The organism is Paenibacillus sp. B2(2019), assembly GCF_008370385.1.
Classification (GTDB): domain Bacteria; phylum Bacillota; class Bacilli; order Paenibacillales; family Paenibacillaceae; genus Paenibacillus_AQ.
Map to the genome: position 1 here is coordinate 57,672 of NZ_VTZR01000015.1, position 57,671 is coordinate 115,342.

General features: G+C 45.3%; 48 protein-coding genes (2 of these 48 cut by a window edge). 39 read left to right on the forward strand and 9 right to left on the reverse strand.

Annotated features, from left to right (window positions below):
• Positions 1-678, forward strand: partial view of a glycerophosphodiester phosphodiesterase gene (locus PAENI_RS13520; protein WP_149645620.1) — the 3' portion only. The gene continues 222 nt to the left of window position 1, outside the view; the window shows 678 of its 900 coding nt (coding positions 223-900); its start codon lies beyond the left edge, outside the window; the stop codon is at positions 676-678.
• 35 nt (positions 679-713) lie between these two features.
• Here the strand turns inward: PAENI_RS13520 and PAENI_RS13525 are convergent, their stop codons facing one another.
• Together PAENI_RS13525 and PAENI_RS13530 are read right to left on the reverse strand one after the other, a co-directional pair.
• The gene (locus PAENI_RS13525; RefSeq protein WP_149645621.1) at positions 714-1,283 is read right to left on the reverse strand and encodes a hypothetical protein; all 570 of its coding nucleotides are present in this window, start codon (positions 1,281-1,283) and stop codon (positions 714-716) included.
• A gap of 180 nt (positions 1,284-1,463) precedes the next feature.
• Entirely contained in the window at positions 1,464-2,333 is an 870-nt protein-coding gene (locus PAENI_RS13530) for a helix-turn-helix domain-containing protein (protein WP_149645622.1), read from the reverse strand.
• A gap of 123 nt (positions 2,334-2,456) precedes the next feature.
• On the opposite strand from PAENI_RS13530, the gene PAENI_RS13535 reads away from it, so the two are divergent.
• From PAENI_RS13535 to PAENI_RS13550, 4 genes are all read left to right on the forward strand, one after another.
• Positions 2,457-3,515 (forward strand): Gfo/Idh/MocA family protein, encoded by a 1,059-nt coding sequence (locus tag PAENI_RS13535; RefSeq protein WP_076299740.1) that lies wholly within the window; start codon positions 2,457-2,459, stop codon positions 3,513-3,515.
• Complete coding sequence (locus tag PAENI_RS13540; protein ID WP_149645623.1) at positions 3,512-4,369, forward strand: sugar phosphate isomerase/epimerase family protein; 858 nt, start codon at positions 3,512-3,514, stop codon at positions 4,367-4,369. The genes PAENI_RS13535 and PAENI_RS13540 overlap by 4 nt, the downstream gene beginning before the upstream one ends.
• Before the next feature lie 25 nt (positions 4,370-4,394).
• Positions 4,395-5,288, forward strand: a complete 894-nt coding sequence (locus PAENI_RS13545) for a sugar phosphate isomerase/epimerase family protein (RefSeq protein WP_076299742.1) — start codon at positions 4,395-4,397, stop codon at positions 5,286-5,288.
• Positions 5,289-5,504: 216 nt separating this feature from the next.
• A complete protein-coding gene (locus PAENI_RS13550) occupies positions 5,505-7,442 on the forward strand; it encodes a YhfM domain-containing protein (RefSeq protein WP_149645624.1) in 1,938 nt (645 codons plus the stop codon).
• 134 nt (positions 7,443-7,576) lie between these two features.
• Here PAENI_RS13550 and PAENI_RS13555 read toward each other — a convergent pair whose 3' ends face one another.
• Complete coding sequence (locus PAENI_RS13555) at positions 7,577-8,110, reverse strand: GNAT family N-acetyltransferase (RefSeq protein ID WP_149645625.1); 534 nt, start codon at positions 8,108-8,110, stop codon at positions 7,577-7,579.
• A gap of 363 nt (positions 8,111-8,473) precedes the next feature.
• Between PAENI_RS13555 and PAENI_RS13560 the strand changes: the two genes are divergently transcribed.
• The 12 genes from PAENI_RS13560 (at position 8,474) to PAENI_RS13615 (ending at position 19,735) form a co-directional block, all read left to right on the forward strand.
• A complete protein-coding gene (locus tag PAENI_RS13560; RefSeq protein ID WP_042188290.1) occupies positions 8,474-9,367 on the forward strand; it encodes a LysR family transcriptional regulator in 894 nt (297 codons plus the stop codon).
• A 118-nt stretch (positions 9,368-9,485) separates the two neighbouring features.
• On the forward strand, positions 9,486-9,977 hold the full coding sequence (locus tag PAENI_RS13565; RefSeq protein ID WP_149645626.1) for a GNAT family N-acetyltransferase: 492 nt from the start codon (positions 9,486-9,488) through the stop codon (positions 9,975-9,977).
• 29 nt (positions 9,978-10,006) lie between these two features.
• Positions 10,007-10,858: a transporter substrate-binding domain-containing protein gene (locus tag PAENI_RS13570; RefSeq protein WP_149645627.1), complete on the forward strand. Its 852-nt coding sequence runs from the start codon at positions 10,007-10,009 to the stop codon at positions 10,856-10,858.
• A gap of 33 nt (positions 10,859-10,891) precedes the next feature.
• Positions 10,892-11,677, forward strand: coding sequence for an amino acid ABC transporter permease (locus tag PAENI_RS13575; protein WP_042188294.1), 786 nt, complete (start codon positions 10,892-10,894; stop codon positions 11,675-11,677).
• Positions 11,674-12,384 carry an amino acid ABC transporter permease gene (locus PAENI_RS13580; protein WP_149645628.1) on the forward strand — a complete coding sequence of 237 codons (711 nt, stop codon included), beginning with the start codon at positions 11,674-11,676 and terminating at the stop codon, positions 12,382-12,384. Before PAENI_RS13575 ends, PAENI_RS13580 begins: the two co-directional genes overlap by 4 nt.
• Complete coding sequence (locus PAENI_RS13585) at positions 12,381-13,133, forward strand: amino acid ABC transporter ATP-binding protein (protein ID WP_149645629.1); 753 nt, start codon at positions 12,381-12,383, stop codon at positions 13,131-13,133. The genes PAENI_RS13580 and PAENI_RS13585 overlap by 4 nt, the downstream gene beginning before the upstream one ends.
• An 11-nt stretch (positions 13,134-13,144) precedes the next feature.
• Positions 13,145-14,161, forward strand: coding sequence for an LLM class flavin-dependent oxidoreductase (locus tag PAENI_RS13590; protein WP_149645630.1), 1,017 nt, complete (start codon positions 13,145-13,147; stop codon positions 14,159-14,161).
• Positions 14,162-14,212: 51 nt separating this feature from the next.
• Entirely contained in the window at positions 14,213-15,394 is a 1,182-nt protein-coding gene (locus tag PAENI_RS13595; RefSeq protein WP_149645631.1) for an amidohydrolase, read from the forward strand.
• Positions 15,391-16,566, forward strand: a complete 1,176-nt coding sequence (gene solA, locus PAENI_RS13600) for an N-methyl-L-tryptophan oxidase (protein WP_149645632.1) — start codon at positions 15,391-15,393, stop codon at positions 16,564-16,566. The genes PAENI_RS13595 and solA overlap by 4 nt, the downstream gene beginning before the upstream one ends.
• Positions 16,566-17,045 carry a DinB family protein gene (locus tag PAENI_RS13605; RefSeq protein ID WP_149645633.1) on the forward strand — a complete coding sequence of 160 codons (480 nt, stop codon included), beginning with the start codon at positions 16,566-16,568 and terminating at the stop codon, positions 17,043-17,045. The genes solA and PAENI_RS13605 overlap by 1 nt, the downstream gene beginning before the upstream one ends.
• 75 nt (positions 17,046-17,120) lie before the next feature.
• Positions 17,121-18,458, forward strand: a complete 1,338-nt coding sequence (locus PAENI_RS13610; RefSeq protein WP_149645634.1) for an LLM class flavin-dependent oxidoreductase — start codon at positions 17,121-17,123, stop codon at positions 18,456-18,458.
• Positions 18,455-19,735, forward strand: a complete 1,281-nt coding sequence (locus tag PAENI_RS13615) for a M20 metallopeptidase family protein (protein ID WP_262495602.1) — start codon at positions 18,455-18,457, stop codon at positions 19,733-19,735. Before PAENI_RS13610 ends, PAENI_RS13615 begins: the two co-directional genes overlap by 4 nt.
• A gap of 47 nt (positions 19,736-19,782) precedes the next feature.
• Here the strand turns inward: PAENI_RS13615 and PAENI_RS13620 are convergent, their stop codons facing one another.
• Positions 19,783-20,829, reverse strand: a complete 1,047-nt coding sequence (locus tag PAENI_RS13620) for a stalk domain-containing protein (RefSeq protein WP_149645635.1) — start codon at positions 20,827-20,829, stop codon at positions 19,783-19,785.
• A 244-nt stretch (positions 20,830-21,073) separates the two neighbouring features.
• Between PAENI_RS13620 and PAENI_RS13625 the strand changes: the two genes are divergently transcribed.
• Positions 21,074-22,129 carry an LLM class flavin-dependent oxidoreductase gene (locus tag PAENI_RS13625; RefSeq protein ID WP_076299756.1) on the forward strand — a complete coding sequence of 352 codons (1,056 nt, stop codon included), beginning with the start codon at positions 21,074-21,076 and terminating at the stop codon, positions 22,127-22,129.
• Positions 22,130-22,148: 19 nt separating this feature from the next.
• Positions 22,149-22,715 carry an NADPH-dependent FMN reductase gene (locus tag PAENI_RS13630; protein ID WP_042188313.1) on the forward strand — a complete coding sequence of 189 codons (567 nt, stop codon included), beginning with the start codon at positions 22,149-22,151 and terminating at the stop codon, positions 22,713-22,715.
• Between the two features lie 64 nt (positions 22,716-22,779).
• Here PAENI_RS13630 and PAENI_RS13635 read toward each other — a convergent pair whose 3' ends face one another.
• A complete protein-coding gene (locus PAENI_RS13635; protein ID WP_149645636.1) occupies positions 22,780-23,343 on the reverse strand; it encodes a TetR/AcrR family transcriptional regulator in 564 nt (187 codons plus the stop codon).
• Between the two features lie 327 nt (positions 23,344-23,670).
• Here PAENI_RS13635 and PAENI_RS13640 point away from each other — a divergent pair, with 327 nt between their 5' ends.
• From PAENI_RS13640 to PAENI_RS13650, 3 genes are read left to right on the forward strand one after another with little or no spacing between them, the layout of a single operon-like run.
• Positions 23,671-24,513, forward strand: a complete 843-nt coding sequence (locus tag PAENI_RS13640; RefSeq protein WP_149645637.1) for an SDR family oxidoreductase — start codon at positions 23,671-23,673, stop codon at positions 24,511-24,513.
• A 55-nt stretch (positions 24,514-24,568) separates the two neighbouring features.
• On the forward strand, positions 24,569-24,964 hold the full coding sequence (locus tag PAENI_RS13645) for a cupin domain-containing protein (RefSeq protein ID WP_149645638.1): 396 nt from the start codon (positions 24,569-24,571) through the stop codon (positions 24,962-24,964).
• Positions 24,965-25,005: 41 nt separating this feature from the next.
• Positions 25,006-25,986, forward strand: a complete 981-nt coding sequence (locus PAENI_RS13650) for an aldo/keto reductase (protein WP_149645639.1) — start codon at positions 25,006-25,008, stop codon at positions 25,984-25,986.
• Between the two features lie 140 nt (positions 25,987-26,126).
• Here the strand turns inward: PAENI_RS13650 and PAENI_RS13655 are convergent, their stop codons facing one another.
• Positions 26,127-26,906, reverse strand: coding sequence for an AraC family transcriptional regulator (locus PAENI_RS13655; RefSeq protein WP_223178944.1), 780 nt, complete (start codon positions 26,904-26,906; stop codon positions 26,127-26,129).
• 224 nt (positions 26,907-27,130) lie between these two features.
• Between PAENI_RS13655 and PAENI_RS13660 the strand changes: the two genes are divergently transcribed.
• Positions 27,131-27,790 (forward strand): ThuA domain-containing protein, encoded by a 660-nt coding sequence (locus tag PAENI_RS13660; protein ID WP_149645640.1) that lies wholly within the window; start codon positions 27,131-27,133, stop codon positions 27,788-27,790.
• 24 nt (positions 27,791-27,814) lie between these two features.
• A complete protein-coding gene (locus tag PAENI_RS13665; protein ID WP_188114557.1) occupies positions 27,815-28,918 on the forward strand; it encodes a Gfo/Idh/MocA family protein in 1,104 nt (367 codons plus the stop codon).
• Positions 28,919-29,052: 134 nt separating this feature from the next.
• Here PAENI_RS13665 and PAENI_RS13670 read toward each other — a convergent pair whose 3' ends face one another.
• Complete coding sequence (locus PAENI_RS13670; RefSeq protein WP_076286766.1) at positions 29,053-29,526, reverse strand: MarR family winged helix-turn-helix transcriptional regulator; 474 nt, start codon at positions 29,524-29,526, stop codon at positions 29,053-29,055.
• A gap of 152 nt (positions 29,527-29,678) precedes the next feature.
• Here PAENI_RS13670 and PAENI_RS13675 point away from each other — a divergent pair, with 152 nt between their 5' ends.
• The 14 genes from PAENI_RS13675 to PAENI_RS13740 all read left to right on the forward strand — a co-directional run bounded on the left by PAENI_RS13675 (position 29,679) and on the right by PAENI_RS13740 (position 52,280).
• Entirely contained in the window at positions 29,679-30,263 is a 585-nt protein-coding gene (locus PAENI_RS13675) for a DUF3238 domain-containing protein (protein WP_149645641.1), read from the forward strand.
• 34 nt (positions 30,264-30,297) lie between these two features.
• Entirely contained in the window at positions 30,298-30,924 is a 627-nt protein-coding gene (locus PAENI_RS13680; RefSeq protein ID WP_149645642.1) for an FMN-dependent NADH-azoreductase, read from the forward strand.
• A gap of 131 nt (positions 30,925-31,055) precedes the next feature.
• Entirely contained in the window at positions 31,056-32,192 is a 1,137-nt protein-coding gene (locus PAENI_RS13685) for an MFS transporter (RefSeq protein WP_149645643.1), read from the forward strand.
• A 102-nt stretch (positions 32,193-32,294) separates the two neighbouring features.
• Positions 32,295-34,754 (forward strand): GH39 family glycosyl hydrolase, encoded by a 2,460-nt coding sequence (locus PAENI_RS13690; RefSeq protein ID WP_188114558.1) that lies wholly within the window; start codon positions 32,295-32,297, stop codon positions 34,752-34,754.
• Positions 34,755-34,993: 239 nt separating this feature from the next.
• Positions 34,994-36,106: an alpha/beta hydrolase gene (locus PAENI_RS13695; RefSeq protein WP_149645645.1), complete on the forward strand. Its 1,113-nt coding sequence runs from the start codon at positions 34,994-34,996 to the stop codon at positions 36,104-36,106.
• Between the two features lie 230 nt (positions 36,107-36,336).
• Positions 36,337-39,141, forward strand: a complete 2,805-nt coding sequence (locus PAENI_RS13700) for a glycoside hydrolase family 2 TIM barrel-domain containing protein (RefSeq protein WP_149645646.1) — start codon at positions 36,337-36,339, stop codon at positions 39,139-39,141.
• Positions 39,142-39,795: 654 nt separating this feature from the next.
• Positions 39,796-42,441 (forward strand): glycoside hydrolase family 2 protein, encoded by a 2,646-nt coding sequence (locus PAENI_RS13705; RefSeq protein WP_149645647.1) that lies wholly within the window; start codon positions 39,796-39,798, stop codon positions 42,439-42,441.
• A complete protein-coding gene (locus tag PAENI_RS13710; protein WP_149645648.1) occupies positions 42,434-44,539 on the forward strand; it encodes a dienelactone hydrolase family protein in 2,106 nt (701 codons plus the stop codon). Before PAENI_RS13705 ends, PAENI_RS13710 begins: the two co-directional genes overlap by 8 nt.
• Positions 44,540-44,815: 276 nt before the next feature.
• Positions 44,816-45,748 carry a carbohydrate ABC transporter permease gene (locus PAENI_RS13715; protein WP_218640913.1) on the forward strand — a complete coding sequence of 311 codons (933 nt, stop codon included), beginning with the start codon at positions 44,816-44,818 and terminating at the stop codon, positions 45,746-45,748.
• A 62-nt stretch (positions 45,749-45,810) separates the two neighbouring features.
• The gene (locus PAENI_RS13720; RefSeq protein WP_223178945.1) at positions 45,811-46,638 is read left to right on the forward strand and encodes a carbohydrate ABC transporter permease; all 828 of its coding nucleotides are present in this window, start codon (positions 45,811-45,813) and stop codon (positions 46,636-46,638) included.
• 141 nt (positions 46,639-46,779) lie between these two features.
• Positions 46,780-48,207, forward strand: a complete 1,428-nt coding sequence (locus tag PAENI_RS13725) for an ABC transporter substrate-binding protein (protein ID WP_149645650.1) — start codon at positions 46,780-46,782, stop codon at positions 48,205-48,207.
• A 99-nt stretch (positions 48,208-48,306) separates the two neighbouring features.
• Positions 48,307-50,754, forward strand: coding sequence for an alpha-L-rhamnosidase-related protein (locus PAENI_RS13730; RefSeq protein WP_149645651.1), 2,448 nt, complete (start codon positions 48,307-48,309; stop codon positions 50,752-50,754).
• 64 nt (positions 50,755-50,818) lie between these two features.
• Positions 50,819-51,847, forward strand: a complete 1,029-nt coding sequence (locus PAENI_RS13735) for a cache domain-containing protein (RefSeq protein ID WP_149645652.1) — start codon at positions 50,819-50,821, stop codon at positions 51,845-51,847.
• A 184-nt stretch (positions 51,848-52,031) separates the two neighbouring features.
• A complete protein-coding gene (locus PAENI_RS13740) occupies positions 52,032-52,280 on the forward strand; it encodes a hypothetical protein (RefSeq protein WP_149645653.1) in 249 nt (82 codons plus the stop codon).
• 218 nt (positions 52,281-52,498) lie between these two features.
• On the opposite strand, the gene PAENI_RS13745 is transcribed toward PAENI_RS13740, so the two are convergent.
• Both PAENI_RS13745 and PAENI_RS13750 read right to left on the reverse strand, forming a co-directional pair.
• The gene (locus tag PAENI_RS13745; protein ID WP_223178946.1) at positions 52,499-54,250 is read right to left on the reverse strand and encodes a cache domain-containing sensor histidine kinase; all 1,752 of its coding nucleotides are present in this window, start codon (positions 54,248-54,250) and stop codon (positions 52,499-52,501) included.
• A gap of 7 nt (positions 54,251-54,257) precedes the next feature.
• A complete protein-coding gene (locus PAENI_RS13750; protein ID WP_188114560.1) occupies positions 54,258-55,499 on the reverse strand; it encodes a response regulator in 1,242 nt (413 codons plus the stop codon).
• 307 nt (positions 55,500-55,806) lie between these two features.
• Here PAENI_RS13750 and PAENI_RS13755 point away from each other — a divergent pair, with 307 nt between their 5' ends.
• Positions 55,807-57,671, forward strand: the 5' portion of a protein-coding gene (locus PAENI_RS13755; RefSeq protein ID WP_188114561.1) for a beta-galactosidase. The gene runs 313 nt beyond the window's last position; the window shows 1,865 of its 2,178 coding nt (coding positions 1-1,865); its start codon is at positions 55,807-55,809; its stop codon lies beyond the right edge, outside the window.

The window sequence follows — 57,671 nt, forward strand, 5'->3', positions numbered from 1 at the left end:
ACCGATTATATCGAGTTAGACATTCAGTTAACAAAGGATCGTGTTCTTGTTGTTATTCACGATGAAACTATTAATCGTACGACAAATGGAACGGGGTATGTTAAGAATTATACTTTAGAGCAGCTTTCGAAATTAGACGCTGGCTCTTGGTTTAACGAACAATATCCCATGTTTGCTAGGGATCAATATGCTGGATTACGTATTCCGACTTTAGAAGAGGTATTTGAAAGGTTTGGAAAAGAAGTGGACTATATGATTGAGATTAAAGATCCTGCTTTGAATCCGAATATCGAAACCATATTAAACGAACAAATTGAAAAATATAATCTGTCTGATCATGTTTCCGTACATTCATTTAGTGAGGCGAGTTTACGTAAGCTTCATTCGATTAACCCAGAGATCCCGCTTTATCAAATTGTTTGGTATAATATTCCGGTTTACAAAGTACCAGAGTCTTTTATCAATCGGGTGAAAACTTATGCAGTTGGTATTAGCCCTAACTTTCAAAGAATAAATTCCTCCTATGTCGCACAGGTGAAAAATTCGGGTCTAAAGGTATTTCCGTACACAGTGAATTATCAAGTGAATATGGACAAAGCCGTGGTTTGGGGCGTAGACGGGGTACATACCAACTTTCCTGACCGTTTTAATGAAGTGATTAAGAATAATAAGAAGTGAGGAAGTACGGAAACGGGAATTCAACTATCGGAAATTCATATGCCGAATACATCGATTTCAGAGACAGGATACCATGTTTTTGAATTTACGTCTTTAAAAAATACTTGAATAGTATAGGTACCTTTTGTATTAAACGAATAAGTAAATTCGTTAGTTTTGAACCAAAAGTTTTCTTCACTTTTCTTAATTTGTTGATTATCGATAGTTTCTGTTTTATCTGCAGGATCAGTGATCGTAAGTTTTATATCTGAAATTTCTGTTTTTAAATGATCTACTTGTAATAAGGTTGAAAAGGCAAACCGCGCAGGGCTTTTTACCTTACCGAAAATCTCTCCATTGTTATCAAGCAATACCATGTTCACATTTGGCTTGTAGATTCGAACCGTTTTACTTGTTTCATCTAAAGCGATTAAAGCAAACAAATTTTTAGAGAGCTGTTCAACAGGTAAAAGAATGTCCCTCTCGGATATTACTGCTGCCTGTTTTTGTACCACATTATTGAAGTATAATGAAACTTCTGATTGGTTCGATGCGGCATAAATCATTGTTCCCGGTAGAATCATTATGCAAAGTGCTAATATAGTCAATTTAATTATTTTTCTCAATGAAATCTCCTCCTATATCTTTGTTATGTTAATTATACCCATAAGATGGAAGATAGTTTCTTTTATGCAATTAATAAAATAAAAAAAGGTCAGTAGAGGGGATTACCCTTTCCTGACCTTTTTGATGTTAAAATTAAGGAGCGATAGCAAGTACAAGACTGCTTCCTTTGTTCACCCTAACTAGAACCCTCTCACACTGCTTGGGGGTACTTTTCTATGTTTTTTGAAAGTCCGGCTGAAATAGTAGATATCACTGAAGCCAGTTGTGGTAGCGATTTCAGAAATCGTTAACTGGGTATGCCTTAGCAAATAATCTGCACGGTCTAAACGGACAGCATTTATATATTCCGAAATCGTATGACCAGTTAATTCCTTGAAGAGACGACTGAAATGGAAGCGGCTTAGCCCTGTTAGTGCCGCAAGTTCGTCAACTTGAATGGGCTCCTGGTAATGTGTATCGATATAACGCAAAACAGGTGCGAAGCGTTCAACGGTCTGAATACGTCTTTCTTGCTCAGCCTGTGAGAGAAAGGTGACAATATGTCTGCGTAGTAGCAGCGTTAGCAGGCGGTATAGCTCGGACTTCACGGCCAGCTCATATCCAAATTCGCGAAGTTCCAGTTCCCGAATAATCGCCAGCGCACAGTCTGTAATGTGCTGATCCCCCCGGATATGATTACGTAACAGCAGCTGGTTCTGCTGAATCGGGGCGATGAACTTGGTCTCGGCAGCGTCGCTTACCGCACTATGCAGCAAAGAAGTATCTGCAATAATCGCATAATACAATAAATCAGAAGAAGCGCTCACCCCATAATGCAGCTCGTTGCTGTTCACAGCAACTAAATCACCAGCCCGTACGTTGATTGGTGTTCGTCCGCATTCAAAAACAGCCTCACCGCTTTCGATAAACAGAAACTCAAGATGCTCATGCCAATGATGTGGGAACAACAAAACTCCCTCTTGGTTGAAGCGCTGGGTATGTACTTTAATCGGAAACTCGGGATCCGGCATGTCCATGGGTTCCTGTAGATGTTTATCATAGTCCAACATTTATTGACTGCACCTCCTATAGCACAATTGTACAAATGAAACCGCAAGGTTCTGCATGGTGTTTAGGGTTGAAATCATTATAATACGAATCATAACCTATGCAAAATAAAGGAGAGAGTATTTATGGATATGATCAAAATTGGCGTAATAGGAACCGGCTCTATCTCCAGCATGCACTTAAGTGCTTATCGGAATAATCCGCAGACAATCATATATGCGGTTTGTGACCTGAATGAAGAGCGTGCACGAGCTGTTGCTGCTGAGTATAACGTGGAGAACGTATACACGGATTATCGTGAATTGCTGGCTAATTCCGAAATAGATGCAGTCAGCATCTGCACATGGAACAACTCTCATGCTGAGATTAGCATCGCGGCACTTGAGGCAGGCAAGCATGTACTTGTGGAAAAGCCGCTTTGCCGCACGGTGGAAGAAGCGCTTCAGGTTCAGCAGGCAGTGGAAAAGAGCGGTAAAATTTTGCAAGTAGGCTTTGTACGACGTTATGACTCTAATGCCCAGCTACTTCAGACATTGGTGGAACAAGGAGAATTCGGTGAAATCTACTATGCGAAGGCAACGACGTTCCGGAGACTTGGTAATCCCGGCGGCTGGTTCAGTGATATTGAACGCTCCGGCGGCGGACCATTGATTGATATCGGCGTCCATGTGATCGATCTATGCTGGTATTTGATGGGCCGTCCGAATCCAGTATCAGTAAGTGCCAATACCTACCGGAAGCTCGGCAATCGTTCCAATATCAAGAACCTTTCTTTCTATAAAGCCGCTGATTACGACGCAGCGAACAATACGGTGGAAGATTTAGCAAATGCACTAATTCGTTTTGAGAATGGAGCTTCGCTGATGGTTGATGTAAGCTTTACACTGCATGCCAAAGAAGACGAGCGCTCAGTCCGCCTGTACGGTGACAAGGGTGGGTTTGAAATTGATCCTGAGATAGTCCTCGTCAAAGAACTGTCGGATACGATCGTCAATACCTATCCGCAGACCGATCATAAGGGGTTTGAGTTCAACAGTGCATTCCAGAATGAGATTAATCACTTTGCGAACAACATCAGCAACGGCTCTACACCGATTAGTCCTGTGCAGGACGGCGTTACAATCATGAAGATTCTCGGCGCGATCTATGAATCCGCTGCCAAAGGCGAAGAGGTGAAACTATGAAGCTAGGAATCAGTACCTACAGTTTGCATTCAGCTTTTTCAACGGGTGAGCTTACGCTTGAAGGAGTCATTGAGACGATCGCCGATCTGGGCGCGGAGCATGCGGAGATTGTACCCTTGGGCATCAATTTGGTTGAGAATCCTGAGCTAATTGATCAGATTGTACGAACGGCAGCAGGTCGTGGACTAGAGTTGTCTAATTATGCTATCGGGGCGAATTTTGCCGGGCTGGAGACAGCGGAAAGACAGCGGGAAGTCGAACGGGTAAAGCGGGAAGTAGACGTCTGTGCGGCATTAGGCATTCAGCGGATGCGGCATGATGTAGCCTCGTCAAATGATCTATCAATTACGCACTTTTTGGAAGAGCTTCCACATTTAGCTGAAGCCTGTCGGGAAATTGCCGATTATGCCGCAGGTTTGGGCATCACAACCAGTGTGGAGAATCATGGATACTTTATTCAGCACAGCGATCGTGTACAGGCGTTGGTTCACGCAGTAGGAAGAGATAACTTCCGTACAACACTCGACATTGGTAACTTCCTGTGCGCAGATGAGAATCCGCTTATTGCTGTGACTAACAATATTAAGCTTGCTTCGATGGTACATTTCAAAGATTTTTATATTCGTCCGCAGGGTCGCCAGCCTGGCGAAGGCTGGTTCCAGTCTACTGGTGGGAACTGGTTGAGGGGTGCCATCGTTGGTCAAGGAGACATCGATATGCCGAGTGTCATTCGAACCGTTAAGGAAAGTGGCTACGACGGATATATCTCTGTAGAATTTGAGGGAATGGAAGAGTGCCGTAAGGGGACAAGACTTGGGTTAGAATACATCAAGCGGGTTTGGAACCAAATCTAATTCATTTTAAAGGAGGATTATTACCATGGTTAAACCAATTATCACTAACAAAATCGGCGTTATCGTAGACAGTTTTCAGGTCGGAGTAAAAGAGGGGTTGCGCAAGGCAAAAGAAGCAGGGGCTGATGGAGTTCAGATTTATGCGGTGCAAGGTGAATTTGATCCCGCTAACCTTTCTCCTTCAGCCCGCCGTGAATGGAAGGAATACATCGCTTCACTGGGTCTCGAAATCTCTGCCCTCGTTGGAGATTTAGGCGGACATGGATTTCAGGACCCTGCACAGAACCGTGCCAAAATCGAAAAGTCCAAACGCATTATGGAGCTGGCCAAGGAGCTAGGTACAGATATCGTAACTACACATATCGGTATTGTTCCCTCTGACCACACCAGTAAAATTTATGAAACCATGCACATCGCCTGTGAGGAACTAAGCAGATACGCGCATGAGATGAATTCTTACTTTGCGATTGAGACTGGGCCAGAACCCGCTGCGCGTCTGAAGACGTTCCTCGACGGTTTGGGTTCCAAAGGGGTTTCTGTTAATTTTGACCCGGCCAACATGGTGATGGTGACTGGTGATGATCCCGTGCAAGGTGTTCATACACTAAAAGACTACATTGTACACACCCATGCTAAAGATGGTCTCAAGCTTGCCGATATCGATCCGCGCGATGTTTACGGTCAATATGGTTATGAAGCACCCGCATTAGACCATGAGAAGATGGCTGAAATGGCCGAGACCGGCTCGGCGTTCCGTGAAGTTCCACTTGGAGCAGGTTCTGTCGACTGGAACAATTATCTGCAAGCGCTGAACGACATCGGTTATACAGGTTTCCTGACCATAGAACGGGAAGTTGGCACTAATCCAGAGGAAGATATCCGCCAGGCTGTGAATTTTTTAAAGGCTTTTCGGGTCTGAACATGGTAGTGATAATGATTAAATAGTTCATCCAACCTTTGGGATAAAAGAGAAGCTGCCTTACAGGAGAACAGGCCTGTACGGTGGCTTTTTTTATTGCTACAAACAATTTTACTTAGTTCAGGATAAGAATCTGATCCAATTGCTAATCTCATTTATTGCAACTTTATCCTCTATTTGGCGTTAAAGAAGAGAGAACATGAAGGAGGAGCCTATATGAAAAGGATAAATTTACTAGCCCTTTTAGCAGTCATTTCAGTAATCATTGTTGGATGTATCAATACAGGGAATAAGGATAAAGTGAATCAAACCCTGATCGATCTGAGCTCTGTTAATTCCATAACAATCCAGATCGATAGCGGTGAATCCATGACCATAACGGACAATAATTTAATAGAACAATTCAATGAAGCCATACATACTGCTGAGTATGACAGCGCCAAGCTTGATATTGCAGCACCTGATTATGAAGCTACTGTTGAAATGAAGAATAAAGAAAACGAAAAGTTCTCATTCTGGATTAAGGGCGAGAATCATGGTCTTTTCACCAAATTAGGACAAAATGGACATTACAAGCTGCTGGAAACAAAAAAAGTAGTTTTACTTGACTTATTTCAACCCAATGAGCAACAAGTAGAAGCCGATAATCTAAAAATTGACGAGGAAATCAAGCGAATCACAGTAGCGAAATCTTTAGCACATGGTTCAGTGAATGCTAACATAAAGGCTGAATACATAGATCATGAAAGCATAGAAACTTTCGTCCGAGCCATCCGTACCGCTGTACAAATACCGGGAAATTTAAATACCGCAACGCCTAACTACGATATTGTTCTAATTTCAAATAATAATAAATATGCCTTTCATCTATGGATTAACGAAACAAGTGAGCAAGGCATGTTAATGAATGTGAACGAAACAAGCACAGGCTACACACTTACTAAGGAATCAACTGTCGAGTTAAAAAAGCTTATATTCTTGGAAGCAAACTTTAAGGGTCTGGAGTTTAATGCAGTACGGAGCTCAAATGGAGAACTGGTGGCTAAACCAATTGGCATAACCGAAAATAACTATCTATTAAACGGTGGGGCAGTGGTTGAATTACAAGGAATCTTATATCATACCATTCATTTTTTCTATGGCGACCATAATGCAGTTAACGCTTTACTAGCCCATGATCCTGCTACGGATGAGGTGATGGTGAAATGGAGCGATGAGCTGATCGATACCGATAACCGTTGGAACAATGCATTTATGAACAACTATAATATGCTAATCAAGTTGGATGAGGATCATCTATTATTTCTGGAATCGGATCTGACGAAAGAAGCTGGGAAATATCATTTGTCCTCATATAATGTTGTTACAGGAGATATTGAACGACTTCGGGAAGACTTTTGGCCGCTTTCTGATGATTCTGACTACATCTATAAATTCCAGTGGAATGCGGATGAACAAATATTATTTATGCAAAGTTACCTCGGCAATGTATGGTTGTTTGATCTGAGGAAAGGAAAGGACGATGTGTATCTTCTAAAATATCCGGTAATCCCTCACTCGACGACCGGTGCACCATCTCTGTTTCTTTCACCAACCTTTAAGAGATTTGTACATGATGATGAGAGCGGCCAATTAACCTTTTATGATAATAAAGGAGCTTCGCTACGTACTGTGCCGTTACCACAAGAGCAATATGTACCTTCTGAGAAAATAAAGTGGAACCCGGCGGGCACGATTGCCTGGATGGATACAGCAGAGATCAACCAAAACCGAATCCATGACATCGATATCGATTATTTGAAAATCGCTCCCCAAAAAATTGATTTTTATAATCAGGATGGGCTTCCCATCGGCTCCATTAAGACTGAAAGCGACCAAGAAGATGCAGCGGTTGAAGTTGTAGGATGGATGGACGCTAATGTAGCTGTGATAAAATCCTATTCCGTAGAACTTTTGTACAAGGATACTATAGGGCTGAAGGTTAAGAATGTTTCTTATTATCTCTATGATGTAAAGAAGAAGCAGAAGGGGGCTAGCTTTTCGTCCATCCCCGCCAAAGCAACTGTAATTTTAGATCATCGCCTGGATGATGCAGATACTGAAGGCGATATCACTGTGAGTTTTAAAGAAATTACCTATAAAAAAGGAAATTAAATGAGCCTCGGAAGTTCGCCGCAATGATCACATAAGATCATTGGAAGCTTCCCGAGGTTTCTTTTTTATTATTTCAAGACAATGCTTAAGAATGCGTTATATTCATCGAGTTAGTCTGTACTTGAATTTTATAATTATCCTGCTGAAGTACGGACGGAATTCTGTAGGTCTAGTTGGAAACCCTGTACCAGGGTTTCCCCGTTCATAAGATCGGTCTCATACGCCCGTTTGAAGCCTAAGCGATAGTAGAGCTTGATTGCTGAAGCCATCATTTCTGAAGTATGCAGATTTAAAGTGGTGGCTCCTAACTCATGAGATCTCCTAGCAGCTTCGTGAATTAGATGGGTTGCAACACCGAGGCCGCGAGCGGATGGGGATACGGCAAGCAAGCGTAGGATAGGGGAGTGAATGCCTAGTTCTGGTTTACCGTAAGCCGTTTCCGAGGAGCTAAACAAGAGTGCGCTACCAATGATTTTCTTGTCGATTTCAGCGATGATCCGCACGATCGGGGCATCGCCATGGACAGATTCAAGAAGTGATTTCCGGTACGCTAGCCACAACGGCTCGGGCATGATTTCCGAATATTGGTGGTAAGCGTCCAGTATCACATCAGCGATGGCATCACGGTCATTATTCTCAGCTTCACGGATAATAATCTTTTGTGACATAATCTCGCGATCCCCTTTCAATTAATGTATAGTTCATACGAATGAAGTCATTATAAACGATAATTCCGAGTTATATAAGGGGTATTTTATTATTTTGATAAATGAATAGAAAAGCTCTATATGAAATAAACATAACAGTCGATTACAAAGGGATTCACTATAGCTTCTGCAGGTTCAAATTTTAAATTATTAATCATTTATGAATGAAATTTTGTAGAAATCCGATTATTTCACACGGAATTTAAGTTGACAAAAAATAGGGGGGTGCATAAGATATAAACAAAATCTATAGGAAAGCATCGTTATATTTCATTGTTTTTTCATCGGAATAGTAAAATTAATATTAGTTTAGGGGGATTAGGGATGAACATTGAAAATATTGAGGCTTTTGTCTACATTAACCATTATGGAAGCTTCAATAAAGCGGCCGAAGTCCTATATATCTCTCAGCCGACAGTTACGGCACGGATTCAATCACTCGAAAGGGAATTGGATTGCAGAGTGTTTGATCGGTTAGGTAAGCAGATTAGCCTAACGGATAAAGGTAAGCAATTTCTTCCCTATGCCCAGCAGATTCTCCAGATCTATCAGAACGGTAAATATCAGGTTCAGGCCAAGGGGCTTATTCCAAATGAACTGAGGATCGGCAGTACTGTCTCGGTATCCAATTATTTAATGCCGCATCTGATGCTTCATTTGAAGCGCAGGTATCCGCATATCACGATTAAGCTGACGACAGCTTCTACGGAAGTATTGATTGATAAGCTGAAATCGAAAGAGCTAGATCTGGCTTTTATCCGTAAGGTCGTAAATCCAGCCATTCAAGCCTTTCCTTTCTGCGAAGACCCCATTTCGCTGTATGTAGAGAAGGGGCATCGCTTAGCTAAGGCACAACGTACATCGCTGGAGGATATTCGCCAGGAGACGTTAGTCTTTTTTGAATGCGGGTCTTTGGATTGGATGCGACTGCATCGTGTATTTGAGAGCATGGAACAGCCGCCGAAAATTGAATATCAGGTGGATAACCTGGAGACAGCCAAGAAGCTGGTGTTGAAAAAAGCAGGTATCTGTTTCCTTCCGGCACTTAGTGTGCAAGAGGAAGTAGCAGCTGGGACGTTAGTACGGGTGGATATTGCGGAGACGGAAGGCATCTCCTTACGTACCAGCCTGATTTCACTAAATGGGGAGAACGCTGAATTCATAGAAACTCTACTTGAACTCGGGATTGGTAAAACGGGAGATCGACTAATTGTATAGATGTATTAAAAAACTCTATTAGCGCATGGACACATGCAGTGATAAAGTTAATTGCATATAATGACGACTATTTCGATAGGAATTATAAATTTAATTTCGGAAGGATGGAGGGCTTGCGATGAGTGAGACATACAGACTGGCAGAACTGAAAGATGCGGAGATTCTGCTTGAGGTTACATATCGTGCGTATGAGCTGATTCGTGAGCTCGGGCTGCATTGGCCGGCGGCTACAGCTGACTTGGCACTTATTGAAGACAATATTGCTACGAATGAGTGTTATGTGCTTGAAGTTGATGGAACTATAGTTGCGACGATAACACTTTCAAAAGAAGAAGAGATTAAGAAGATTAGCCCACTGCCTTTTATTAAATGGTTTGCTGCTCATCCGGATTACAGTAACAGAGGTTATGGTGGAAAGCTTCTGGATTGGGTGGAAGAGCACATTATTGCTGGACAATTGGGTTCGGCTGCGGTCACGCTGGCAACGGCGAAGAAGCACCCATGGTTAGTTCAAATGTATGAACGCCGGGGGTATGAACGGTTTCTGGAACTGGATCAGCAGAATGGTGACGGCATTATGTATCTGATGAAAAAAAACACTTATAGATAAATCACAAATCATTCAAAGGGGATAGAACAATGAAAAAGTCCATTTCATTAGTAATTGCATCGTTATTGACACTGGTGATAGCAGGTTGCGGAAATAACAGCACGAACAGTAGTCAGAATGGAAATGCAGCCGAAGCTTCGGCAACGGCAAATAGTTCGACAAAGGTAACTAAGATCATCGTAGGCACGGGTACTGCTTTTCCGAAGGTCTGCTTCATAGATGAGAACGGCAAGCTTACAGGCTTCGATGTGGAACTGCTCAAAGAAATCGATAAGCAGCTGCCTGAATATGAATTCGAGTTTCAAACCATGGATTTCAGCAATTTACTGCTGAGTCTGGAAACTAAAAAAATCGACCTGGTTGCCCATGTCATGGAGAAAAATCCAGAGCGGGAGTTGAAATATTCTTTTAACAAAGAAGCCTATGCCCACTGGAGAAACCGCATCGTAGTGGCGAAGGATAATGATTCGATCCAATCACTGGATGATCTTAAAGGAAAAAAGGTATTAGTCGGTGCGACAAGCGCACAAGCGCAAATTCTGGAAAACTACAATAAAGAGCATGACAATGCGATTAATATCGTGTATCAGAACGGTGCAGCGAATGATACCGTCGCACAGATTAGTACTGGGCGTGTGGACGCTACGCTGGCTGCAGATTTTGTCCTACCGATCATTGATCCGCAGAGTCAGCTAAAAGCTACGGGCGATGAGCTGTCCTCCGCGGACATTCTCTATGTTTTTCGTAAGGAAGATGCCGATTCACAAAAGCTGTCAGATGCGATTGACAGTGCGATTAAAGAGTTGAAGACGGACGGAACACTGGGTAAGCTGAGCACGGAATGGCTGGGTGCGGATGTTACAGCGGATTCGGTTAAATGATTGAGCCAGTGAGCACGGGAAGGGAGGGAATATATGGGCGCACAGTTTGATATCAGTTTTGTATTTTCGTTTTTGCCTAAGTTACTAGGGACTTTAAGCACCACGCTTCTGATTGTCGCCTGTTCTCTACTGACAGGAATTATTGTCGGCTTTCTCGTAGCTCTGCCAAGACTTTATAAAGTGCCTGTGTTAAAGACCCTCTCCGAAATCTATATTTCTTTTTTTCGGGGAACTCCGATTCTTATCCAGCTCTTCTTGTTTTATTATGGTCTGCCTGAAATCATGAAGCTGGTCCATGTGGATATGACCCGAACCCCTGTACTTGTCTTTGTGATTCTAACCTACGGTCTGCATACGGGTGCATACATGTCCGAAATGATTAGGGCTTCTGTGATGGCGGTGGATAAGGGGCAGGTGGAGGCTGCATACGCTGCGGGGATGACGGGGTTTCAAGCTTTTACACGAATCGTGCTGCCCCAAGCGCTAGGTATAGCAGTTCCTGTATTCTCTAATCTAGTAATTGCACTACTGAAAGATACATCATTAGCTTTTACCCTCGGGGTGATGGAAATGTCAGGTAAAGCTCAGACGCTTGGCAGCTTAACACAGCATTTTATTGAAACCTATATCGCGCTTGCGCTTATCTATCTGGTCATCAGCTTTACGATTGAGAAGCTGCTGCTTGTAGCAGAACACCATCTGCTACGGCATGAAAGACGAAATACGCCTGAGAAAAAATTGTTTAAAATCAACAAAAGCTGGTCCTACCGACGCATCATTGCAGAACTGGGACCTGGCAAAGGAGGCACCGGATTATGAAACTGGACCCATCGTTTATATGGACTGCTCTGGTACAAATTCTGAGTGCAATTCCTACGACCTTATATATTACCGTTGTCTCTGTATTGATTGGTTTTGTGATTGGAGTGGCTGTAGCCTTGATCCGGCTATACAAAGTTCCACTGCTGCATCCGCTGGCCGTCGGTTATGTTACGTTCATCCGCGGGACACCGATGCTGACGCATCTGCTGCTTATATATTTTGGGCTTCCTGTGCTGATTGATGCTCTGGCGGCGCATTTCGGCTGGAGCTTTAGGTCGGTTTCGATTCCGATGATCGGTTTTGCTTATATTTCGTTCTCGATTACTGCTGGAGCTTATATGTCCGAGGTCGTCCGTTCCGGTCTGCTCGCTGTGGATCGCGGTCAGCTAGAAGCAGCCCACTCTATCGGTATGACTACGCCCCAAGCACTAAAGCGGATTGTTTTTCCTCAAGCGCTGGCGGCAAGTCTGCCTAATCTTTCGAATTCAGTAATCGGTATGCTGCACGGATCTACCCTTGCTTTTACGGTTTCGGTGGTGGATATCAATGCTAAGGCACAGATAGTGGCTTCAACGAACTGGAAGTTTTTTGAGGCTTATCTGGCAGCTGCGCTGATCTTCTGGGCACTAACATTTCTGATCGAACGCGTGACGTCGGTCATTGAGAAAAGGATTAATCTGTACAATCGAGGTGGAGTAGCATGATCAAGCTTGCGCAAATTTCGAAGTCATTCGGTCGGAATCAGGTATTAAACAATATAGATTTAACGGTGACGAAGGGAGAGGTTGTCGTCATTCTCGGCCCCAGTGGCTCCGGCAAAACGACTCTCTTACGCTGCGTGAATTATCTGGAGAGGCCAAGCAGCGGAGAGATCGCCATTGGCGATTTTAAAGTGAACTGCAAACATGCCCGCAAAAAGGAGATTCATCAGCTTAGGCAAAAAACGGCAATGGTATTTCAGCAGTACAATTTGTTCCGTCATAAAACCGCGCTGGAGAACGTGATGGAAGGGCTGTTAATTGTCAAAAAGCTTCCGAAGTACGAAGCGAGAAAGCGGAGTATTGCACTGCTTGAAAAGGTTGGTCTTGCCAGCAAGCTGGATGCTTACCCGAGTCAGCTGTCCGGAGGTCAGCAGCAGCGTGTAGGGATTGCCCGAGCCTTGGCGCTTGAGCCAGAGGTTATCTTATTCGACGAACCAACATCGGCTCTGGACCCTGAGCTAGTGGGTGAGGTTCTGGCTGTTATCCGAAAAATTGCCAAGGAAGGCATCACAATGATTGTAGTCACCCATGAAATGGGATTTGCTCGTGATGTGGCGAATCATGTGGTTTTTATGGACGGAGGCGTCATTGTTGAAGAAGGAACGCCGACAGAGCTGTTTAATCATCCGCGCGAAGAAAGAACGAAGCAGTTCCTGAAGCGAATCACACCTGAATTTAACTATTCCATATAGGAGGAAAAACAATGGCTATTACAATCAGCGTACTCGATCAAAGTCCGATCTTTCCGGGAGAAACGCCAGAGGAAGCATTCCAGCATACCATTAAGCTGGCACAACTCTCTGAGGAGCTTGGATTTCATCGATTCTGGGTTTCCGAGCATCATGACTCTGAGCAGGTAGCCGGTTCTTCTCCAGAAGTCCTTATCTCACATCTGCTGGCCAAAACAGAGCGTATCCGCATTGGCTCTGGAGGCATCATGCTCCAGCATTACAGCCCATATAAAGTGGCGGAGAACTTCAATGTGCTGGCTACTCTGGCTCCTGGCCGAGTGGATCTCGGAGTGGGACGTGCTCCCGGCGGTCTCCCGCGCAGCACACAAGCGCTTCAGCAGGAAAGAACCGAATCCCCTAGCTTAACGGACAAAATCATCGAGCTGGAGAAATATGTGCATAACCGGCTCGAAGAAAACCACCCGCTGGCTGGGTTGAAGGCAGGTCCCCTTCCTGGTATTCCGCCCGAGCTGTATGTGCTTGGTGCGAGTGTAGGCAGTGCAGAGATTGCTGCTGAACTTGGATTACCTTATGTGTTCTCCCTATTTATTAATAGCGATAAGACAGTAGCGCTAGATGCTATTCGTGCTTACCGCAGTGGTTTTGTTTCTTCACAGGGCAGACAACCGCAAGCAATTATCGCTTTAGCACTAGTGGTGGCTGATACCGAAGAGGAAGCGAAAGAACTGGCGGGCGCACATAAGTTGATTCGGATTCAGCTGGCAAGCGGGAAGAAGCTAACCGTTGGAACCCGGGAACAGGCGGAGGAGTTTGCCCGCCAGAGCAATGAAGCATACACGATTGAAGAGTTGGAACCAGAGATTACCAAAGGAACAAAGAACTCTGTACGTGAACAGCTGTTGGCACTTTCAGAGGCATCCGGTGTTGAGGAGTTCATCATAACTACGAATGTGCAGCCTTTTGACAAACGGTTCCGCTCCTTTGAGCTACTGAGCGAAGCAATCGCTGAAGTGCCGGCAGAGGCATAAGCAGGCGGATCAGGATCACACGGGAAATCGTTTAAAGGAGGGTGACTGTATATGACTAGTAAAGCTAAAGAGCTGAGTGCGGAAGCGCTTGGAGAAGAATTAATCGGGATACGCCGTCATCTGCATCGGCACCCGGAACTGTCGAACGAAGAATATGAGACAACAAAATATATTATTTCCCTGCTGGAGCGGGCAGGAGTCAGGGTCGTAGATTACGGTCTGTCTACCGGAGTGATCGCAGAAATTGGGGGCAAGCAGCCCGGTCCGGTCATCGCGCTGCGCGCAGATATCGATGCCTTGCCAATCCAGGAGGAAACTGGAGCAGCTTATGCGTCGTTGTATCCCGGCAAAATGCATGCCTGCGGACATGATTTCCATACGGCTGCCTTGATCGGTGCCGCCTATCAGTTGAAGCAGCGAGAGGGTCAGTTACTAGGAACGGTACGCCTGTTGTTTCAACCGGCTGAAGAGAAGGCGCAAGGGGCACAGCGGATCATTGCTAGCGGGGCGCTAGAAGAAGTCCGGGCAGTAATCGGGCTGCATAACAAGCCGGAACTGCCAGTCGGAACGATCGGTATTACGGCGGGCCCTTTAATGGCAGCGGCTGACGGGTTTGTGATTGAAGTACAGGGTGGCAGTTCTCATGCTGCCGTTCCAGAAGCTGGGATAGACCCGATTGTAGCTGCTTCGCATATCGTGACTGCATTTCAATCCATTGTAAGTCGCAATGTCAGTCCCCTACAAAGTGCGGTGGTCAGTGTGACGCAGATTCACAGCGGAAATTCATGGAATATCATCCCCGAAAAAGCCGTGCTTGAGGGTACAATCCGTACCTTTGATGAAACGGTGCGCAGCAAAGTACTTGACCGCTTTCGGGAAGTGGCGACTGGTGTGGCAGCTGCTCTTGGAGCAAAAGCCACTGTCCGCTGGATCGAAGGGCCCCCTCCGGTTATCAACGACGCCGCCTTAGCGGCGTTAGGGGTAGACTCGGCTGAAGCTCTTGGCTACCGAGCGGTCAAACCTGAGCTTTCACTGGCCGGAGAGGATTTTGCCTTCTATCAGCGCGTGGTACCAGGATTGTTCGTCTTTATAGGTACTGAAGGAAGCCAAGAATGGCATCATCCAGCCTTCAATCTGGATGAACAGGCACTCCCTGTGGCAGCACGTTTCCTTGCGGATACGGCTGTACGTTCCCTTGAGTACTACAATTCCGGTGGAGGTGCAGAATTATAGCTGAACATAAGAGTTACGATGTAATTATCGTAGGCGCAGGCTCGATGGGCATGAGCGCTGGTTACAATCTTGCGAGGCGCGGAGTGAAGACGCTACTAGTGGATGCCTTCGATCCTCCACATACACAGGGCAGCCATCACGGGGAATCCCGGCTGATCCGGCATGCTTACAGCGGTGATCCCGCCTACATTGATTTAGCTTTGCGGGCAGATACACTATGGAAAGAAGCGGAACAGTTGAGCGGAACAGAACTCCTTGTCCGCTCAGGCGTCTTGAATCTCGCGGATAGCGCAGTGTATTCCTTCAACGGTCGTCTCGAAGAAGCGAAGAAACGGAATGTGCAGGTCCATCATCTGGATGCCGAAGAGATCCGGCGGCGCTGGCCGGCATTGAACATACCGGAATCATTCGCGGCAATGTATGAACCAGATGCCGGATATTTGTACAGCGAACGCTGTATTTCCGCCTACCGTCAGCTTGCCCTTGGACATGGTGCGGAACTGTTGACGAACACTCCAGTAGTGAATGTCACCGCTCGCGAAGGCAGCGTTACGGTTCATACGACAAATGGCGATTATCACGGAGCGGCAGTTATTCTTAGTGCCGGAGCTTGGTTTGGCAAATTGGCACCTTTTGTACATTTGCCGATTAAAGCAATCCGCAAAGTTGTGGGCTGGTTTGAGAGCTCCCCTGCTTTTGCTGCTGGTAATTTCCCTGGCTTTACGTTAGGAGCAGAGGAAGGTGGCTATTACGGATTTCCCAGCATTGATGGAGCTGGCCTGAAGATCGGCCGGCATGATACAGGGCTGGAATGGAAGCCGGGTACACAGCTTGCCCCGTTCGGCAGTGAAGCCAGCGATGAGGGTGACCTCCGCAAGGTACTGGAGTCTTACATGCCCGGTGCTGCTGGTCGATTGCTAAAAGGTTCTGCATGTAAATATGAGCATACGCCTGATGAAGATTTCATTATAGACTGCCATCCGCTCCATTCCAACGTGCTGATAGCTGGAGGATTTTCGGGGCATGGTTTTAAATTTTCTAGTGTTGTGGGTGAAATACTGGCTGACTTAGCGATCTTCGGAGTTACATCACATAACATCCAGCCTTTTTCGTTATCTCGTTTCGCACCACCGGATCATTCGCGAACAAGTCATATATTGGAGGGGATTTAATGAGCAGAGTTCAAATCAGTGATTATCTAAAGACGTATCATCAATTAGTAAAGTCGACCGCCGGGTTAACGGAGGAACAACTGAAATGGAAGGCAGAACCCGCCAGTTGGAGTGTGACTGAGGTACTGACTCATCTGGCTGATCACATCATCGTAGTTTCGTTCCGCATTCGTGATATTCTCGCTGCTACGACTGCACAGCTTCCAGTCTTCAATCAGGATGCTTGGGTCAGCGGTCAGTACGCCAACAGCGGCAATGCTTCCGACAATCTGGAGCTGTTCCGCAGCCTGCTTTACTATAACAGCCTTTTGTTTGAACGGCTTAGCGAAGAAGATTGGGAGAAAAGCGGAATTAATTTCAAGGGGGAGGCTGTGAAAATTTCCGATATCGTGCACGGCTTCACTGGACATGTGGAGAGACATCTTGGCCAGATCGAGCGAATCAAACAGGGCGCAGCTAATGCATCGTTTGTACAATGATTGCTTCCGAAGTCAGTTTTGCATGAAATGAAATCTAGGAAGCGTATGCTCACAAAACTTTTAGGAGGAATGAACATGACCAAACCAAGACAACTGAAGCTGGGTGCACTGCTGCATGGGGTAGGAGGCAGCACGTCGATGTGGCGCCATCCAGATGCCAAACCAGACGCCAGTGTAAACTTTGAATTATACAAAGAGTGGGTACAGAAGGCAGAAGAAGGCAAGTTGGATCTGATCTTCATCGCAGACGGTCTGTACATTAATGAAAAGTCCATTCCTCATTTCCTTAACCGGTTTGAGCCGCTGACCATTCTTAGCGCACTCGCAGCCGTCAGCACTAACATCGGTTTAGTTGGTACCTTGTCTACCTCGTATAGTGAACCATTTACCGTAGCACGTCAATTCGGCTCACTGGATGTAATCAGCGGCGGCCGGGCCGGCTGGAATGTGGTGACTTCACCTCTGGAAGGTTCTGCGTCAAATTACAGCAAAAAAGAGCATCCTGACCATGGCAAGCGCTACCGCATTGCCACCGAATATTTGCAGGTCACGCGCGGATTATGGGACTCTTGGGAGGATGATGCGTTTGTCCGAGACAAGGAATCAGGTGTATTCTTTGATCCGCAAAAAATGCATACCCTGGACCATCAAGGAGAGTTCTTCTCCGTGAAGGGACCGCTGAATATTGCTCGTTCGAAGCAGGGGCAGCCAGTCGTGTTTCAAGCAGGCTCCTCGGAAGTCGGTAAGAATTACGCCTCCAAGGAAGCGGATGCTATCTTCACTGGCCACGAAACGCTAGAAGATGCCCAGGCATTCTACAGCGATGTTAAGACACGGGTAGCATCGTTTGACCGGAATCCGGATGAGGTGCTGATCTTTCCTGGAATTGCTCCAATCATTGGTGACACGCCGGAGGAGGCAGAGCGCAAATATCAGGAGGTTGCTGGCCTTGTAACGATTGAGAATGCTCTGAACTACTTAGGTAGATTCTTCGAACACCATGATTTCTCGCAATATCCGCTGGATGAACCGTTCCCTGAGCTTGGCGAGTTAGGGCGCAATAGCTTTCAGAGCGGCACAGATAAAATCAAAAAGGATGCGAAGGAGAAAGGCTTGACGCTTCGACAGGTCGCCTTGCAATCGGCTACTCCGCGCAGCAGCTTCATTGGCACACCGGAGCAAGTCGCTGATCAGATTCAAACTTGGTTTGAGAGTCATGGGGCAGATGGATTTATGATCGCGGCTGCCGTCCCTAACGGACTGGAGGAATTCATCGATCGGGTAGTGCCGATTCTGCAGGAGCGGGGTTTGTTCCGCACTGAATACGAAAGTGACACGCTGCGTGGAAACCTCGGCATTCCGTTGCCGGAGAACCGCTATTCCAAAGCTTCTCAGCCAGCAGGGCAAATTTGACGGTTGATCCAGTATTCGCAATCCACCAAAACTCGAATATTGCGGAGATGATGCATTACGCCGGCCAGCTGCAGGATGAAATGATTGAATACCGTCGTGATTTGCATGCCCATCCGGAGCTACTGTATGATGTCGTTCGCACTTCTAATAAAGTAGCAGATTTGTTAGAGGAGTGGGGGATCACAGTACGTAGAAATGTCGGTAAACATTTCGGAATGGGGGTGGTCGGCCTCCTGCAAGGCTTAGCAGACAATGGCAATAGTGGGCCCACTCTTCTTCTTAGGGCAGATATGGATGCCCTGCCGATACAAGAGTGCAATGAGTTGCCTTACAAGTCAGTCAATGACGGCATCATGCACGCCTGTGGCCATGATGCCCATACCGCTATGCTGTTGGGGGCTGCCCGAACCTTGGCAGCCTTCCGGGAACGATTGATGGGTACGATCATTTTCGTCTTCCAGCCAGCTGAGGAAGGCGCGGTCAAGAGTCCGCTTGATGGAAGATTACTCTCAGGCGGCCGCGATCTCATTGAGGATAACGTGCTGGAAGGTGTCGACTATGCCTACGCGCTACATGTCATGCCAGAGCTTCCGGTCGGAACGCTTGGTATTCACCCTCATGATGCCATGGCAGCGTCAAGCCATTTTAAGGTGGAATTTCAGGGGACATCCGGTCATCATAGTGCTCCGCACAGAGCTGTAGATGCGATCCAGATGGCGGCACGATATATAGGAGAGATTAACGGAATGATGGCTAATCGAATCGATCCGCAGGAGGCGGCGGTGTTGGCCTTCGGAACGTTGCAGGCTGGTACTGCTGTTAATGTGATCGCTGAACACAGTGAACTGACAGGAACGTTCAGAGCGTTTACCAAGACGACGGTAGCTGCAATTACAAATGGTTTACAGCGCCATGCTTCAGCTATAGCTGAGTCTTACGGAGGGAAATACAAGCTGGAGCTGCGTGAAGGAATTGCAGTAGTGAACAATGCGGAAGCGGTGCAGCAGGTGCTTCATGCAGCCCGTGCTGTTCTAGGAGAGGATCAGGTAATACTTTTGGAGCAGCCAAGTCTGGCTGGTGAGGATTTTGGTTGGTATCTTGATAAAGTTCCTGGTGCCTTCGCCTTTATCGGTTGCGGCAATAAGGAGAAGGGAATTCTCCATGCTATCCATCAGCCACAGTTTAATATCGATGAAGCGATGCTAGGTCATGGTGCGAGTATACTGGTTAGACTCGCAATACAGCATAATGGCTCGGCCGGCGGTAAAGAAACGTAAAAGGTACCCAACTAGGGTACCTTTTACATTTGTTTAAGCTTGTCAACTTACCAGAAATACGTTTCGAATGTGTAACCGTTTTTCCCAAAGAAAGTTATCTCCCCGCTTGTCACTTCCTCAGAAATGTCAAAAAACATGCCTTGTTTACCCGCGATATCATAGGTGTGAGTTACTTTCTTATCATGAACTTTGTAACTTACTTCGAAATGACTGAATTGCTTCTTAAGACCTTGATCGAACATACCGACACTAACGAGTTGTCCGCTCCTCTTCACTTGGACGTCGTCTCCATCATCCCCCATGCCTAAATCCATACTCCAGTCCAAACTACCGTTTTTTAAACGATCGACGTATTTCAACGTAAGAGATTCTACGCCATCTTCCTCTTCGATATGTAAGAGTACAGCTGTATATTTATCAATAATCCGAGAGTCCAGAACTGGGAGTCCGCTCAAAATAGCAAATTCAGTTAACTCCTGCTCTGTTATTGCCTCTCCTGAGGGATCATCCATCTCGATAGGTTTCATTCCTAGCCAATCTTCCCACTCCTCAGGAGATTCGAGTTCAGCACGAAAATCATCATCCGTGGTAATGATCGCTGTTCTAGTTGCTACATCCCAATCAACGGAAATCCCGATTCGTTCGGCAATAGCGCGCAATGGAACCATAATGTCACTGCCGGAGAGATAAGGTGTAGGACTTTTCCAATCAATCCAAACGTCAGAATCCTCTATATCTTCGTTGTAATCACTAAACATATAATCACTTTTATCCGGATAAATAGAAAGTGCTCCGTTAAAATGTGAAATAAAAACATGCGGATAAGGGTTATCTATAAACTTCGAAATATCGGCTTGTATGTCGGGATGCTCAAAAAGTTGGGTTGGAACGAACGTTTTTCCCTCTATTAACGTAGGCAACTCATCTTGAAAGGAAAAGTTTATGCCATTAATTGTGACGGAGGGTTGGATTACAGAACGTTTGATAGAATCGGATAACTTCGGTACAACCGAAGCCGATGCAAAGATCGGAGTCGAATTGGAAGCCGATAAGAAAAGAATAAGTAATACGTTCATGAAGCGGCGGTTGTGCATGAATACAATTCTCCTTTTTTTGTTTATCACTTTAATAATCAAATCAATAACCTAAATATACCATGTGGAGATTATTATAGGGGATTCTTAGCACAAGGTTTAAATCGAGTAGTTTTTTCTTAACAGGATCATTAGTTTGACATTATGCAAGCACTTAACTATACTTATTATAGTGACTTACTTAATTATATTTAATCGACAAATCATAAATGAATTCTTACTTCTTAAAGAAAAGAGGATAATCATGGAACAATATCGGATCAATGCAGACAACGGCTTAGAGTTTGGACTTTATACATTAGGTGATCATCTAGCGAACCCTGAAACTGGGAGCCGAATATCTGCCAAACAACGCATACGTGAAATTATTGACTTGGCTCAATTAGCGGAGCAAGCAGGCATTGATTTTTTTAGTGTAGGAGAGAGTCATCAAGAGTATTTTGCTACTCAGGCGCATACCGTTGTGCTGTCAGCTATTGCACAGGCTACTAAGAAAATGAAAATAGGTAGCTCATCTACGATTATAAGCACCTCTGATCCGGTTAGGGTGTACGAAGATTTCGCTACAATTGATTTGATCTCAAATGGTCGAGCTGAAATAATAGCTGGCCGTGCCTCTAGAGTGGGGTTATATGAACTATTGGGCTATGATCTTAATGATTATGAGGAATTATTTGAAGAAAAATTCGACTTGTTATTAAAGATAAATGAAAACGAAGTTATGAATTGGAAGGGAGAATTTCGTAACCCTCTCAAAAATGCAAGAATCCTCCCCCGTCCTGAGGGAAACTTACCGATATGGAGAGCTGTAGGGGGAACTTCTGCCAGTGCGATCAAAGCAGGCATTGCAGGTGTTCCTATGTTTTTGGCCCATTTAGGGGGTCCCGCAGTCTTGTTTAAAAGATCCATTGATGCTTATCGTGAAGCTGCAAGCCAGAACGGATTCGATCCGTCGAAGCTGCCTGTAGCGACTGCTGGATTCTTTTACGCGGATGAAACAACACAGAAGGCACAAAGAGCCTATTATCCATATATAAACGAAGGAATGAAATTAACCAATGGACGTGGTTTTCCTAAACAGGCGTTTGCTCAAGGAGCCGATCCGCGCGATGTTATGAATATTGGCAGCCCACAGGAAATCATTGAAAAAATTCTATATCAACATGAACTCTTCGGCCATCAACGATATATCGCACAAATGGATTTTGGTGGCGTACCTTTTGAAAATTTAATGAAAAACATAGATTTAATTGGTTCTGAAATTCTACCAGCTATTAAAAAATATACGGCAAAAAAATAAACTCCAGGAGGTCAGGATTATGAAAATCGTAGCATTATCAGGGTCAAAGATAGGTTCGAAAACCAGAATCGCTATGAATTACACAATAAATTCGTTTCATGAAAAATACAAAGATGCAGAAGTTACGCTTCTAGATCTGGCGGAGTATGATGTTCAATTCAGTGATGGTCGCAATTATCTGGAATACGAAGGGGACACCAAGTACGTAATTCAAACGATCATGGAAGCAGATGTTATCGTAATCGGAACGCCTATATTTCAAGCTTCCATCCCAGCAACACTAAAGAATATATTCGATTTAGCACCCGAAAAAGCATTTCAACACAAGGTTGTAAGTATGCTCGTCACGGCAGGTTCTGCACGTCACTATCTGGTAGCTGAGCAGCAATTGAAACCGATATTGGCCTATATGAAAGCGCAAATTGTTCAAACGTATGTATTTATAGAAGAGAAGGATTTTTATCGAAAAGAAATAGTAAATGATGATGTGCTATTCCGTATAGACCGCTTAGTGGAAGATACCTATGTACTCTCTGAGACCTATGCCAAAATTCGAGAGGCTGAAGAAGCTAAATATGGTTTCTAAGAAAGATCGAAATAGGCTAACATTTCGCAAACTAGTTACTATTTTCCAAGTCACCCTTCATCCTTTAGGATGAGGGGTTATTTGTACAATTTCGTTCCAATAAGGCTCCCAGCTGTTCTGCTAATACTTGATAGGTTACTGGTCTTTCGTTCGTAAACCACCATTCAACTACACCTACATACGAAGAAGCTAAAAATTGTACGACTAGATCCTTATTTAATCCTTCGTTTTTACCCTTTGTGATATCCACTTCGTCTTTGAACTCTTCTATAAGAAATTCCAGAAAACGACTCCGGAAGAAAGGGGCTCCTTTGCTAGCTAACATCATGGAAAAAAAGGCATAGTTACTCTCAAAGTATTCCGTCCAAATCACGGACCCCGTTACAAAATCCAAATCAGAGGCTGCTTCACATCTTTCACGAAGTTCATTGATATGCTTCTCGATAAGCTTATCAAGAAGATCATATTTATCCATATAGTGAAGGTAAATAGTACCACGGCTCACGTTTGCTTTATCAGAGAGTTCCTGAAGGGTTATATCATCAAAATTTTTCACAGTCATTAGTTCAATGACTGCTGTCTTCAGGGCTTCCTGTGTTTTTAGGATTCTTCGATCGACTTTGGACAATTTGCTCACCGAACTTTTTTTATTCATCAACAAAAGAGTAAGAATTCATTATATAACATACTATAACGAGCTCATCAATGGGACCTCTGTTTATAAATTCATATAAAAGAATCGCGAATACGCAGTAGGAAATAAACAACTTCGATGGTTTTGTTTATTAATGTACAAATCGCATCAAATTAACAATTGGCACCAAATTTAATCTGATTATAATAATAGACATGTGATCATTATTGTAATTATGCGCATTAAATATTCGTCACAACTACTCACGTGCTAAGTATTCCAGCAGCAAAATCGGAATAAGAAGTTTAGGAGGAAATGATTATGAACAATCGCACATGGCTTATCACCGGTGTGAGCAGTGGTTTTGGTTATGAGATGACGAGTCAGCTTCTTGAAAAGGGCAATAAGGTTATCGGTACTGTTCGTAAAAAAAGCAAGGTCGCTGACCTCATTGAGAAGTATCCCGAAACCTTCAGTTGCGAGATTCTAGATGTGACCGATTTTCCTGCCATTCGAAATCTTGTCGATAGATCTTTTGAAAAGTTTGGACGAATCGACGTTATCATAAGCAATGCTGGTTATGGACTTTTCGGGGCTGCAGAAGAACTCTCTGACGACGAGGTTAATCATATCATTGCCACGAATCTAACGGGGTCCATCCAGCTTATTCGTTCAGCTCTCCCGCATTTACGCACTCAGGGTGGTGGACGTATTATTCAGATCTCCTCCTATGGCGGGCAGGTCGCCTTACCAGGAAATTCGATGTACCATGCGATCAAGTTTGGGATAGAGGGCTTTTGTGAGTCCGTTGCTCAGGAGGTTGAAGCTTTTAACATCGGTATTACATTGGTGGAGCCGGGAGGAGCCCGTACCGAGTTCCGTTATGGGAGCGCACAGGTAACGAAACTCATGACAGAATACGAAGGCAACCCAGCACATAACTTTTTGAACATGCTGGACGCTTCTAAGAGTTTAGCTCCTGGAGATCCTGTGCGGATGGCTGCCCGAATCATAGAAAGTGTTGAATTAGAACCGGCACCGATACGAATGATACTTGGATCTCATGCACTGGCAAGCACGATTTCGACCCTCAAAGCTCGTGTTGCCGACTATGAGAAGCAGACTGAACTGGCAGCTTCTACTGATTTTCCAGCGGGAGAGTAAGAGGATCGCAGGGCTCTAATAAACATTAACTATAGGCAGAAAGTAGGAATCAACGATGAAAAATGAACAACTTAGTAGCAGCACTATTTTTCCTTTAGGGGAAAAGGTTAAAGCAAACTTTACGGGTGACGCTTATTTGCAAATGGTGTTTACAGATCCGAAGCCGCTTAATACCGCAATTGGTAATGTAACCTTTGCTCCAGGCGCACGCAATAACTGGCATGCTCATCAGGTTGGACAAGTTCTGTTAGTCACTGGTGGAAATGGCTGGTATCAGGAAGAAGGAAAACCTGCTCAATTGCTCGAAATAGGTGAAGTGGTCAACATTCCAGCTAATGTGAGACATTGGCATGGCGCGACAAAGGATAGTTGGTTCGTTCATTTGGCTATGACTCCAGGCGAAACAGAATGGTTTGAAGCTGTCGAGGATGAATGGTTTGAAGCTCTGTAAGAACTAAAACTCATCTAAACATAGAAATGGAGGCTTGCTTTATGGAATATATCAAATTTGGAAATACGGGAATGGACGTCTCTCGGATTTGCCTTGGTTGTATGAGCTTTGGAAAAGTGCTGCCTGGAGGGCACCAATGGGTGCTCGATGAGGAGAACAGTCGTCCTATCATTAAAAGAGCGCTTGAGCTTGGCATCAATTTTTTTGATACAGCTAATATTTACGCAAGTGGTTCCAGTGAAGAGATTATCGGACGTGCGCTTAAGGACTATGCGAATCGGGATGAAATTGTACTTGCCACGAAGGTCTGGGGCCAGATGCGTCCAGGTCCTAATGGTGGTGGGCTTTCTCGAAAAGCTATTATGAGCGAAATAGATAACAGTTTGAAGAGACTTGGGACCGATTATGTGGATCTCTATATCATTCACCGCTGGGATTATAACACACCCATTGAAGAAACCATGGAGGCCTTGCATGATGTGGTGAAGTCTGGAAAGGCTAGATATATCGGTGCGTCTGCTATGTATGCTTGGCAATTCCAAAAAGCATTACATGTGGCCGAGAAAAATAGCTGGACTCGCTTTGTATCCATGCAAAATCACCTTAATCTCATCTACCGAGAAGAGGAAAGGGAAATGATGCCGCTTTGTCAGGATCAAAAAATTGCGGTAACTCCTTATAGTCCTCTGGCATCAGGAAGATTGATTCGCGATTGGTCGGAAACAACACGCAGATCCGAAACCGATCTCATTCAAAAATCAAAGTATGATTCAACCGCTGATGTAGATCGATTAATTGTTGAGCGAGTAGCGTCGTTAGCAGAGAAACGAGGCATACCACGTACTCATATCGCACTTGCATGGCTGTTGCAAAAAGCTTCTGTAGCTGCTCCAATTGTGGGCGCGACGAAAATTGCTCAGCTCGAAGATTCAGTAGATGCTCTATCGGTGAAATTATCACCTGAAGAAATTTCATTCCTTGAAGAGTTGTATGTTCCTCATCCAATAGTTGGAGCTCAGTAATGAGGACTGGGTAAGTTGTCACTTAAACGTAGACCTTTTCGCCGTCTTTGTGCATCCGAATATTAAAATAAAGCCGATGATCTAAACCAAAAGATCATCGGTTTTTTGTTTGCTAAATAAGATAACGGACCATGTATCTTTTAACGTAATTCACTTGGAGTCCGTTGTTTAATCTGTTTAAATACTCTGTTAAAGGTACGGATATTAGTGAAACCGCATTCCAGTGCGATATCTAAAATGGATTTGTCTGTGGTCAGCAGCAGCTGTTCTGCTTGGTTGACTCGGATGTTGCTAAGGTATGCAATATAGCTCATACCCGAAAGACTCTTGAAGAAGCGGGAGAAATAAAAGAGGCTCATATTGGCTTGCCTTGCGGCGTCAGCAAGTGTGATGGGATGCATGTAGTTGACGTCGAGGTATTCAAGAACCCCTTGCATAATCTTCATGTTAGTGATGCGCCTTTTATCTTTCTGTGGATTAATCTTATCCAAGGGAACATGCCGTAAAATGAGTCCGCTCCACTCGTGCAAAAGGCCAATGATTACCTGTTCATGATATTCCAGCTTCTGATTATATTCGTCCATAAGTTCCTGCAGGATCAGAGAAAGACGGTTGTTGATACGGACTTCTTCTTCTCGTGTTGCTATTCGTTTCTCCATAAATGGGGAAGTCAGCCTCACATTCAAAGGCCATCCACCAGGAAAACCGATTAATGAAGGATTGAATATCACCATCATTATCTTGGAGCTGCTGTCTTTACTGTCATAGTAGTGGATGTCTCCGCTGCTGCATATAGCCATATCTCCCGCTTTCAAGATCCTCGTTTCGGAGTTGATTCCCATCCGAATTGAACCTTCAAATACATAGACTATCTCAAGATCGTTATGCCAGTGGGCTAAAAAATCAATATCATTAGACATTATGACAGTGAAGGGGAAAGTCGAATGGTAAGTTCTATTTTCGTGGAAGGCTTTCATGAGATCTCCTGTTCATGTGGTTTGAATTTTAAGTTCATCTCTAAAACTTAGCAAAAAATGACCATTCCTACAAGTGAAATGGCGAGCACACCTCTCTGATCTGGATTACAATTTCATCAGATGGACGAAAGGTTGATTACATATATAAAGGAAAAGGAGATTGCAGGATGACGAAGAAAGCATTGATTGTAAAAGGTGGATGGGATGGGCATGAACCAAATGAAGTAGCCGCAATTTTTGCTGGCATTCTAGAGGCTGAAGGCTTTGAAGTTGAAGTGTCTGATACGCTGGAGAGCTTCAACAGTGCAGAGAAGCTTACGGATTTAAGCCTTATTGTACCGGTATGGACCATGGGAGAAATCAGTAATGATCAGGTATCCTCAGTTCTGAAGGCAGTAGCTTCTGGAGTAGGAATTGCCGGTTGTCATGGAGGGATGTGCGACTCTTTCCGTAACAATACAGAGTGGCAATTTTTGACCGGATCACAATGGGTAGCACATCCATTTAACGATGGGGTAGAGTATGAAGTTAATATCATACATTCTGGCTCCAGTCCCATTGTGGAGGGCATCCAAGACTTCAAGGTGAAATCGGAACAATATTATTTACATGTAGATCCTGCAGTGGATGTCTTGGCAACAACTACGTTTGTAATGAGTGAGGGTGAGCATTCAGCAAATGGTGTCATCACGATGCCCGTTGTATATACGAAGAAATGGGGAAAAGGGAAGGTTTTCTATAATTCACTTGGCCATCATGCAGACGTTTTCGATATACCGGAAGCCAAGGAACTGATGCGAAAAGGCTTTTTGTGGGCGGCTAACTAAAACTGAGATAAGGTGGGAATGATCTTGCGCAAAGTGAAGGTAGGTATAGTCGGCTGCGGAAACATCAGCAGCATTTATTTTGAAAATTTGAACGGGACTTTCGTTAATACTGAGGTTTATGCTTGTTCCGACTTGGATAAAGGTCGTGCAGAGCAAGCGGCGGAGAAATATGGCGTTCCTCATGTATGGACGACAGAACAATTAGTTGCTTCGGAAGAGATTGAAATAGTCGTTAATCTAACAACGCCTAATTTTCATTTTGACGTGTGCAAGCAAGCCTTGCTAGCTGGCAAGCATGTGTATGTGGAGAAGCCCTTATCCCTTTCCCTTGAAAATGGCACTGAGCTAGTTCGTCTGGCGAAGGAAAAGAACCTGTTCCTTGGCTGCGCACCAGATACTTTCCTTGGAGGCGGCCTGCAAACCTGCAGTAAGCTGATTGCGGATGGTTATATCGGGGAGCCGGTGGCAGCAACTGCCTTTATGCTTTGTCATGGACATGAAAGCTGGCATCCTGATCCAGAATTTTATTATAAAGCCGGTGGAGGACCCATGTTTGACATGGGACCCTACTATCTAACTGCGTTAGTATCTTTGCTAGGCCCAGCTAAAACAGTATGCGGCATCACTAAAACCTCCTTTGCTCATAGAACGATCACGAGCGACAAAAAGTTTGGCAAAGTCATTGATGTAGAGGTGCCCACACATGTTGCTGGAACGATTGAGTTTGACAGTGGCGCTGTGGCAACCATGATTACCAGCTTTGATGTTTGGCACAGTACTTTACCGAGGATCGAAATCTACGGATCGCAAGGAACCTTGATCGTACCGGACCCTAACAACTTTGGAGGGCCGATCCTTTTACGCCCGGCACACAGCTCGGAATTCCAAGAGATCCCACTTATCTACAATTATGCAGATAATAGTAGAGGCATAGGAGTAGCAGATATGGCACACTGCATCGACACGGGGGAGACTCCTCGTGCAAACGGAGAACTCGCCAATCACGTACTTGAGATCATGCATGCATTCCATACAAGTTCCGACTCTAAGCAATATGCTCAACTGGTAACCAGCTGCGAGCAGCCCAAGCCATTGCCACTGGGCTTAGTCAAAGGGTATTTAGAGTAGTAATTTCCCAGAATCAAATACTAAATGTACGCTGCAGATAATCAGCTTTCAAAAAGGGTAGAAGACAGATCTTTAAGTCTTCTACCCTTTTTGGTTTGATGAATCGCAGCATAGACTAAATCTTCACCATACACTTACCAGACAGGTCTTGATCTCATAGTAGATTTATCTTCATTTGCTTTATATACAAGTGTTGTTAAATCATCTTTGAGCATTTGCAGTCGTTCAGTACCTATGATTTCAATCCAACGTTGCTCAATCTCAGTTAGTATTTCCTCTTTTGCTTTCACTGCTAACCAACCTCGCTCAGTCAAAACAATGATTTTTCCTCTCTTGTCAGTGGGATGATTTTCGCGAATTACATAACCACTTTTCTCAAGATAATCTACCATTTTACTTACAGCTTGCTTCGTAATTCCTAAATATTCGGCTAATTCTATACCTGTTGCTCCGTTTGGAGCAATACACTTAAACATAAAACCATGTACAGGTCTAATATCTGCAAATCCTAATTCACGCAATCTATCATGTAGTTCATTAATTGATGTACTAAAGGATAATGATAAAAGTGTTGTCAGATCCAATTCACTAAAGACTTCCTGAGTCATACATAAAACCTCCTTAAATAAAGTCAACTTAGTTGACTTTGTACGAAATACATTGTACTATGCGAAAAGTGGTCAATCAAGTTGACTATAATTTTTGTTGTGAAAGAAATAGGAATCACTGAAACAAAATTAATAAATTATGGAGGGTTCTCATGACTAATATTGTTAAAGTTAGAGCAAGTGTATTTATTCCAACACCGTGGACTGATCCTAGGAAGGATGAAGCAACAGGAAACGTAATCCATTTTGAAGGTGACTCACGTGAATTTACACCCTATGCTGTCAACGCTATGCGCTCCAGAGTGGAACAAGAAGTAGTTGTAGATTTTTACAAAAAAGATATTTTCACATATGCAAATACTGGTATTACAACAGAAAGAGTCACTACTCCAGATGGTTCTGTTAATAAAAAAACAGGAAAAGCTACTACAGAAGGTATTTTGTGCACTGATATTGTGTGGGGCTCTGAAGACGTTAGGTTTCAAATGAGTGCAAGTGCTAGCAATCCATTAAATGCATTTGCACCTCCAGTTGACTATCTTTTAATAGTTCATATTCAAAAGGATGGTACTGTCAATATGCAAGGAGCACATGATGGATTTCCTTGTTTTGAATTTTATAAACAAGTGAACTTTGGAACGTTCGAACAAATTTATACACATGATTACAGAGTAACTGGTGATACTCCTGAAGCTATGGCTGGAGAAATGGAGTATAGCTTCAAAAAAATATTATAAACAACATAAGAGTGCACATCAGGAGGAACAAGGAATGACAACAGTTTTATTTGTAAAAGCAAACAATCGACCAGCAGATCAGTCGGTAAGTGTTAGATTATTTGAGGCTTTTTTAGCGAGCTATAAAGAATCACATCCAAATGACACTGTAGTAGAGCTGGATTTATACAATGAGGAATTGCCTTACGTAGGTGCAGATATGATTAACGGAACATTTAAGTCTAGTAGAGGATTAGATTTAACAGTAGAAGAAGCAAAAGCAGTAGCTGTTGCTGATAAGTATTTAGATCCATTCCTTGCAGCTGATAAAGTCGTAATTGGGTTCCCTTTATGGAATTTAACCATCCCAGCTGTACTACACACATATATTGATTACTTAAACCGCGCAGGCAAAACATTTAAATATACGCCAGAAGGTCCAGTAGGGCTTATTGGGAATAAAAAAATAGTGTTATTAAACGCAAGTGGTGGTGTGTATTCTGAGGGACCAAAAGTTGATTTAGAGATGGCTGTTAAATATGTAACAAGTATGATGAACTTCTTTGGTGTGAAAAATATAGAGACTATTATCATTGAAGGACACAGCCAATTCCCTGATAAGGCAGAAGAGATTATTGTCGCAGGGCTTGAAAAAGCTGTTAAAGTATCAAGGACGTTCTAATTAACCAAGCGTGTATCAGTCTATATATGGCAGTACCAACACTTTTATAGCGGTGGTGCTGCTTTTTTATTCGCCTATTTCAATATTTTTGGGGAGTACGTAAAGTCGATAGAAAGAAGGATTACATTACAATGGAACGTTTATGGACAAAAAACTATATCATGCTGACCCTTACAGCTTTATTACTATTTAGTGGATTTTATTTACTAATGCCAACATTGCCTATGTTTATCAAACAACTAGGTGGAAGTGAATCTCAAGTTGGATTTATAATTGGAGTGTTTACAATATCGGCAGTAATTTTTCGTCCTATTATTGGAGGATTAATGGATCGGTTTGGTCGACGTGCATTTATAATAAGCGGATTACTATTTTTTGCTATAACCATGTATTTTTATGATTGGGTAACAGGCATTATATTTTTAGTAATATTACGTATCCTTCATGGAGTCAGCTGGGCAGTTGCTACAACTTCGATAGGAACGGCTGTGACTGATGTTATTCCACAATCTCGTCGTGGAGAAGGAATGGGATGGTATGGACTAGCAATGACATTAGGAATGGCGTTAGGACCAATCATTGGTCTTTGGGTAACAAAATCTTATTCATTTCATTACCTATTTCTTCTATGCACAGCATTAGCTTTGATTGCATTCATACTTGGATTTGGTGCAAAAATTCCAACAGTTCAAAACACATCAAAAAAACCAATATCATTTTATGAAAAAACAGTTTTACCTATCGCTATCGTTACATTTTTCTTATCATTTACTTTTGGTGGTATTACAACTTTTTTACCACTGTTTGCGGCAAATATTGAAGTTAACACGGGTACTTTTTTCTTAGTGTATGCAGTCACACTTACAGTAATTAGACCACTTACAGGGAAGATATCCGATAAGTATGGGGAAGGGGTCATTATTGTACCTGCTCTTTTCATATTGATAGTCGCACTATTCGTCCTAACAATGACTAAAGGAATTGCTGGAGTGGTTATTACAGCTATTTTGTACGGAATTGGATTCGGATCAGCTCAACCAGCGCTTCAAGTAGCGATGATTCGATTAGCCCCACCAGCGAAAAGAGGTGTAGCGAACGCTACATTCTTTACTGCTTTTGATTTAGGAATTGGTTTAGGAGCTATACTACTTGGATTTGTTTCACAGCTTATGGGATATCAGATGGTATTTATTACTTGTGCTATATCTGGGTTTATTAGTCTGGTGCTTTTTATATTGATTGTAAAAAAGACACTAAAAACAACCTGAACCTTCGTTATCAATAAGACAGTAAACTTGATTTCATGGGTTTATATGATAGGATTTTGGATGAGGCAAGGCTCTATTAAGATTAAGAATAGGAGGTTAGGTATGCAAGAAAATACATTGATAGCCTCGGATTTCAGGTTTTCAATTAATCTCCCTGAAGACGCTATCGCTTCCTGGCATCAAGAACTTGAGGTAATGTACATCTTGCAGGGAACTGGGGTACTACAGTTGGATGACAATCAGTTTACCTATGAAGTTCAGCAGGATGACATTATTGTATTGAATAGCTACCAACTGCACGCTTTAAATATGAAAGGTTCGGGCAAGGCGCTATCGCTGTTTATCTCGCCGGCATTTTTGGCAGCTTTTTGTCCTGAGATTGAAAGTATAATTATAGAGTGTAAGTCTTTTCTATACCCTAAGGACGAACAAGCTCGCTTTAATGTAATCCGAAGTGAGTTCGCCAGTGTATTCCAGGCCTATTACAAAAACGAATCTCGTTTACCTATACTAATGCGTAGTCGTGTAGGTGTACTGCTGAACAGTCTAGTGCATACTTTTCTTGAGCAGAACAAGCAGAAGGATCCCTCCAAATCCTCAAGTAAGGAAAGATTGCGCAAAGCAACCGACTATCTCCACCGACATTATCGGGAAAATATTACTCTGAGTGGACTAGCCTCTACTATCTATTTAAGTAGCTCCTACCTGTCCCATTTATTTCAGAAACAGCTTGGCCTTACTTTTACTGCCTACCTTACAAATGTCAGACTGAGTCAGGCAGTGGCACTTCTTCGTAGTGAAAGAACGATCACGGACATCGCCTCAGAAGTTGGATTTCCAAGTACCAACGCTTTGATCGACGCCTTCAAACGGCGCTTTGGTGTTACACCAGGGCAATACCGTCTAGTAAATGAGCATGATGCGACAGATCCACAGGAGAACAGAATGTTCACAGCGGGATTTTCGACCGATTTCACTTCACTAATGCGGCATTTGCATCACAACGAGAACTCCATTGTCCAACCTCAGGTCAATGAGGGATATGATCTTCAAGTGGACACTGGCCGTAAGATTCGGATGCTGAGTCATAACTGGCGGACGTTGATTAATGCAGGTTACGCCAAGGATCTGTTGAATGGCGCGGTACAGGCGCAAATACGAAAGCTGCAAAAGGAGATTGGCTTTCGCTATATGCGCTGCAAAGGTCTGTTAGACGATGACATGATGCTGTATGTCAGGAAAATGTCTGGTAGCGCAGATTATAACTTTGTTTATGTAGATGAGGTAATGGATTTCATGCTTTCAGTGGAGTTAAAGCCTTATGTTGAATTTAGTTATATGCCTTCTGCATTAGCGAGGGAAGCCGTGTTTCCATTTAAGAGGCCAAGCATCCTTTCTATGCCTGAGCATCTTGACAAATGGCTCGACCTTGTGACTTCCCTTATTAGGCATTTCATTGATCGGTATGGGATTGAGTCCGTGCGGGAATGGAGGTTTGCTCCTTTCGTGAGTCCAGAGTTCTCAGGATATGGTGTGTTTACCATGGAAGAATACTGGGTGCTTTACCGTGAAACCAGCCACGCCATCCGTGCTATCGATCCGCAGCTACATATTGTTGGTCCAGGAAGCAACATTGATTCTAGTAATTTTATCAGCGAATTCCTAGTGTCTTGCAGTAAGGGGAATTGTTTGCCCGACTCTCTGGCTCTACGTGCTTATCACAGCATCTTACCGGGTCAGGAAGACACTGGTCTTCAGCTCATGGCAGAGGATGAAGCTTTTCCACTTGCGGTAAGCGGCGATGAACAGTTTATGAAACACGCGTTACATAAGGTCAAAAAGCTGTTGCGTCAACGTGGTTTCGCTAGTCTGCCTGTGATTCTTGAAGAGTGGAGTAATAACATATGGCAGCGTGATTTGTGTAATGATACCTCCTACAAATCTGCTTTTCTTTTCAAAAATATTCTGGAGAATTACGACCACTTTGAGGCTATGGGATACTGGTCGCTCAGTGACCATATGGAGGAAATTGTTCCTTCGTCGGATCTTTTTCATGGCGGGTTTGGTTTATTCACTCGCGGAGGTTTGCCCAAAAGCTGTTATCGGGCGCTGCAATTGTTGCGTTATGCAGGAAGCGGTCTGATAGCTGAAGGTGATGGGTATTTTATAACTTCCTCGAAAGGTGAAATACAGATATTCCTATATAATTATTGTCATTATGATACTCTATATCGCTACCGTCATACCACTCACTTGACTCAAACCGAACGTTACAACGTGTTCAATATACGCAATACCCGTCAGTATCACATTCGTCTAGACGGCTTAACGCCGGGTGTTTATACAGAGCGAAGGTATTCAGTAGGTCCGGCTGGGGGAAGCGCCTTTGATGAATGGTTGAATATGGGGGCACCTAAGGACATGCGTCCAGAGGAATGGTCTTATCTTGAAGGTCGGTCCCTGCCGTTATTTCAAATGCGTTCGCTGCAGGTGACAGCAAATTTTGTGGTAAATGCTGTTGTACAACCACATGAGGTACAAGTGATTAGATTAACACGTTAAATAGAGAATAGTATAACAAGGATGACTTTAGTGTTGTCCTTTTTTGTTTTTTATATTGTATTTTTGCTCTCAACATCATTTTTGAAATCGCTTTCAATAATAATGATAAAAGAAGGATATAACAAAAGAAATAATGCGATATTTTTTCTGCAAACCCAAACCTATAATTGAGTTATGGCAACCAATACAAATCGCCGCAAATAATTTTACCATACAACATTCGAAAAGGAGTAATCATCATGGAACGTAAATATTCGCAACAGCTTCTTACATCGATGCTAGAAAGGCAACATGTAATTAATGAAAATGGACTGGATATCCTGATTAAGCCTATTCCTGAAACCGATGAGCCTGGTGTGCTGGATCCTCGCTTTTATCAAAGTATGGAGTCAATCCTAAAAGGCTTCAAGGGAATGCTGGTTAAGATGATGTTGAAAGGCAGCCGAAAGAAAAATATCCAAAAAAGTGCAGCTCAAATGCGCAAGATGATGAATGGCGTGAACAGCATTCCGATTACTGAAGGTGTTGATGTGAGGCATGCTACCGTTCAAAACGGTGATGTTGCTGTCCCAGTGCGAATTTACACTTCGCAGAAGAAGAGTGGAGAGTTGCAGCCAGTGTTCTATTACATCCACGGAGGCGGTTTCGTAGCAGGAGGACCCGAAGTAGTAGAGGAGATGTGCAAGCTTGTGGTTGCAAATACGGGCTGTGTATCGATTCAGGTTGATTACCGCTTAGCTCCGGAGAACCCATACCCCGCTGGGCTCGACGACTGTTATACCGTGTTGAAATGGATATATGCTCACGCCGAAGAATTTAATGGTGATCCGAATCGCATCTGTATTTCCGGTGATTCCGCAGGTGGGAATTTAGCCACGGTATGCGCAATGAAAGATCGGGATGAAGGAACGCAGATGGTAAAGGCACAGGCACTACTATATCCAAGCGTGGACGCAGCAGGTATGCAGGAACATATGCAGCGCAGAGATGTTTATGAAATATCCCCGTCTCAGGATAAAGAGATTCGTTCTATACTGAATTTGTTGAGCGGTGGTTTAGGAACTGTGGGCTTAGGCGAATATTTGGGCGTGTCCGATGATACAATCCCTCATGTGAGCCCGCTGCGAGGAGATCTGAAAGGGATGCCGCCTACCATTATTTTGTTTGGCGAATATGACTTTCTGCGAATCGAGGATGATGCATATGCCTTAAAGCTGAAGGAGTCGGGTGTCAAAGTGAAAACGGTACGGTACAAAGGACTTTCTCACGGCTTTGCCGATCAGGTGGGCGTCACACCGCAAGCGGAAGATAGTTTGATTGAAATTGGGAATTTCATGCTGGAGAATGTGTAATAAATTATATTCAAAAGCCGCTCATTGCGGCTTTTTTTATTGTTCTGAAATTACTATTAAATCTTGTCATCAGGCACATTCATGCTACGGCTATATTGGAAGATTAGACCTGTCGTCATTCAAATGAGTGTTAACCACTCTACTGAATTATCTGGCTTAATATGCTAAGCTTTACATAGTAGAGCATTATACTGCTAGAGTTCAGTGATTACCATAATAGGAGTGATATTTTGCAGACAAAGATCAACCTAGAAGGCGAATGGAAGTTGCAATTGGATGAGACAAAACAGGGACTAACCTTGCCTTTTACAGATGTTATCACACTGCCGGGAACAACGTCATACGCACGTAAAGGACCAAAGAACGAGGAAGTTTTAGTAAGCGCTCTAACCGATGAATATTTGTTTGAAGGGCAAGTCTGGTTCGCAAGAGAGGTATTCATTCCGGATGAGCTGGCCGGTAAGGCCTGCTATCTATTTTTGGAACGGACGAGACTTACGACGCTTTGGCTGGACAATACGGAGATCGGTAGCCGTAATAGTCTGAACACCCCGCATATATATGAATTGCCGAAGCTACAAGCTGGAATTCATACAATCACCGTCCGTGTGGACAATATCGATTACCCAACCAAAGGCGGACATTTGACTTCACAGGATACCCAGACCAACTGGAATGGAATTACCGGTCGTATGGAGCTTCAGTTCTATGGGGAATCGCAGCTTACTAATATCCGACTGGAGTCGAATCTGACTGAACGTACGGTTCGTATTACAGCAATTTTGGACAGCAACAGTGAAACTACGCTTGCGGTGTCTGCCCAAAGCTTCAATAGTGAAGAGACACACGCGGTGGACGAGCGTGAGTTTCCTGTTTCACCGGGGCTTTTTTCCGTCGATTATGTGCTAGGACAAAACGCGTTGCTCTGGAGTGAAGGCGCTCCCAATCTTTATAATATAACTCTTGTTTTGAAAGACAGGGATGGACATATTACTGACCAACAGGAGCTTATCTTTGGTTTGAAGGAATTCCGAGCGGAGGGCGACAAGTTTACAATCAACGGAGAGAAAACCTTTCTCCGCGGCAAACATGACGGCCTGATCTTCCCGCTCACCGGCTATGCCCCAACTGATGTCGAGGAATGGGTAAGAATCCTTGGCATTTCCAAGTCCTACGGTATCAATCATTATCGCTTCCATACCTGCTGTCCACCGGAGGCTGCATTTACCGCTGCGGATATGCTTGGGATCTATATGCAACCAGAACTTCCATTCTGGGGTACAATCACGGAAAAAACCGATGATGGCCATAATCAAGCAGAGCAGGATTATCTGATCAGTGAGGGTTATGCCATTCTCCAGGCCTTCGGCAATCATCCCTCCTTCGTGATGATGTCCCTTGGTAATGAGTTATGGGGCAGTAAAGCTAAGATTGATTCTTTCCTGAAAGACTATAAAGCGTTCGATAATCGGATTCTCTATACACAGGGCTCCAATAACCACCAATGGGTACCGGAAATTCTGGAACATGACGATTTCTTCAGTGGGGTGCGCTTCTCCAGAGACCGACTGTTCAGAGGTTCTTATGCCATGTGTGATGCACCACTAGGACATGTACAGACTGCCTTGCCGAGTACAATGAAGGATTATGATGATCAGATCGTACCTTTGGATCTCTTGAATGGAGAGAAGATGGAAGATACAGCTGGCGGTGAGATCCAGATTCAGTATGGTACCGAAGCTAAGACCGTGAAGGCAGATGAGGCTTCCGGAGAATGGATACCGCATATTCCTGTTGTTTCGCATGAGATTGGACAATACGCAGCCTATCCAAATTTTGAAGAGATCGAAAAATACAATGGACCACTCAAGGCCGAGAATTTCAAAATTTTCCGTGAACGCTTGGAAAGTAAGGGACTGGGGCATTTAGCGGCTAAATACTTCGAATGTTCAGGGCAGCTGGCCGTAGCCTGTTACAAAGAGGAACTCGAGGCGGCATTCTGCTCCCGGCGGCTTGCCGGCTTCCAGCTCCTGGATCTCCAGGATTTCAGCGGTCAGGGAACAGCATTAGTAGGTGTCCTCGACGCCTTTATGGATTCCAAAGGAATGATTAGCCCTGAGGAATGGCGAACCTTCTGTAATGATGCCGTTCTGCTGGCGAGATTTCCTAAGTATAACTATGTCTCGGGTGAACCGTTCGATGCTCATGTAGAGCTAAGCTGCTTCCGCAGCGGGATGCCAGATACACTTGAATTACGTTGGGAACTAACTGTGGATAACGGTATTTTGGCAGAAGGGACAACCGAGGTGAACGTTCCTGCAGGAACGAATTACATCGATATCTGCGATTTGGAAATAACGCTGCCTGTAGTTGACCGGATGAGTACAAACGTATTGTCTCTCTCGATACAGGGGACAGATATTCGTAAGAGCTACGATCTATGGATTTACCCAGAAAAGAGCGGCAATATGCTGGAAGGCATCCATGTATTCGACAAGCTGTCTAGTGATGCGCTTGCACTGCTGGAGCAAGGTGAGAGCGTGCTGCTGATGCCGAAACCGGAAACTCTCCAAAATGCTGTCGAGGGTTATTACTGCACAGATTTCTGGTGTTACCCAATGTTCCGCTCTATCTCAGAGAGCATGAACCGGCCAGTTCCTGTGGGTACCATGGGGCTGTTAATTGATAACAGCCATCCTGTATTCCACGAGTTCCCTAGCGAGGAGTATTCAACCTATCCATGGTGGAATATCGTTCAGCACTCAAAATCCATTATCATGGATGAAGCTGATCGCAGTTGGAATCCCGTGGTGCAGACCATCGACAATTTTGAAAGAAATCATAAGCTTAGTTTCCTCGTGGAATGCAGCGTAGGAGCAGGCAACTTACTAGTGTGCGCTTTAGATGCAGACAAGGTAAGCGATACGCCTGAAGGAAGACAGTTCTTATCAAGCCTTGCGGGTTACATGATATCCGCAGCGTTCAAACCACAATACAAAGCAACTGTTAACGAGCTTCTTGAGTTAATCAAGTAGGGGGTTGCTAAGACTCTTCATTGTATTTCATATGGATGTACAGAACACAGGGACAGTGCTTCTTTATATACGATGGACCGTTTAACAGCAGAGCAGCGATTCTCTAAGTCACGAGAGAACCGCTGCTCTTTTTGTGCTAGTTAGGGAGCAGACTTCAACTTCAACAGTGTAATCATCCTCTAGCTTGTGAGAGTTTCGGACTCCAGTGAACCTATTGCTCAGAAAGAGGCTCAATTACAGAGTTTTTTATGCGAATAGCGACTATAGGGTCCGTTAGCATTCCAAAAGTGTAATAATACTGCGCTTAGGGTCATCTCAGTCCGATAGGTGATACATCGTTGCAGGAGTTCTTGAATCTCAAACCAAACAAAAAGCAAAGGAGATCCCCAGTGGCCCTTCACGGCTTGAGGGAACTCCTTTTTCGCGTTCTACAAACGGCTTGTTTCTAGAATGGTTGTTTGTATTTATCTGCAACTGCGCAGATTAACAAACGATTTCACAGGGTTAGGGACCTACGAAAATGATAACCCGATGCTATCATTGGTAATGAAGCTGGATGAATAGAATTGTAAGCGCATTAACCGATGGCGCCAGAGCCGTTCTTAGTCATGAACAGCGCCAAATTAAGCAGGATTTGGGGGAACGGGAGAAGACATGAAACAAATTTTATTGAACGATCTAAAGTGGGAAGTCAAAGGGTACTGGCCTTGGGTGCCGTTAAAGGGCACCAGCATGGAGCTGGGGCAGGAATTGATGGGAGTTACAGACTGGATGCCAGCTACTGTGCCGGGTGGAGTTCATTATGATCTCTACAGACAGGGCTGGATTAGCAATCCTTATGAAGAGTTGAACAGCTTAAGCTGTGAATGGGTAGAGAACCGTTGGTGGGTTTACCGCACGACTTTGAAACATCTTGAGCTGAAGGCATCCCGAGTTGAACTGGTCTTTCAGGGGCTAGACTATGAAGCAGCTGTTTACGCCGACAATATCCTGTTGGGTGAACATAAGGGAATGTTCGAGCCGGCTGTATTTGATGTTACAGATCTCCTCTCGGAGCGGGAGGGTCTGGAAATCTCAGTGCTACTGAAGCAGGCACCGGATGAAATGGGGCAAATCGGCAAAACCTCGGCCACTTTCACGCAGAAGAGCCGTTTTAATTATAAATGGGATTTCTCCACCAGGTTAGTTAACGTCGGAATCTGGGATGATGTGGTACTGAGGGTTCACCGGGATTGTTCTTGGCAAGACGTGTCGATCACTACAGATGCAGAGCTTGGTGAGAATGACGGGCAGGTGTCTGGTCGAATTTCTATTCAGGCAAGCATCAAACAGATGGCTGGTCCTGAACATACAGGGAGGCTGACAGCGAGCATTACTTGTTCTGATCCGAAGGGGAATCCGCTGCTGGTTCAGACGTACTCTGTTCTTGCGGGAGGAGTTGTGAACGCGGAGCTCGAAATACCTGAACCTCAGCTATGGTATCCAAACGGTTACGGAGAACAACCGCTCTACAGCCTTGAGTTGAAGCTAATGGACGAAGACGATATAGAGCTCGATACACGAAGCTTACAGACAGGCATCCGCAAACTTAATTATATCCTTAATGAAGGAAGCCCCGACAACGCGCTACCTTATACGGTTGTGATCAACGGGTGCAAGATTTATATAAAAGGGGTAAATATGACACCCTTGGATCATCTCTACGGAAATGTGACGGTCGAACAGTATCAGCAAATGATCCATCTAATGAAAGCGGCACATATCAATCTCGTTCGGGTATGGGGCGGTGGAATCATTGAGAAGAAAGCGTTTTACGATTTATGTGATGTAAACGGCATTATGGTCTGGCAGGAGTTCATCCAATCGAGTTCTGGCATTGATAATATTCCATCCAAGCAGCCAGAGTTCCTGGAACTGCTGCGTAAGACGGCTTGCACCGCACTCTGCGACAAACGCAATCATGTATCACTAACGGTATGGAGCGGTGGAAATGAATTAATGAGTGAACCGAACAAGCCTTCAGACCTCAGTGATTCCAATCTGGCGATGCTAAAGGGGCTGGTAGAGCAGTATGATCCGCAGCGGCTCTTTCTGCCGACCTCGGCATCTGGTCCGGTGGAGTATATTACTGAAGCCAAGGGCCAGGGGTATGATGTTCATGGCTACTGGAAGTATATGGGCAACCCCTATCACTACGAATTATATGGCAGTAACGATAATCTGCTGCATAGCGAATTTGGAGTAGACGGTCTGAGTTCTCTCAAAAGCCTAGAGAAATTTCTGAATGAAGCCAACCAGCAGCCTGTCTCGATGGAGAACAGCGCGGTATGGAGACATCACGGGGAGTGGTGGGATACGCTAAGCCGTGAAGAGGAAATGTTCGGTAGCATGAATAATTTGAAGCAGTTCTCTGCTTGCAGCCAATGGATGCAGGCAGAAGGAATCCGCTTCGTGCTGGAGGCTAACCGTCGCCGCAAATTCCGGAACAGCGGCAGCATTGTCTGGCAGTTCAACGAGCCATGGCCGAATGTGTCTTGCACCAATCTTGTAGATTATTATGGTGAAACTAAAATGGCCTACCACTGGGTGAAACAAGCCTTCCGTCCGCAGCATGCTTCGCTAGATTATCGCAGCCTACTTTTAACGCCTGGTACTAGATTTCATGGAAATGTATTCGTGCATGGTGTGGATGGAGGCAAGGTAAAGGTTGATGCAGAAGTACTCGATGCAGCGGGCCGAGTCCTACATCGGCAATCCTTTGAGGCAGAAGGAGACAAAGAGCGTGCTGTCTGTGTTGGGGAGCTAAATTTCAGCGTGCCTAAGCATGAGGATCTATTATATTTTATCAGATTATCATTCCGGGAATTTGAAGGAGCGCTGCAGCAAAATTTATATGTGTTCTCTACCGCTAACCAACATCTTTATGCCCCAGCGCTTGATCTTACAGGCGGCAACCTTCTGGTGCGGCAGGAAAGCTTATGGCAACCTACTGGTGTAGGAAAGATAAGTCAGCAAGCTCACTTCACTCTCCATAATACTGGTAGTGAAGTACTGTTACATGTACATGCAGAGGAGAAGGGGAACCGCTACTGGATGGAAGCAGAAGAACAGTTCCTCACCCTTTTTCCAGGAGAAAAAAGGACGGTGACGGTTACTTGCACACCGAAACTGTCGGGAGGATTTCTGGCTGGGGAGAATTACTGTAGTACCGACGGTCTGCCAGAAATTAAATTTTGCTCGTTTCTGACAGCACATGGCGATACGATACCAGCAGATGGAGGAAAAGGAATTTATGAGTAAATCATTGTGTTTTGTACCGGGAAAATACGTTCCGCTAAGTCGTTTTATTCTGAGTGGCGGATCTGAACCCATTGCTCTACCCGTTACTAGGGCTGTGGCCGATTACTTAAAAATGCACGATGCAGAACTACTGCTGGCCTGCTTGCGGAGCGGTGAAGTAACTTATCACAAAGCCGGTTGGTCAACCCTGCGAGAGGATACAGTCGAGGCTGAGAACGCGGAAGGAACCCAGAATTCAGAGGAAGGAGTGTTCGTATTGGTCAGTCCGTTACTGATCAATACGCTTCCAGTAGTGTCACACTGGGATAACAGTGCTGCTGAGGGGAAAGGCGGCTTCCGTTATGGTGGGACCGACGGCATCGGGACCCTGCGGATGGACGAAGCTGGAGAGAAGGTTGTAGCTGAGCATGTACGGCTCTATAATAACGATCCAGATAGCCCTTATGTATACAATACCGAAGATTATCAGTTGTTCGGCAGTAACGAAGGGGATAAAGAACTTAAAACCCCGCAATTTGAACGCTATATTGGTGACCGCTACAGTCTCTATGCAGTAGATGATTTAGTTGCCATCTCCTTGAGCGACCGTATCCTTAAGACCTTCGGGTATCCGGTGGTCTACCGTAATGAATCCGCTGACGATGGGGCTCTTTTAAGCAATGCGCCTGTGTTTCAGCTCATTAGCGGCAGTCTGTTAGTTACGAAGAATGGTCAGCATAGCCTTGCGTCCTATATTTTGCCCCCCAATTGGAGTGCGAAAAACGTTAAGGGCTATCCGCTGTTATTCAACGGTTATTATGATGCCAATGAAAATACCTTCAGCACTGTAGGTCCCTCATTTCTGGAGATCATCGGAAAGACTCTGGCCAGCACAGGCAAAGGTGTTGTTGGTGTTCTCTGGAACGGCGGAGGTTACATCGGCAGCCGCTCCCTGCAAGGCTCCATTTACGCCGGCATTGGGGCGGCAATTGCCAGAGGCCAAGATAGCTATGGTGGTGATGCGGAGCAGGTTGTGGCCGTGGGTGGCTCACGCGGTGGGCTGACCGCGTTGCTGGCGGGAGGCAATCCTCTAAGGCTGCCGTACCGGGTGCGGTACACATTGTGTTATGCACCTCCGCTAATTCTGAACGGGCTTACTCGTGAGTTTGCGGAAGGGGCATGCCCGTTGATCTGGCACGTGGCAGAGGTGGACACCGGTTACTGGGATATCTGGAAGAAGGACTGGCGGCATCCTCAGACCGGAAGATCAGGTATCGAGACTCTGCTACAGACTCTTACGGGAGCTGGTGACTCTGCAAGTCTGCGGGAAACGACCGGACTGGAATCCGATTTCTTCCTAGACGGCCTTAAAGCGAGCGGCACTAAGCTACTGATAAACCACGGCACGCATGATGCCTTTACCCTCAGCCGATTCAGCTTTGCCTTCGCGGCCTTGATCCGGAGTCGCGGCATTCCACTTCGCCATGAGATCGGCTACCGCTTCGGGCATAACAACTGCACGGACCTTTACGAGCAGGCAGCGCTATGTCTAAAAGCTCTACTACAGGATCAGGAGCTTGAATTCGCTGGTACGATGCATTATCGCAGACGCAGTCCAGAAGCGGGCGAGTGGGAGCAGACGGAACGTTTTGTTCCGGTTCATCAGCCAGTTTTTCTGGAGGCACCGAAGTTCGTAGCGGTGGGTAGTCCAGTGGCTTGGACTCTTTATGGAGAGCCGGGAATGGAATACCGCCTAGAGCTGGGAATCCTAGATCAGCAGGCTTGGGAACAGAAGCAGCAGGTAGTCCGTAATGAGTGCATCACCCTCGCGTCCGGTGTTTTAGCTGACAAACAGCATCCTCTTGAACTCTGCTCGTGGCAGGATGGGGTAAGTCAACTCGCTGACGGGCAGCATACGGGTTATTATCTCTATGAGTTATCTTACAGGCTCAAGGGTGAACAGGACTGGAACGTAGTATCTCCATCCCGTGTGCCGCAGCCCGGCGTGGAGCCGCAGGCGGTACTCCGCATTTTGGAGGAGCAGCCCAATCCGGCGAGCGAAGCATTTCGAGCGGAAGCAGCCGTCCTATGCATTAGCTCAGGGCTAAGTGAGGCCTAAACAAAATGTCATACCATGAACATAAGCGGTGTACGACCATTCCGGTGCGTACATCGCTTTTTTTTGAAATATAAGAAAGTATAAGTTTCATACCATACTCAATCTCTTATATTTCTCGCATAAATGCTTACCAGCAAAATAAGTAGCTTTACAAACGCTTTCGCAGGGTTACCGGATTTCGAGGTTTTGTAGGAAGCGCTATCATTTAAATATAACAACTATACAACGCCTGACCGGAGTGAATTCTTGGCTTCGGGAGGAAGGAAGGACAGGAGCATGATTGGAAAAACCACTGAACTAAATCCTTTAATGACTAAGAAAAAGAAAGGTTATCCTGTGCGGCGTCTATTTAGAGATTGGTCATCTTGGATATTAATTGTCCCTACGCTGTTTGCCTTTTTCTTTTTTTCCTGGCAGCCGCTGGTCAAGGGCATTGTGCTCTCTTTTTTCAATACAGAGGGTTATAATGCCGTAAGCTTTGCCGGACTGCAGAATTACAAGGATGTGATACAGAACTCAGCGTTTCAGCAGACACTGACCAACTCTTTTGTATATGTGTTCTGGTCGCTGCTGATCGGTTTTGCTGTACCCATTATAGTCGCAGTTGTGATCAATGAGCTCAGGCATGGGAAATCGTTTTTCCGCTTTTCGGTCTTTTTTCCGAGCATGGTTCCCGGCATTGCTGCCTCGATGTTATGGATGTTTCTGTTTGAGCCTGGGAAGGGCGGCGTGCTGAATATTATGCTGAGTGCTCTGGGATTCCCGGTGCAGCAGTGGCTTCAGGACCCGGACATGACGATTATGCTTATTATCTTCACGATTACCTGGCGGAATTTTGGGGGAACGGTGCTGCTCTATCTAGCCAGTCTGCAAAGCATTAATCATGATCTGTACGAAGCGGCTTCCATCGATGGTGCGAATGTATGGCGGAGATTTAAAAGCATCACCATTCCGCAAATCTCCAGCATGATCGGATTGATGATGATTTTGCAGATTAGCGGTGTATTCCAGATTTTCAACGAGCCTCTGGTCATGACCGAGGGTGGGCCAAACAATGCCTCGATGACGTTGATGCTGCAAAGCTATTATTATGCGTTCCGAAGTTTTGAAGCAGGGCATTCCATGGCGCTGGGGGTTATTACTTTTCTTGTTCTGATGGTGCTAACTATTATTTATTTCCGGCTGGATAAGAAATTGAACAGGGAGTAGAAGCTATGAAAACAAAAGAAGCATTTGGTATTATCGGCAATATAGAATATAGATCACCTTGGGTGCGCGTTCTGTACTGGTGCATGTTCTTTCTGATGATTGTGCTGGCCGCCGTCTGTATTCTGCCTCCGGTCTGGATTATGGTCTCGAGTCTTAAAGACATCAAAGAGTTCTATGCGATCCCGCCCACCCTGATCCCTCGCTCATTCAATGTTGGCAAGCTATGGGAGACCTGGCAGGAATTTAACTTTCTCAGTTATTATCTGAACACGGCTTACTTAGCCCTTGGTTCTGTACTGTTCTGCCTTACGTTTAACGGGCTGGCAGGATATTTTTTTTCCAAGCTGAAGCCTCGAGGGAGTGCACTGCTGTTTGCCCTGATCGTGTGGACCATGATGGTTCCGAATACAGTCGGTATGGTGCCGCTGTTCAAAAACCTGATTGATTTTCCACTGCTGCACTTGAATCTGACCAATACCTACTGGCCGATGTGGTTTATGGCTGCCGTGAATCCAGTGGTAATTCTGATCTTCAAGAACTTTTTTGATACTATCCCACAGGCGCTGCTGGAAGCGGCCAAAATTGACGGAGCGAGCACCATCGGCATCTTTATCCGGGTGATCCTCCCCCTTAGCGGACCAGTTATGGCCACAATTACGATACTAACGATGAACAGTGTCTGGCAGGACTTCTTCTGGCCTTTTATGGTGTTGAAAGATAAATCGACCTGGTCGGTCATTGTGGCCATCTACAATCTGAAAGCAACTTTGCCGCAGGACATTCAGTTTATTGCGCTGACGTTTGCGATCCTGCCGCCGATTATCCTGTTTATTTTTTTCCAAAAGTACATTATGAACGGGCAATCCTTTGGTGGAAGTATTAAAGGGTAACATCACCCGATCACAAACCATTTCACAGTTTTGCCCCGTAGGGTGCTGCAGAAGGTGCGTGGTAAGATGATTTCAGATTCAAAAGAAAGCGCTTTACATGTTGTGAAGAATGCTTTAACAATAAGACTAGGGGGAATTACATTGAGAATTGAACACACCAAAAAAGTTACAGCTACACTGGCGCTAACGCTACTTCTTACGGCCGGTCTGGCTGGTTGCGGAGGCTCCAAAGAGGAGAATGCTGGAGGGAATACGGAGGAAGCGAGCAACAAACAGGTGACGATCAAGGTCAGTAACTGGCCGAAGCCGAATGAGGAAGCCAAAATCGCCCAGTATGAGCAGGTTATGGCGAAGATGAAAGCTAATTTTCCGGATATCATTGTGGACAAGGATGAATGGGGTTATGACGTCAGCTCTTTCCTGCCTAAAGCGGCCAGCGGTCAGCTTCCAACGGTTTACGAGACCTTTTTTACAGAAACAAGCAAAATTATCAAGGCAAATTACGCAGCTGATATAACGGATACTATGAAAAAATATGGCTATGATCAGGCGATCAATCCAGATCTGCTTAAGATGGTTACTAAAGACGGAAAATATTACGGGATTCCGAAGGACGGATACGTCATCGGCATGCTCTACAATATGAATCTCTTCAAGGAAGCTGGTTTGTTGGACGATAAAGGCATACCAAAGTTCCCTAAGACATATGATGAGCTGGCAGAAACCGCGCAGATCATCAAGCAAAAGACTGGTAAGGCGGGAATGTTCCTACCAACAAAAAGTGGCCAGGGCGGTTGGATGTTCATGAATATTGCCTGGGCTTACGGCGCGGAATTCGAAAAACAGGTAGATGGCAAATGGCAAGCGGTGTTCAATTCTCCAGAAGCAGCGGCAGCACTGCAATATGTGAAAGACTTGAAGTGGAAATATGATGTACTGCCGGACAATAATCTGGTGGATGTTACGAATGATATGTTCCGCTTGTTCGGAACTGATCAAGTCGCAATGAGCTTCGGCACGAATGACTGGTCTCCAGTCATCCAGCAGCAGACTAAAATGTCTAAAGATAATGTGGCAATGTCCGCACTTCCAGTCGGACCGATCGGTAAACCTGTAACCCTGCTCGGCGGTGGTCTATATATGTTCTCGCCTAATGTAACACCTGAGCAGATTGATGCTGGATTCAAATGGCTAAAAACCTACGGATTCACACCGGAATCCTCAGAGGAGGCTTTGACCGGCTGGGATATCGAGAAGAAGACACTGAGTGATCAGGGGCTGATCGTAGGCCCTTACGGACTGCGGATTTGGACAGATGAGAAACGGATCGGTGAAGAACAGAAGATTCTCGACAAATACAACAATGTAAACTTGGATTTGTTCCGTGATTATATGGACAACGGCAGTAAAGGCATGCGGGCAGAAGAGCCGGTCAACGCTCAGGAATTGTACCAGAAGCTGGATATTGTACTGCAAACCGTCCTAACGGACAAAAACGCAGATCCACTGGAGATTTTGACTAAGGCTGCTGAAGAATTCCAACGTGATTATCTCGATAAGGTGAAATAAACACAGTCAAACGGCGGCGTCGTCCTTCTGAAGGGCGGCGATGCCGTTTCTGCGTAGATTGCCAAATCTACTCTAAGGGATAAAGGAGAGGTGCATTATATGGCAGCAAAAGAATGGGGAGACTGGAGCGCGCGATGGATCTGGCCTTTGGATGAGGAAGGAACAGAAAGTTGGGAGCAGCAACACGAGCGAGTGTATTTTCGTAAAATGTTTGAGCTGCCAGCTGGAGCCGGGAGGGCCTACAGTCTGAATTTGGCCATTACTGCTGACAGCCGCTACAGACTCTTTGTTAACGGGCTGCGTTTATGGGCTGGTCCTTGCAAGGGTCATGTCCATGTTCAGTATTATGAGGAATTCAGTTTGGATGACGTTTTGCAACCAGGTATAAATGTGATTGCTGTTATGGTAGTTCATTATGCTGGGACTTCTCCCTTTGAACTGGGTGAAGACGGACCTCTATCTATCTGGCGTTCGCAAAAAGGCGGATTGCTTGTAGAAGCGGAAGTTATGAAAAATGGGCAGCTTGTGCAGGAACTGAATACAGATACCTCATGGAAAAGCATTAGGGACCACAGCTACCGGCTTCAACCGTTTCCGATTATGCGCTGGATGGGCGGATTGGAAGAGGTGGAGGGGGACGTAGCGCTGCTGGATTGGACACTGCCGGAATATGACGACAGCGCCTGGCTAGCCGCAGGGATTGTACAGCCGGTGCGGGATGATTATGGTCAATTAACCCCCTGGCAATTGGCGGAGCGACCGATTCCGCTGCTGTATGAGCGCGAGCAACTCTTCCTGAAGCTGATGCGCAGCAGCAGTGGTGAAGGGGAAGCCCTTTTTGAAAACGGGCATAGTCTGGAGCTGCGGAATGAAGCTGGTGGAGCCTCGACGCCATTAGCAGGAATACACGTGGAAGCGGGACAGCAACTCTGGCTGGAGTTGGATGCAGGTGAGCTAATCACAGCTTATCCGCAGCTTAAGCTCCTTGGGGGTAAAGGTAGCCGGATCACCCTACTGTACGCCGAGTGCTACGAAGAAGAGACTGGGGATGACGAGATCCGCCGCAAAGCTGTCCGCGATGATATGCAGGAGCATGTGTTAAGAGGCGGTTATGACAGCTACCATCCAGCCGGTTATGGCACCTCGGTGCAGATGGAATGCTATGAGCCATTCTGGTTTCGTACTTTCCGGTATGTCCGGCTGGAGGTGAATACTGGAGCTGAGCCTTTGACGATATCCGGCTTCAGTTATCGGGAGACCGGATATCCTTTGCTGCCGGAAGGAAGCTTTCATTGCAACGATGAACGATATAACCAGCTCTGGGAGCTGAGTGTCCGAACACTACAACGCTGCATGCATGAGACCTACGAGGATACGCCGTATTATGAACAGTTGCAATATACCATGGATACCAAACTAATGATGGAATTTACGTACCTGTTATCAGGAGACGACCGATTGGCACAGAGGGCAATGGAAGATTATAGGGCTTCGCAGCTGCCAAACGGCATGTTGCAAAGCCGCTACCCCTCCGTGCTGCCACAGGTCATTCCCTCCTTCTCCTTGTATTGGATCGGGATGATTCATGACCACTATAGATCCTTTGGAGATTTGGATATCGTAAATCAGTACCGACTGCCACTGTTATCCGTATTGGACTGGTTCGATCAGCGACTGACACCGCAGGGTCTGGTGGACAGAACACCTCGCCAATATTGGAATTATTTCGACTGGGTAGAAGAATGGCCAGTTGGTGCACCAGACTGTACGGATGATGCACCTGCAACCGTGCTTAGCCTGATGTATGCGAACGCATTGGGGCAATCGGCTGAATTACTTACCGCCAGCGGGTGGACGCAGATTGCATCAGAGTTGCGCCAGCGCAAAGCGGCGGTCAACGCTGCAGTACTGGATTGCTGTCGCCAAACGAATAGCCTAATGTTCCGCGACAGTCCGGCGGCAACAGCGGAAACGCAGCTTAGCCAGCATACGCAGGTCTGGGCGATTTTAGCTGGCACGGTGGACGCTGTAGAGGGGGCAGCACTACTAGAGAGTACAATGGCTGACACATCACTGGCTAAACTTTCGCTGCCGATGAGCTATTATCTTTTTCGCGCGTTGGAACATTGCGGATTGTATGACCGCTCCTTCGGACTATGGGCTCGTTGGATGAAACAGCTGGATTTGAACCTCACTACACTCCCAGAAATGGACTCTGTTGGAACCAGAAGTGACTGTCACGCCTGGAGCGCGCTGCCGATCACTGAGTTCACAAGAGGGATATTGGGTGTCCGGCAAGGGATAGAGGGAATAACCATAAAGCCACATTGCGGCGAACTGCAACAGGCCAATGGAATCGTAAGCACAAGTCTGGGTCCAATACATGTAAAATGGGAAATCCATTCAGAAGCGGGACATAAAAGCTTCCATTTTGAAGCTAACTGGCCAGCCGGTTCGGCGATTACAATTATCTTGCCTAATCATGAAGTGCTGCTAACAGATGCAGGTTCTTTTTATAAAGAGATCGACTTTAGTCACTTTAGCTGATAGTCTGATTTCAATTGATCTTCGTTTTCGTTGATTCATACACCAGAGGGGGATGGGGAGTTATATGTTCAGATCATTCGGCCGCAACATCCGCCTTGTCCTGGTGCTATTTATTACCGTTTACATTGCTGCTTCGAGTTTTATTCTGTACCGTACTATGGAGCATAGAAGTTTGGACATGCTGCGGCAGTTGTCTGTTCAATACACTGGTCAGCAGCATAAGAACACCCTTTTGTTCATGAACTGGCTAGAGGAGACCTCCAAGCTTATCTCCAACAATCAGGTGGTACAGAATGCGTTGAAAAAACCAGCATATGACGGAGCGATTTCTCCGATACTTGAGGGCATTCGCTCCTCTAGCAGTGACATTCTCGGCATTTATATTTGGGGTGAAGCAGGGGGGACGTACTCCTCGAGCAATGTATCCGGGCTTCTCCCCTTTACAGAGATCAAGAAAGTTCCGGGGATGGAACAATTTCTGGATAATCGGGAACAGGCTTTGCGCTGGACGGTGCTGAACCGGGAACATCTGATGAACGCGCCTTCTGATCTGCGCGACCGTCTGCTGCTTGAGGTGAAAATTCAGAACACGGAGGGGCAAGTTTTAGGTCTGCTCTCGCTCGAAGTTGAGATTGACAAGCTGTACAGCTTCTACCTGTCAGGCAAGAATACGATCTACGGCGAGAATGAAGTTTATCTGCTGACAAGTAACGGAAAGCTACTGAATGCGGCGGATGTGCCCATGAAGCGACTGCAAGAAATTAGAACTGCGCTGGCCACACCAAAAAGAGATAATCCAGCTATGCCGGAAGAACAAGATAGTTCTAGTAGCGGTGCTATGGATTTGTTGGAGCGTGAAACGGCCGACGGCTTGATTTTGCTGTATCCGCTGCCCGAATCGGACGAGCGGATTGTCACCTATATCTCTGCAGACGGCATGAATGCAGAGCTGCGGACATTTAAGTATTTAATGATTGGATTAAACATCGTCGTGTTCATAGTGTTCTGGTTGCTGATTTCAATGCTTAGTGGCAGTATTGTTAATCCGCTGAAACAGTTGTACTTGAAAATTAACTCCACGATGAAAGACTAAGACTGGCAGTCTGTATGGCAGCAGAATGGCAGACAGACTCTATGAAGCATTGGAATTTCAGGCTACCCGCTAAAATCTGCAAAAGCTCACTGGCTAGCAGTGCTTATATCTACTTGGGCGGGAACCGATCACAGCGAACCTACTTCGTAGGGGTTTGTTGCAATAGAACATATGGGGTGAAAAAATGAGAATGTATGCTCTTCTTACAGAACCAATAGGGGACATCAGTAAGGTAATGTTTTATGAATCAAAGTATCGTGTTTATTTATTTCTATTTGAAACTCATGAAAATAAGGGTGCAAATGCTGACTATTGTTATGAAACATTAGAAGAAGCAATGGAATTCTGCAATGAGGAACTAAACATAGTTGAGGAACAGTGGGTTGTTATTAACGATCCCAAAGACGGGGAACAACACGATATTTTTTATTAAACCAGTATTGACAGCATTGAGCAAACAGGAAACGTTACTGAAACGTAATAGCGACAGTCCAGGGCTTCATTTTCCCCGCGACATTGAGCAGAATATCTACCCACACTGCTCACACGTCAAAAAAAGAAATCGTTCATTGTGAGAAAAGTGGAAGTACCACCTACCTCTCAAAAAAGGAACGATTTCTTTGTAGTGTCCGCATTCATTAACAATCTTAGTTAATTGGGCAGCTCCTTCTTCAAGCTAATCGTAACCGTGGTGCCTTGCCCCGGAGTGCTGGAGATGCTTAGCCCATATTGAGGACCGTATTCCAGCTTGATCCGTTCGTCCACATTTCGCAACCCATATCCGCTCTGGAACAGCACATCTTCCTTAGCTTGGCTAAGTGTCGCGCCGTTGGCAAAGCCGACTCCATCATCCGTCACTGTAAAGCGAATCTCATCCTCCAGCAGCTCGCCTTTAATCCAGATTCTGCCCATGCCACGTTTCTCGCTGATGCCGTGTTTAATCGCATTCTCTGCGATAGGCTGAAGAATCAGCTTTAGAATGCGGACTTTGCGCAGCGATTCCTCAATATCGTATTCAATCTCGAATTTATTCGGGAAACGCATTTGCTCGACCGTCACAAAACTCTCCACCAAACGGATTTCTTCGTCGACAGTAACGAATTTATCGCCTTTATGCAGGCTAATCCGAAAAAAGGTCGCCAGAGAAGAAATCAGCCGCTCAATGTCGGGCTGCTTCTTCAGCCGGGCAATCCAGGCAATCGCATCCAACGTATTATATAGAAAATGGGGATTGATCTGCGACTGCAGCGCAGTCAGCTCCGCCTTGCGCTGCTTCTCTTTTTCCTCATCTTTTTCAAGCATTAATTGGCTGATCCGTTCTACCATCTGATAGTAGCTGTTCTCTAGCTGGAAAATCTCATCGACCTGTGCCCGCTGCTCATACACAGCAGCTAAGTCTTTTTTGCCAAACAGACTCAGCTTCTTCTTCAAGTTCAGTAGCGGACGGGTGATTTTGGCTGCTAAATAGAAGGAAAGAATCAGTAGGACAATGAAGGTGACACTGGCGAAAAGAAGAGCATTTCGGTTGCCCTTAGCGATTCCTTCCAGCAACTTGTGGCTAGAAATCACACTGGTGAACTCCCAGCTAACGCCAAGCGTCTCCAACCTAGGATTCAAAGGATAAGTAGCGATGATATAGGAATTCCCGTTATCTGACCAGGTGCGGTAGCCTTCTTTCTGACCCGGACGAAGAGGGGCGTTCTCCTCCAAAAAATTGCCTAAGAGCCGCTTGTCGGGGTGAGAAATAATCCGGTCGCTGGAAGTCAGGAAGGAGTAGCCAATGCCAGTGAAACTGGAGGAATAAAGATCTGCCAAGGCGGCTTCTCTGACATAGATGATGACGACCCCGATATTTTGCCCCGTATTGAAGTTGCGGAATTGCTGTCCGAAGGGGATATAGGCATTGCCGTCCCCATCCCGTTTAATTTCACCGACAACAGGCATGCTGCTCTCCTGTATCCTTTTAATGAATAGGGCTTCGGGAACCTCGAGCATCTGCTCCTTAGACTGATAAGAGTAAAGCATATTATCATTGGTGTTGATAATCACATTGCCCACGAGATCATTCTGTGCCAGCATGCCGTCGATGATAGCACCGATCCGTGATTCCTTGTCTGCTGCCGGCAGGGAATCGTTATTAATGATCTGGTAAATATCGCTGTTTACTAGAAAACGCAGGAACAACATCTGAATGTCATCGACCATCAACTCCACACTGAGCCCAATTTGGCGCTGAGTCTGGACGACATGACGGTATAGATCCTTTTGCAGATAGGTGTAGGAATAGAAGTTAAAAATAACAAGCATCAGCACCAGATGCAGAGACAATCCCACTAACAGGACAACAACAATCCGACTTTTGATCTTGAACCTGCGCATCCAAGAATCAATCCGGTTAGCCATCGTTAGCTTAACCATAGGTTTTTGCATATTCGCTCGGCGGGATGCCCGTCATCTTTTTGAAAATCTGGCTAAAGTATTTGGAGTCGGTGAAACCAACCTGATTGCCCACCTCATAGACCCGGTACATCGGATTGCGCAGCATACGTTTGGCTTCTTCAATCCGATATTCCGTCAGACATTCATAGAAAGTCTTGTTCAAATCTTTGCGGAATAGATGCATTAAATGGGTTGGACTGACGAACACCGCAGCAGCAACCATCTCCACGGTAATGTTCCCAGCATAATGCTCCCGGATAAAAGCGAGGGCGTCTCTGATTTCACGCCGGCATCGAGCTCCGGCCTCTTCCTCAGCGTACAACACGCGTTCAATACCAGACAATGCACGCTGCGCAGCAAGCACAGCCTGTTTGTATGAATCTACGATTCCATTCCATTTTTCAGTTGGTTTGCCGATTCCAACGCTAAGAGCCTGGCCGAAGTGCTGCTGGCTCCATTCCGATAGCTGCTTACCTAATCTGCGGGCAGAATCACCAGCAAGCTCAGGTTCATCGGTTCGGAGAATCATAACCCACTCCAGATGACTATCGCGGAATAGACAGAGCTGTTCAAAAGAATACGCTTCCAGAATAACCGCTGCTTCATCCTCCAACGCTTTGCCTACATCAGTTCCTTGAAGACCATTATCAGCAGGGAAGGCTATGGACAGCGGCAGCAAAGCTTTTCCTGGTTCCAATTGCAGCTCCAGCAGCTTTATTTTGCTGGTAATGAATTCCTCACTATGCAGCTGGCCATGCAGTAAATCCTGCCAGAATTGTTTGGATATCGCGGCAATTTCCTCATTAAGCTGTGAATATCGCTTGGAGAGTTGCTTTTTCCCCAGGATTTCATCGCCAACGCTTCGTACTGTATCTGCGAGTTCTTCTATATTAATGGGCTTCAGCAAATAAGTGGAGGCACCATAACGTAATGCAGCCTGCGCATATTGAAATTCGTCATAACCGCTAAGTACGACAATGCCTACGAGCATGTCCTGCTCCCGTATTTTCTCGATAAGTTCAAGACCGTTCATATACGGCATACGGATATCGGTAATAATCACATCCGGGCGGTGTTGTAGTGCAAGCTCCAAACCCTCCTCGCCATTGCTGGCTTCTCCTATGATCTCGACGTTGTATTCTGCCCAGTCTATGGTTTGGGTGATGCCCATACGGACGAGATATTCATCATCTACTATAAGCGCTTTCAACATTGGCCTCACCTCGAAGTAGTTTCTAATATGTCTTACAGTCATTATAAACATGAAACCTCTTTTAGAGGAGCGGTAATTTCTCAGTTGTCAGGATCACAAACGATTTCGCAGTATGTTCACCGGTGGCTAAGTACAAAAATGTCCGCATAGCCGAAGTTCTAAACATTTCAACAGCTTAACAAACCGTTTCATAGGATTCCATCCTAACTTTTGCAAAATGTACTGTGATAGACTTTAACCGTAAAAGAGCGGTAAGCGCTTTTATAAATACATGACATCGAAATTGAACGCTGTAGGAGGAGTACCTTTGATACAAAATTCATTTATTCCATTCGGGTTTCAATATTACCGTTCCCCAACCCCATTCCGGGATCAATGGGAGAAAGACCTGAGCAATATTGCCGGGCAGGGCTTCAATTGTGTGAAGTATTGGGTGCAGTGGCGCGCCAGCGTGTCCAAAGAAGGGGTCTACCAGTTCGATGATATTCAGGAGCTGATGGATATTGCTGAACAGAATGGCTTAAAGGTCATTTTGAACGTGATTTTCGATGTGGCGCCAGCCTGGTTTTATAAAAAACATCCTGATTCCAAAATGATCACAGCAGACGGTTCCGTTCTGGAACCAAGGGCAATTAACTGCCGCCAGATTGGCGGAGCTCCTGGACCTTGTTATCACCATGCAGCTGCAGCCACGGAGAAGGCGAAATTTCTGGCGGAAACAGTGAAGACTTTCAAAGATCATCCTGCACTCTGGGTGTGGGATTTATGGAATGAGCCTGAGCTGACGACAGGGATTAAGCGCAAGCTGTCATTTGACAACCAGGTATGTTATTGCGAGCACTCAGTGCTGGCATTCCAAGAATGGCTGAAAAATAAATATATTACTCTGGAAGCTCTGAACGAATCATGGCAGCGGACTTACGGAAACTGGGAGGAAGTAGAGGCACCGCGTGGGCAAGGCGTATTCAATGATTTGGTGGACTGGCGGCTGTTCATGTCCGGTACTTTGACAGTTGAGCTGCGGAGCCGGGTAGATACTGTGAAGTCACTGGATCTGCTGCATCCTGCTATGGCACATACTGTTCCAGCTCCTATTTTTAATATGATTACAGCAGGTTCAGACGACTTTAAGCTGGCTGAGCCCTGTGACCTGACAGGCAATAGCCTAGGGTCCTCAGCTTGGTCGGCTGATCTACTGATCTCTGCCGCCAAAGGCAAACCGATCATCAACTCAGAGATTCATGCGCTGCCTGGCAATACGGCGATGAAACCACGCAAGCTGGAGCTGCGAGAAATGAAGCGGCATATTCTGACCCCGCTCGCCCGTGGCATCACGGGATATCTGTTCTGGCAGTATAGACCGGAGGTATTAGGACAGGAGGCTCCGGCTTGGGGTAGTGTGTATTTGGACGGCAGTCCAACCCCATGGTACAAGGATATGGCCCAACTAAATAAGCTTGTGCAAGACAATAAGCAAGAGCTTTTACAGGCAAAACGGCGTGGGGACGGGATTGCTATTCTATTCAGCCCACAGAACCAAATCGCAAACTTTGCTGTGCATGATCATCTGGACACCTATAACGATTCCCTGCAAGGCGTACATAAACTGCTACATGATCTTAATTATAAAGTGGAATTTCTGCATGAGTCGGATGTTACGGAAAAGACATTGGAGCAATACCGCTGCCTGTGGATGCCTTATCCACTTTATCTGAACCGTAAACTGTGTGACCTCCTGCGTGAGTGGGTGGAAAAGGGAGGCATATTGATTTCGGAATGCTCCTTCGGAGCGCTTCAGGCAGAGAATGGCTGTCACAGCTATACAGTTCCCGGTTATGGATTTGATGAAGTCTTTGGGGTTCGGGAGACTTGGATTCATTCTGCCGAGAACCTGGATCATAGCTATCATCAGGTAGCATTCGAATCACGGACGGCGATCCCACTCCTTAATGTAATGAAACACAGCAAGGAAGGGGAAGCAGCCGCAGATGATAAGGCACACGGCTCCTATTACAAATCAGATATTGAGCTGCAAAGTCATGTGAAGGTCCTAGCCGAATTTGCCGAGGACAACATGCCTGTGTTGACGGCCGCCGCTTATGGCAATGGGCGTGCTGTGTGGTTCGGTACCTTACTTGCGGCTGCCTACTGGCAGGATGGACATACCGGAAC

Bases quoted from the DNA above. Each gene is read 5' to 3' on its own strand.
- PAENI_RS13530 (WP_149645622.1), bottom strand. From the start codon at position 2,333: ATGTTGGACTATGATAAACATCTACAGGAACCCATGGACATGCCGGAT.
- PAENI_RS13535 (WP_076299740.1), top strand. From the start codon at position 2,457: ATGGATATGATCAAAATTGGCGTAATAGGAACCGGCTCTATCTCCAGC.
- PAENI_RS13540 (WP_149645623.1), top strand. From the start codon at position 3,512: ATGAAGCTAGGAATCAGTACCTACAGTTTGCATTCAGCTTTTTCAACG.
- PAENI_RS13545 (WP_076299742.1), top strand. From the start codon at position 4,395: ATGGTTAAACCAATTATCACTAACAAAATCGGCGTTATCGTAGACAGT.
- PAENI_RS13550 (WP_149645624.1), top strand. From the start codon at position 5,505: ATGAAAAGGATAAATTTACTAGCCCTTTTAGCAGTCATTTCAGTAATC.
- PAENI_RS13555 (WP_149645625.1), bottom strand. From the start codon at position 8,110: ATGTCACAAAAGATTATTATCCGTGAAGCTGAGAATAATGACCGTGAT.
- PAENI_RS13560 (WP_042188290.1), top strand. From the start codon at position 8,474: ATGAACATTGAAAATATTGAGGCTTTTGTCTACATTAACCATTATGGA.
- PAENI_RS13565 (WP_149645626.1), top strand. From the start codon at position 9,486: ATGAGTGAGACATACAGACTGGCAGAACTGAAAGATGCGGAGATTCTG.
- PAENI_RS13570 (WP_149645627.1), top strand. From the start codon at position 10,007: ATGAAAAAGTCCATTTCATTAGTAATTGCATCGTTATTGACACTGGTG.
- PAENI_RS13575 (WP_042188294.1), top strand. From the start codon at position 10,892: ATGGGCGCACAGTTTGATATCAGTTTTGTATTTTCGTTTTTGCCTAAG.
- PAENI_RS13580 (WP_149645628.1), top strand. From the start codon at position 11,674: ATGAAACTGGACCCATCGTTTATATGGACTGCTCTGGTACAAATTCTG.
- PAENI_RS13585 (WP_149645629.1), top strand. From the start codon at position 12,381: ATGATCAAGCTTGCGCAAATTTCGAAGTCATTCGGTCGGAATCAGGTA.
- PAENI_RS13590 (WP_149645630.1), top strand. From the start codon at position 13,145: ATGGCTATTACAATCAGCGTACTCGATCAAAGTCCGATCTTTCCGGGA.
- PAENI_RS13595 (WP_149645631.1), top strand. From the start codon at position 14,213: ATGACTAGTAAAGCTAAAGAGCTGAGTGCGGAAGCGCTTGGAGAAGAA.
- PAENI_RS13605 (WP_149645633.1), top strand. From the start codon at position 16,566: ATGAGCAGAGTTCAAATCAGTGATTATCTAAAGACGTATCATCAATTA.
- PAENI_RS13610 (WP_149645634.1), top strand. From the start codon at position 17,121: ATGACCAAACCAAGACAACTGAAGCTGGGTGCACTGCTGCATGGGGTA.
- PAENI_RS13620 (WP_149645635.1), bottom strand. From the start codon at position 20,829: ATGCACAACCGCCGCTTCATGAACGTATTACTTATTCTTTTCTTATCG.
- PAENI_RS13625 (WP_076299756.1), top strand. From the start codon at position 21,074: ATGGAACAATATCGGATCAATGCAGACAACGGCTTAGAGTTTGGACTT.
- PAENI_RS13630 (WP_042188313.1), top strand. From the start codon at position 22,149: ATGAAAATCGTAGCATTATCAGGGTCAAAGATAGGTTCGAAAACCAGA.
- PAENI_RS13640 (WP_149645637.1), top strand. From the start codon at position 23,671: ATGAACAATCGCACATGGCTTATCACCGGTGTGAGCAGTGGTTTTGGT.
- PAENI_RS13645 (WP_149645638.1), top strand. From the start codon at position 24,569: ATGAAAAATGAACAACTTAGTAGCAGCACTATTTTTCCTTTAGGGGAA.
- PAENI_RS13650 (WP_149645639.1), top strand. From the start codon at position 25,006: ATGGAATATATCAAATTTGGAAATACGGGAATGGACGTCTCTCGGATT.
- PAENI_RS13655 (WP_223178944.1), bottom strand. From the start codon at position 26,906: ATGTCTAATGATATTGATTTTTTAGCCCACTGGCATAACGATCTTGAG.
- PAENI_RS13660 (WP_149645640.1), top strand. From the start codon at position 27,131: ATGACGAAGAAAGCATTGATTGTAAAAGGTGGATGGGATGGGCATGAA.
- PAENI_RS13670 (WP_076286766.1), bottom strand. From the start codon at position 29,526: ATGACTCAGGAAGTCTTTAGTGAATTGGATCTGACAACACTTTTATCA.
- PAENI_RS13675 (WP_149645641.1), top strand. From the start codon at position 29,679: ATGACTAATATTGTTAAAGTTAGAGCAAGTGTATTTATTCCAACACCG.
- PAENI_RS13680 (WP_149645642.1), top strand. From the start codon at position 30,298: ATGACAACAGTTTTATTTGTAAAAGCAAACAATCGACCAGCAGATCAG.
- PAENI_RS13685 (WP_149645643.1), top strand. From the start codon at position 31,056: ATGGAACGTTTATGGACAAAAAACTATATCATGCTGACCCTTACAGCT.
- PAENI_RS13690 (WP_188114558.1), top strand. From the start codon at position 32,295: ATGCAAGAAAATACATTGATAGCCTCGGATTTCAGGTTTTCAATTAAT.
- PAENI_RS13695 (WP_149645645.1), top strand. From the start codon at position 34,994: ATGGAACGTAAATATTCGCAACAGCTTCTTACATCGATGCTAGAAAGG.
- PAENI_RS13705 (WP_149645647.1), top strand. From the start codon at position 39,796: ATGAAACAAATTTTATTGAACGATCTAAAGTGGGAAGTCAAAGGGTAC.
- PAENI_RS13710 (WP_149645648.1), top strand. From the start codon at position 42,434: ATGAGTAAATCATTGTGTTTTGTACCGGGAAAATACGTTCCGCTAAGT.
- PAENI_RS13715 (WP_218640913.1), top strand. From the start codon at position 44,816: ATGATTGGAAAAACCACTGAACTAAATCCTTTAATGACTAAGAAAAAG.
- PAENI_RS13730 (WP_149645651.1), top strand. From the start codon at position 48,307: ATGGCAGCAAAAGAATGGGGAGACTGGAGCGCGCGATGGATCTGGCCT.
- PAENI_RS13735 (WP_149645652.1), top strand. From the start codon at position 50,819: ATGTTCAGATCATTCGGCCGCAACATCCGCCTTGTCCTGGTGCTATTT.
- PAENI_RS13740 (WP_149645653.1), top strand. From the start codon at position 52,032: ATGAGAATGTATGCTCTTCTTACAGAACCAATAGGGGACATCAGTAAG.
- PAENI_RS13745 (WP_223178946.1), bottom strand. From the start codon at position 54,250: ATGGCTAACCGGATTGATTCTTGGATGCGCAGGTTCAAGATCAAAAGT.
- PAENI_RS13750 (WP_188114560.1), bottom strand. From the start codon at position 55,499: ATGTTGAAAGCGCTTATAGTAGATGATGAATATCTCGTCCGTATGGGC.